At 36.1% G+C, this 57,671-nt stretch carries 52 protein-coding genes and 2 riboswitches (1 of these 54 running past the window's edge); of the genes, 36 read left to right on the top strand and 16 right to left on the bottom strand.

What is annotated here, in order from left to right:
- The 3 genes in view from CD036_RS07085 to CD036_RS07075 are tightly spaced (at most 18 nt apart) and all read right to left on the bottom strand, a layout consistent with a single transcriptional unit that may run on beyond the window.
- Positions 1-902, bottom strand: the 5' portion of a protein-coding gene (locus CD036_RS07085; RefSeq protein WP_103388291.1) for a FecCD family ABC transporter permease. 97 nt of this gene lie to the left of the window's left edge; 902 of the gene's 999 nt are visible here — the first part of the coding sequence; its start codon is at positions 900-902; its stop codon lies off the left edge, out of view.
- Positions 899-1,894 carry a FecCD family ABC transporter permease gene (locus CD036_RS07080; RefSeq protein ID WP_103388290.1) on the bottom strand — a complete coding sequence of 332 codons (996 nt, stop codon included), beginning with the start codon at positions 1,892-1,894 and terminating at the stop codon, positions 899-901. The genes CD036_RS07085 and CD036_RS07080 overlap by 4 nt, the downstream gene beginning before the upstream one ends.
- An 18-nt stretch (positions 1,895-1,912) precedes the next feature.
- On the bottom strand, positions 1,913-2,905 hold the full coding sequence (locus tag CD036_RS07075; RefSeq protein ID WP_103388289.1) for an ABC transporter substrate-binding protein: 993 nt from the start codon (positions 2,903-2,905) through the stop codon (positions 1,913-1,915).
- Positions 2,906-3,123: 218 nt separating this feature from the next.
- Here CD036_RS07075 and sbnA point away from each other — a divergent pair, with 218 nt between their 5' ends.
- The 9 genes from sbnA to sbnI are packed head-to-tail and all read left to right on the top strand — an operon-like array spanning position 3,124 to position 14,300.
- On the top strand, positions 3,124-4,104 hold the full coding sequence (sbnA, locus tag CD036_RS07070; protein WP_021459514.1) for a 2,3-diaminopropionate biosynthesis protein SbnA: 981 nt from the start codon (positions 3,124-3,126) through the stop codon (positions 4,102-4,104).
- Positions 4,101-5,111, top strand: coding sequence for a 2,3-diaminopropionate biosynthesis protein SbnB (sbnB, locus tag CD036_RS07065; protein WP_103388288.1), 1,011 nt, complete (start codon positions 4,101-4,103; stop codon positions 5,109-5,111). The genes sbnA and sbnB overlap by 4 nt, the downstream gene beginning before the upstream one ends.
- Before the next feature lie 13 nt (positions 5,112-5,124).
- Entirely contained in the window at positions 5,125-6,888 is a 1,764-nt protein-coding gene (gene sbnC / locus CD036_RS07060; RefSeq protein WP_103388287.1) for a staphyloferrin B biosynthesis protein SbnC, read from the top strand.
- Entirely contained in the window at positions 6,881-8,140 is a 1,260-nt protein-coding gene (locus CD036_RS07055) for an MFS transporter (RefSeq protein WP_021459511.1), read from the top strand. Before sbnC ends, CD036_RS07055 begins: the two co-directional genes overlap by 8 nt.
- On the top strand, positions 8,130-9,824 hold the full coding sequence (locus CD036_RS07050) for an IucA/IucC family protein (RefSeq protein WP_031266731.1): 1,695 nt from the start codon (positions 8,130-8,132) through the stop codon (positions 9,822-9,824). Before CD036_RS07055 ends, CD036_RS07050 begins: the two co-directional genes overlap by 11 nt.
- The gene (gene sbnF, locus CD036_RS07045; RefSeq protein ID WP_103388286.1) at positions 9,814-11,589 is read left to right on the top strand and encodes a staphyloferrin B biosynthesis protein SbnF; all 1,776 of its coding nucleotides are present in this window, start codon (positions 9,814-9,816) and stop codon (positions 11,587-11,589) included. Before CD036_RS07050 ends, sbnF begins: the two co-directional genes overlap by 11 nt.
- Positions 11,564-12,337 (top strand): HpcH/HpaI aldolase family protein, encoded by a 774-nt coding sequence (locus tag CD036_RS07040; protein ID WP_103388285.1) that lies wholly within the window; start codon positions 11,564-11,566, stop codon positions 12,335-12,337. Before sbnF ends, CD036_RS07040 begins: the two co-directional genes overlap by 26 nt.
- A complete protein-coding gene (locus CD036_RS07035; RefSeq protein WP_103388284.1) occupies positions 12,334-13,521 on the top strand; it encodes a type III PLP-dependent enzyme in 1,188 nt (395 codons plus the stop codon). Before CD036_RS07040 ends, CD036_RS07035 begins: the two co-directional genes overlap by 4 nt.
- Before the next feature lie 14 nt (positions 13,522-13,535).
- On the top strand, positions 13,536-14,300 hold the full coding sequence (sbnI, locus tag CD036_RS07030) for a bifunctional transcriptional regulator/O-phospho-L-serine synthase SbnI (protein ID WP_002510733.1): 765 nt from the start codon (positions 13,536-13,538) through the stop codon (positions 14,298-14,300).
- Positions 14,301-14,838: 538 nt separating this feature from the next.
- On the opposite strand, the gene CD036_RS07025 is transcribed toward sbnI, so the two are convergent.
- Complete coding sequence (locus CD036_RS07025) at positions 14,839-16,152, bottom strand: YjiH family protein (RefSeq protein ID WP_103388283.1); 1,314 nt, start codon at positions 16,150-16,152, stop codon at positions 14,839-14,841.
- A gap of 345 nt (positions 16,153-16,497) precedes the next feature.
- Between CD036_RS07025 and CD036_RS07020 the strand changes: the two genes are divergently transcribed.
- The 6 genes from CD036_RS07020 to CD036_RS06995 all read left to right on the top strand — a co-directional run bounded on the left by CD036_RS07020 (position 16,498) and on the right by CD036_RS06995 (position 21,947).
- Entirely contained in the window at positions 16,498-17,073 is a 576-nt protein-coding gene (locus CD036_RS07020) for a dihydrofolate reductase family protein (RefSeq protein ID WP_103388282.1), read from the top strand.
- Positions 17,074-17,195: 122 nt separating this feature from the next.
- Positions 17,196-17,960 (top strand): 2,4-dienoyl-CoA reductase, encoded by a 765-nt coding sequence (fadH, locus tag CD036_RS07015; protein WP_103388281.1) that lies wholly within the window; start codon positions 17,196-17,198, stop codon positions 17,958-17,960.
- Between the two features lie 311 nt (positions 17,961-18,271).
- On the top strand, positions 18,272-18,781 hold the full coding sequence (locus tag CD036_RS07010) for a YfiT family bacillithiol transferase (RefSeq protein WP_103388280.1): 510 nt from the start codon (positions 18,272-18,274) through the stop codon (positions 18,779-18,781).
- A 116-nt stretch (positions 18,782-18,897) separates the two neighbouring features.
- On the top strand, positions 18,898-19,446 hold the full coding sequence (locus tag CD036_RS07005; RefSeq protein ID WP_103388279.1) for a tubby C-terminal domain-like protein: 549 nt from the start codon (positions 18,898-18,900) through the stop codon (positions 19,444-19,446).
- Between the two features lie 360 nt (positions 19,447-19,806).
- A complete protein-coding gene (locus tag CD036_RS07000; protein ID WP_103388278.1) occupies positions 19,807-20,496 on the top strand; it encodes a transglycosylase family protein in 690 nt (229 codons plus the stop codon).
- Between the two features lie 338 nt (positions 20,497-20,834).
- Entirely contained in the window at positions 20,835-21,947 is a 1,113-nt protein-coding gene (locus tag CD036_RS06995) for a YkvI family membrane protein (RefSeq protein ID WP_002510726.1), read from the top strand.
- Between the two features lie 112 nt (positions 21,948-22,059).
- Here the strand turns inward: CD036_RS06995 and CD036_RS06990 are convergent, their stop codons facing one another.
- Positions 22,060-22,476, bottom strand: a complete 417-nt coding sequence (locus tag CD036_RS06990) for a DUF2871 domain-containing protein (RefSeq protein WP_103388277.1) — start codon at positions 22,474-22,476, stop codon at positions 22,060-22,062.
- A gap of 464 nt (positions 22,477-22,940) precedes the next feature.
- Here CD036_RS06990 and CD036_RS06985 point away from each other — a divergent pair, with 464 nt between their 5' ends.
- The 3 genes from CD036_RS06985 to CD036_RS06975 all read left to right on the top strand — a co-directional run bounded on the left by CD036_RS06985 (position 22,941) and on the right by CD036_RS06975 (position 26,200).
- Positions 22,941-23,669, top strand: a complete 729-nt coding sequence (locus tag CD036_RS06985; RefSeq protein ID WP_103388276.1) for a transglycosylase family protein — start codon at positions 22,941-22,943, stop codon at positions 23,667-23,669.
- Positions 23,670-24,467: 798 nt separating this feature from the next.
- Complete coding sequence (pcp, locus tag CD036_RS06980) at positions 24,468-25,106, top strand: pyroglutamyl-peptidase I (RefSeq protein ID WP_103388275.1); 639 nt, start codon at positions 24,468-24,470, stop codon at positions 25,104-25,106.
- 122 nt (positions 25,107-25,228) lie between these two features.
- Positions 25,229-26,200, top strand: a complete 972-nt coding sequence (locus CD036_RS06975) for an SMP-30/gluconolactonase/LRE family protein (RefSeq protein ID WP_103388274.1) — start codon at positions 25,229-25,231, stop codon at positions 26,198-26,200.
- A gap of 59 nt (positions 26,201-26,259) precedes the next feature.
- Here CD036_RS06975 and CD036_RS06970 read toward each other — a convergent pair whose 3' ends face one another.
- The 5 genes from CD036_RS06970 to CD036_RS06950 form a co-directional block, all read right to left on the bottom strand.
- Entirely contained in the window at positions 26,260-26,694 is a 435-nt protein-coding gene (locus CD036_RS06970; protein WP_103388273.1) for an Hsp20/alpha crystallin family protein, read from the bottom strand.
- Positions 26,695-26,980: 286 nt separating this feature from the next.
- Positions 26,981-27,931, bottom strand: coding sequence for an oxygen-dependent tRNA uridine(34) hydroxylase TrhO (gene trhO / locus CD036_RS06965; RefSeq protein ID WP_103388272.1), 951 nt, complete (start codon positions 27,929-27,931; stop codon positions 26,981-26,983).
- A gap of 317 nt (positions 27,932-28,248) precedes the next feature.
- Positions 28,249-29,556, bottom strand: a complete 1,308-nt coding sequence (locus tag CD036_RS06960; protein ID WP_103388271.1) for an LLM class flavin-dependent oxidoreductase — start codon at positions 29,554-29,556, stop codon at positions 28,249-28,251.
- A gap of 30 nt (positions 29,557-29,586) precedes the next feature.
- A complete protein-coding gene (locus CD036_RS06955; RefSeq protein ID WP_103388270.1) occupies positions 29,587-30,339 on the bottom strand; it encodes a 3-oxoacyl-ACP reductase in 753 nt (250 codons plus the stop codon).
- Between the two features lie 106 nt (positions 30,340-30,445).
- Positions 30,446-30,546, bottom strand: a riboswitch (TPP riboswitch).
- A gap of 128 nt (positions 30,547-30,674) precedes the next feature.
- Complete coding sequence (locus CD036_RS06950; RefSeq protein WP_103388269.1) at positions 30,675-30,890, bottom strand: hypothetical protein; 216 nt, start codon at positions 30,888-30,890, stop codon at positions 30,675-30,677.
- Between the two features lie 296 nt (positions 30,891-31,186).
- Between CD036_RS06950 and CD036_RS06945 the strand changes: the two genes are divergently transcribed.
- The 3 genes from CD036_RS06945 to CD036_RS06935 all read left to right on the top strand — a co-directional run bounded on the left by CD036_RS06945 (position 31,187) and on the right by CD036_RS06935 (position 33,314).
- Entirely contained in the window at positions 31,187-32,182 is a 996-nt protein-coding gene (locus CD036_RS06945; protein WP_002510716.1) for a DUF4352 domain-containing protein, read from the top strand.
- Positions 32,183-32,206: 24 nt separating this feature from the next.
- Positions 32,207-32,557, top strand: coding sequence for a DUF4064 domain-containing protein (locus CD036_RS06940; RefSeq protein WP_002510715.1), 351 nt, complete (start codon positions 32,207-32,209; stop codon positions 32,555-32,557).
- A gap of 229 nt (positions 32,558-32,786) precedes the next feature.
- Positions 32,787-33,314: a DUF4064 domain-containing protein gene (locus CD036_RS06935; RefSeq protein WP_103388268.1), complete on the top strand. Its 528-nt coding sequence runs from the start codon at positions 32,787-32,789 to the stop codon at positions 33,312-33,314.
- 232 nt (positions 33,315-33,546) lie between these two features.
- Here CD036_RS06935 and CD036_RS06930 read toward each other — a convergent pair whose 3' ends face one another.
- Positions 33,547-35,166: a PucR family transcriptional regulator gene (locus CD036_RS06930; protein ID WP_103388267.1), complete on the bottom strand. Its 1,620-nt coding sequence runs from the start codon at positions 35,164-35,166 to the stop codon at positions 33,547-33,549.
- 423 nt (positions 35,167-35,589) lie between these two features.
- Between CD036_RS06930 and allW the strand changes: the two genes are divergently transcribed.
- Complete coding sequence (gene allW / locus CD036_RS06925) at positions 35,590-37,080, top strand: allantoin permease (protein WP_021459482.1); 1,491 nt, start codon at positions 35,590-35,592, stop codon at positions 37,078-37,080.
- Positions 37,070-38,431, top strand: a complete 1,362-nt coding sequence (allB, locus tag CD036_RS06920; protein ID WP_103388266.1) for an allantoinase AllB — start codon at positions 37,070-37,072, stop codon at positions 38,429-38,431. The genes allW and allB overlap by 11 nt, the downstream gene beginning before the upstream one ends.
- Before the next feature lie 96 nt (positions 38,432-38,527).
- Here the strand turns inward: allB and CD036_RS06915 are convergent, their stop codons facing one another.
- Positions 38,528-39,775: a Zn-dependent hydrolase gene (locus CD036_RS06915; RefSeq protein ID WP_002510710.1), complete on the bottom strand. Its 1,248-nt coding sequence runs from the start codon at positions 39,773-39,775 to the stop codon at positions 38,528-38,530.
- Between the two features lie 18 nt (positions 39,776-39,793).
- Complete coding sequence (locus tag CD036_RS06910; RefSeq protein ID WP_021459479.1) at positions 39,794-40,612, bottom strand: alpha/beta hydrolase; 819 nt, start codon at positions 40,610-40,612, stop codon at positions 39,794-39,796.
- Between the two features lie 168 nt (positions 40,613-40,780).
- Between CD036_RS06910 and allC the strand changes: the two genes are divergently transcribed.
- The 9 genes from allC to CD036_RS06865 all read left to right on the top strand — a co-directional run bounded on the left by allC (position 40,781) and on the right by CD036_RS06865 (position 51,198).
- A complete protein-coding gene (allC, locus tag CD036_RS06905) occupies positions 40,781-42,013 on the top strand; it encodes an allantoate deiminase (protein WP_002510708.1) in 1,233 nt (410 codons plus the stop codon).
- A gap of 85 nt (positions 42,014-42,098) precedes the next feature.
- Positions 42,099-42,887 carry a (S)-ureidoglycine aminohydrolase gene (allE, locus tag CD036_RS06900; RefSeq protein ID WP_002510707.1) on the top strand — a complete coding sequence of 263 codons (789 nt, stop codon included), beginning with the start codon at positions 42,099-42,101 and terminating at the stop codon, positions 42,885-42,887.
- 15 nt (positions 42,888-42,902) lie between these two features.
- A complete protein-coding gene (allD, locus tag CD036_RS06895) occupies positions 42,903-43,934 on the top strand; it encodes an ureidoglycolate dehydrogenase (protein WP_002510706.1) in 1,032 nt (343 codons plus the stop codon).
- 115 nt (positions 43,935-44,049) lie between these two features.
- The gene (gene allD / locus CD036_RS06890) at positions 44,050-45,099 is read left to right on the top strand and encodes an ureidoglycolate dehydrogenase (RefSeq protein WP_103388265.1); all 1,050 of its coding nucleotides are present in this window, start codon (positions 44,050-44,052) and stop codon (positions 45,097-45,099) included.
- A gap of 15 nt (positions 45,100-45,114) precedes the next feature.
- Positions 45,115-46,875 (top strand): acyl-CoA synthetase FdrA, encoded by a 1,761-nt coding sequence (fdrA, locus tag CD036_RS06885; protein WP_002510704.1) that lies wholly within the window; start codon positions 45,115-45,117, stop codon positions 46,873-46,875.
- 1 nt (position 46,876) lies between these two features.
- Positions 46,877-48,142 carry a YlbE family protein gene (locus CD036_RS06880; RefSeq protein WP_002510703.1) on the top strand — a complete coding sequence of 422 codons (1,266 nt, stop codon included), beginning with the start codon at positions 46,877-46,879 and terminating at the stop codon, positions 48,140-48,142.
- On the top strand, positions 48,139-48,930 hold the full coding sequence (locus CD036_RS06875) for an oxamate carbamoyltransferase subunit AllH family protein (RefSeq protein ID WP_021459474.1): 792 nt from the start codon (positions 48,139-48,141) through the stop codon (positions 48,928-48,930). The genes CD036_RS06880 and CD036_RS06875 overlap by 4 nt, the downstream gene beginning before the upstream one ends.
- Complete coding sequence (gene arcC, locus CD036_RS06870) at positions 48,923-49,873, top strand: carbamate kinase (protein WP_021459473.1); 951 nt, start codon at positions 48,923-48,925, stop codon at positions 49,871-49,873. Before CD036_RS06875 ends, arcC begins: the two co-directional genes overlap by 8 nt.
- Positions 49,874-49,986: 113 nt before the next feature.
- A complete protein-coding gene (locus CD036_RS06865; RefSeq protein ID WP_002510700.1) occupies positions 49,987-51,198 on the top strand; it encodes a CynX/NimT family MFS transporter in 1,212 nt (403 codons plus the stop codon).
- A gap of 339 nt (positions 51,199-51,537) precedes the next feature.
- Here the strand turns inward: CD036_RS06865 and CD036_RS06860 are convergent, their stop codons facing one another.
- Positions 51,538-52,755 (bottom strand): pyridoxal-phosphate-dependent aminotransferase family protein, encoded by a 1,218-nt coding sequence (locus CD036_RS06860; protein WP_103388264.1) that lies wholly within the window; start codon positions 52,753-52,755, stop codon positions 51,538-51,540.
- A gap of 268 nt (positions 52,756-53,023) precedes the next feature.
- Here CD036_RS06860 and CD036_RS06855 point away from each other — a divergent pair, with 268 nt between their 5' ends.
- Positions 53,024-53,512 (top strand): peptide-methionine (S)-S-oxide reductase, encoded by a 489-nt coding sequence (locus tag CD036_RS06855; RefSeq protein WP_103388263.1) that lies wholly within the window; start codon positions 53,024-53,026, stop codon positions 53,510-53,512.
- 17 nt (positions 53,513-53,529) lie between these two features.
- Here CD036_RS06855 and CD036_RS06850 read toward each other — a convergent pair whose 3' ends face one another.
- Positions 53,530-53,919, bottom strand: coding sequence for a YbaN family protein (locus tag CD036_RS06850; RefSeq protein ID WP_002510697.1), 390 nt, complete (start codon positions 53,917-53,919; stop codon positions 53,530-53,532).
- A gap of 238 nt (positions 53,920-54,157) precedes the next feature.
- Between CD036_RS06850 and CD036_RS06845 the strand changes: the two genes are divergently transcribed.
- The 3 genes from CD036_RS06845 to CD036_RS06840 all read left to right on the top strand — a co-directional run bounded on the left by CD036_RS06845 (position 54,158) and on the right by CD036_RS06840 (position 56,724).
- The gene (locus tag CD036_RS06845; RefSeq protein ID WP_103388262.1) at positions 54,158-55,165 is read left to right on the top strand and encodes a PTS sugar transporter subunit IIC; all 1,008 of its coding nucleotides are present in this window, start codon (positions 54,158-54,160) and stop codon (positions 55,163-55,165) included.
- 93 nt (positions 55,166-55,258) lie between these two features.
- Positions 55,259-55,364: riboswitch (SAM riboswitch) on the top strand.
- 69 nt (positions 55,365-55,433) lie between these two features.
- Positions 55,434-55,595, top strand: a complete 162-nt coding sequence (locus CD036_RS13155; protein ID WP_172606409.1) for a hypothetical protein — start codon at positions 55,434-55,436, stop codon at positions 55,593-55,595.
- A gap of 373 nt (positions 55,596-55,968) precedes the next feature.
- Positions 55,969-56,724 (top strand): sulfite exporter TauE/SafE family protein, encoded by a 756-nt coding sequence (locus tag CD036_RS06840; protein ID WP_002510695.1) that lies wholly within the window; start codon positions 55,969-55,971, stop codon positions 56,722-56,724.
- Positions 56,725-56,892: 168 nt separating this feature from the next.
- Here CD036_RS06840 and CD036_RS06835 read toward each other — a convergent pair whose 3' ends face one another.
- Complete coding sequence (locus CD036_RS06835; protein ID WP_103388261.1) at positions 56,893-57,561, bottom strand: RluA family pseudouridine synthase; 669 nt, start codon at positions 57,559-57,561, stop codon at positions 56,893-56,895.
- Positions 57,562-57,671: the final 110 nt, after the last annotated feature.

The raw sequence follows: 57,671 nt of genomic DNA, 5'->3' as shown, positions 1-57,671 counted from the left end.
GTACGCCCAACTAAATCGGCAAGCAAAATTGAAGCAGCACCACAAATAGCTGACATAACTAAGCGTTTTAAATAACTGGCTTTAATAAGTGTTTTAGCAATGTGCGGTGAAATTAAACCGACAAAGCCAATATTACCGACAAAACTAATCGCTGACGCTGCCAAAACGGTTGTAATTAACATTTGAATTAATTTTGTTTGATTCACATTTAAACCTAAGCCAGTTGCAACGTCATCATGCATAATAGACACCTTCATACGAGGAATTACGATAGCTAACAATGGCACTACGCAAAGTATGATAATCGCTAAAATTAAGCTACTATCAAAGGTTGCACCGGATAAACTACCGACAATCCAAGTATAGGCTTTAGAGGCAGATAATTGTTTGGTCATGATGAGGAGACCATTCACTAAAGCTGTAAACATAGTCTGTAAAGCAATACCAATAATGACGATAGTCGTTGGTTGCAAATTTCCTTTATGTTGGAAGCTGATGAGCAGCAACATCGCTAAGGCACCACCAGTTAAGGAAAAGAGTGGTAACCAATGGATACTTAAACTACTGATAAAAGCAATAAAAGTTACTGCGCCAAAGGTCGCACCACCAGTAACACCAATAATATCTGGAGAGGCAATAGGATTTTTTAAGATATTTTGCAAGATTAAGCCACTGGCACCTAATGCAGCACCGGCAACGATGGCAAGTGTGATACGTGGTAATCGCAACACTTCAAGTGTAAATTGATCTGGGCTGTTGGCAGGGTCAAAGATATAAGCGATTATCTTCAAGGGTGAAATAAACGTTGAGCCCAGCATTAAACTAATGATTGCCAAGACACTTAATAGTAGCATCGCGACAACTAAACGCCTTGAATCTTGTTTGGTAAGTGACTCATTCATATACTTTGAATTCCTTTCCTCATAATATAAATCAATGTTATGGCACCGATAATTGCGGTAATCACACCAATGGGTAGTTCAAGTGGTTGAATGATGATACGTGCAATGATGTCGGATAATAACATGAGTATCGCGCCACTTATAGCATTAAATGGTATTAAATATTTATAGTTAGGTGGTAATAGTTTTTTACTGATATTTGGAATAATTAAGCCTACAAACATAATAGAACCTGCAATGGCTACTGAGACGCCAGCTAACACACTGATTAATATGATTATGATAAATTTCGTTATTTTAATATTTTGACCTAAGGCAGTCGCAATATCATCACTCGTCATTAAAATGTTAATACGAGAAGATAAAGCCAAGGCAACTACTAAAGCGATGACAATCAGAGGAATTACCCATGGAACCTCCCAAATATTGCGAAATGAAACAGAACCACTTAGCCAAAATAAAAAACTTTGTAAATTATTTTCATTCATAATCATTATACCTTGTGTAAAAGCACTGAAGAGGGCAGAGATTGCTGCGCCTGCTAATATCACTCGTTTTGGCGAGAATTGTGCTTGTTTGAACATTCCCAACATAATAACAACCACAGTGACTAAAATAGCGCCTATAAATGCTAGTATAATGAGTGCTTCAAATGATTGAATACTGAATAATGTTAAGCCTGCGATGACGAAAAAGACAGCACCAGCATTAACACCAAAAAGGCCTGGAGAAGCGATGGGATTACGTGTTAAAACTTGCATGAGTAATCCGGAAACTGCTAATGCTGCACCAGTTAATAATGCGATAATAGTTCTGGATGCACGTGATTCGATAATGAGAATATGTATATCGTTTGAGCTATCAAAGTGGAAGAACGCCTGTACCAACTGAGATAGTGGTACAAGCGTATTCCCAACTATTAAACTTAAGATAGTTACAACGATTAGACATAAACCAGAGAGTATTAACTTAGACTGAGGTTTAAGTAACATGATGTAACTCCTTATGCATTAAGATTGTTTTTCGATATCTAATTTTTGATATAAATCATCAATTAATTTGAGTGATGACTGGTAACCGCCAGCCATATTCCATGTGATTTCATCAACGTTATCGGAAACATCGTTAGATTTTACAGCTGACAAGTTTTTCCACTGACTACTAGAAGTCCATTCTTGCTTAGTTTTGTCAGTCAATTTAGCATCTTTTGCTGTTGTATCGGATTTAAACATAAAGATATGATCAGCATCCATTAACGGAATACTTTCTTTAGAAGTTAACTGGATAATGTCTTTTCCTTTGTCTACTTGTTTCTGTTGTTCTTCTGGGCGTTTGAAACCTAAATCATGCAAAATGTCCCCAGCGTAGCCACTCGCATAAATACGTGCATGATCCGGTCTGAAATTGACAACAGAAGCGGATAACGGCCACTCTTTTCCATATGTTGCTTGTGCATCTTTTTTAAATTGAGCTACTTTATCATCGTATTTTTTCAACAATTCATCCGCTTTATCTTCTTTCCCTAATGCTTTCCCCATCATTTTAGTCGTATCTTTAAATTTATATACAGTGTCATGCGTAATTGTTGGCGCAATTTTTGATAATTGTTCGTATTGTTTTTCATTACGTACTTTTGACGCCACGATTAAATCAGGTTTTAGTTTAGAAATTTCTTCTAAGTTAGGCGCAGGTTCCTGACCAACTATTTTGGTATCTTTTAAGTCATCTTTTAAATAGTCATATTTTGGTTGTTGTGTCCAAGACTCGACGGCACCTACAGGTTTAACGCCTAAAGCAACAGAGACATCAGTTGCGCCTTGATACAATGTTACAACACGCTTCGGTTTTCCTTTAATTTCAGTTGTCCCCATAGCATGTTTTACTTTAACGGACTTACTATCTTCTTTATTGTTTGCAGATTTCTCTGAACTGTTATTCCCACAAGCTGCTAATAGCACAACTAATGCTAAAGCAACTACTAATAATTTTGTTAAATGTTTCATCGTTTTGAATGAGACCTCCCATTTGCTATTGATAATCATTCTCACATATAAATATCTTATAACTTTATGAATAAGTCAATAAAAATTTTAGATTTTTTAAATGATTAAATTGTGAGTTGACATATGTTGTCGGAAAAAATATAATACAGACATTGATAATGATAATCGTTATCAATTGATTGTGTTACTCATTTTAAATTATTGTAGGAGGAATTCAATTGGACGAAGCACGTAAGAACAGCAATGATTCTTTACTTTCATGTATAGGTAATACACCAATGATTCAACTTAAACACTTATTTCCTAATCATAAAGTTTACGCGAAATTAGAATATATGAATCCTGGTGGCAGTATGAAAGACAGGCCTGCAAAATACATTATAGAAGACGGCTTGAGACGTGGAGTAATTACGTCGGATACGCATTTAATTGAGAGTACCTCTGGAAATTTAGGTATTGCTTTAGCAATGATAGCCAAAATTAAAGGATTAACACTAACATGTGTCGTTGACCCTAAAATTTCTGAAACGAATTTAAAAATCATTAAAAGTTATGGTGCAAATATCGACATGGTTTCTGAACCTGATGAAAATGGCGGTTATTTAATGACACGCATTAATAGAGTACAGACGTTACTCAATGAAACAACAAATGCTTATTGGATTAACCAATATGCCAATGAATTAAATTGGCAGGCACATTATCATGGTGCGGGCACTGAAATTGTCGACCAAATCGCAGAACCGATTGATTATTTTATTGCACCAGTAAGTACAACAGGAAGCATTATGGGGATGAGTCGCAAAATTAAAGAACATCACCCTCAAGCACAAATTATCGCTGTTGATGCGAAAGGTTCAGTCATTTTTGGTGACACACCTACAAATAGAGAATTACCAGGAATTGGTGCGAGTAGAGTACCAGAAATATTAAACAAACAAGAAATCGACCAAGTTGTCCATGTCGATGATTATCAATCTACACTTGGTTGTAAGCGCTTAGTTGATAAAGAAGGCATTTTTGCTGGTGGTTCAACAGGTTCAATTATTGCGGCCATAGCCGAAATTATCGACAATATGGACCACAATAAAACAATCGTTACAATTTTACCGGATCGTGGCGACCGTTATTTAGATTTAGTATATTCGGACGACTGGTTTAATCATATAAAAGAGAGCAGAGGAGCATTATCACGATGAATAAAGCATTATTGTATTTAAACAGAACAGATGTAGCACAAGCAGGTGGCGATCATTCAGATGTCTATGTTGCAGCACTATCTGAAGCCTTAACAGCACATGCAAAACAAGATTTTGTCCAACCACTAAAGCCGTATTTACGTGCACAAGGCAAGGAGGGGCATATTGCAGATCGTATTATTGCTATGCCAAGTCATATTGGTGGGCAAGATCCAGTTTCAGGTATTAAGTGGATTGGAAGTAAACATGATAATCCAACGAAAAGACAATTGGAACGTGCGAGTGGCGTTATTATTTTAAATGATCCAGAAACGAATTATCCTATTGCCGTAATGGAAGCAAGTTTAATTAGTAGTATGAGAACTGCGGCAGTGTCTGTCATTGCAGCACAACACTTGGCAAAAGAAGGATTTACAGATTTAACAATTATTGGTTGTGGTTTAATTGGTGATCGCCAACTACAAAGTATGTTGGAACAATTTGACCATATACAGCAAGTTTATGTATATGATCAATTTCTGGAAGCGAGCGATAAGTTTGTGAGTAAATGGGCAGCTGCATATCCTGATGTGAATTTTGTCCAGGCCAGTACAGCGCGTGAAGCAGTAGAACATGCGGAAGTATTAATTACTTGTACTGTGACAGACCAGCCTTATATTGAATATGAATGGCTTCAAAAAGGCGTGTTTATCAGTAATATTTCGATTATGGATATTCAAAAAGAAGTCTTTGTTCAAGCTGATAAAGTCATTGTCGATGATTGGTCGCAAGCAAATAGAGAGAAAAAGACTTTGAATCAACTCGTACTAGAAGGTCGTTTTAGTGAAGATGCATTGCATGCTGAGTTAGGACAATTGTTGACTGGAGACAAACCTGGACGTGAACATGATGATGAAATTATCTTACTTAATCCTATGGGGATGGCAATTGAAGATATTAGCAGTGCCTACCATATCTACAAACGCGCGCAACAACAACAGATTGGTACAACATTAAACCTGTATTAAGGAGTGTCATGCAATGATGCAAGTTACAGCGCAACTACAGCAACAGAAAGCACAACTACACATACTGCGAGATTTGGTAGATAGTATGTTGTGTGAAGATATTTTTGAATTATGGTCCAAAAGTCGACTAGAACAGACACCAACTGCAACTATTTTACATTATCAGCAGGCAGCTCAAACGTTATCGATACCTGTATATTTAAGTGGCTTGAATACATATCGCTTGGCAAGTGACACTGTGGTATTGCATTCAAAGACAGCGCAGCATATAGCTGATGCTGTGACTTTATGGCAGGCACTAGTATCAATGAATGCAGCACGCTGCGACAACTTGAATGTGCAACGTTTTGCAGAAGGATTGATGACTGCCGAACAACAATTAGCAGACCAATTGACGCACTTAACATTAGCTGATAATACGTTCATCCAAGCAGAACAGTTAGCCAGTTTAAAGGATCGACCATTTCATCCTTTAGCAAAGGAAAAACGTGGATTGTCAGAAACAGACTATAAGCGTTATCAAGCCGAATATTGTCAATCGTTTGCACTACAAACTGTAGCTATTCATCGCGATTACCTTATTGCAGGTGATGTCGCGGAAGAAGCGGCATTGATGGAGACATTAGGATTAACCGATATTCAAGTGAAACAACTGTTAAGAGAACATGAGGTGACGGCAGCTGACTATATGGTGTTTCCAGTACATCCATGGCAATGGGAACATATTATTCGACCTATGTTCCAAGGGGAATTAGCTACAGGTGTTATCGTGCCACTCAATTATAAGTTTGGAAATTACGTCTCATCATCGTCGATACGTTCACTCATTGATGTGCAAGACCCGTTCCATCATCTTAAAGTACCTTTTGCTATGCAGTCATTAGGTGCCCTCAGACTGACGCCTACGCGATATCTATTAAATGGCGAAAAAGCAGAAGGGCTTTTAAGACAAGTGATAGCACAAGATAAGAACTTAGCCGATACGGTAACTTTATGCAATGAACGGCAATGGTGGTCATTTATGCAGGCAGATGGCGATATTTTTGCAGATAAAATAGGGCATTTAACCGCACAGCTTAGAAGTTATCCTGAGAGTGTAATGGCAGATCATACACAGTTAGTGTCTATGGCAGCACTTGCCGTACATGACACAAAATTATATGCATTAATCATAGATAAACCAGTCAAAGAGATTACACAAGATGATGTCCTAGCATTATTTGATGATATTGTGGCACATTTTATCCAAACGGTTATGACATTTATGCAGTATGGTGTGTTGCCAGAGGTACATGGACAAAATGTCTTACTATCATTTCAGGAGGGGCACGTTCAACAGTGTGTGTTACGTGATCATGATACTGTGCGTATTTATCCACCATTGATGCAAGCCAATGACATCAATATACCAGAGTACACAATTAGTCAAAACTCACCGAATACGTTGATTAATGATGATTTAGCAACATTTTTTACGTACTTCCAAACGTTGGGTGTTTCAGTAAATTTATATGCAATTGTCGATGCCCTGCATCATACTTTTAACATTAAAGAAGCTCAATTGATGACACGCATTAAACACGCTATGAAACAGCAAGTCGAAACGCTTAATTTTGCCCCTGATACCAAACAACAAATAACTACATTATTGTTTACAGCAGACACTTGGCCTTTTAAACGGATACTTTTACCGTTATTACAACAGCAAGGCTCTGGTGGTGGAAGCATGCCTTCTAGTATTGGGACTATAGCGAACCCTATGAAACGTTATGACTAATGTAGCAGTTTGGTATCGTAATTTTCGACTTTTATGGCTGAGTCAATTTATTTCTATTGCCGGTTTAACGATTTTAGTGCCATTGTTACCCATTTACATTGCATCACTGCAAGCATTATCTGTGACTGAAATTCAATTATGGAGTGGTCTAGCAATTGCTGCACCAGCAATTACTACTATGGTGTCATCACCGTTATGGGGCAAATTAGGTGATAAAATTAGCCGCAAATGGATGGTGTTACGCGCGTTGCTAGGGTTAGCGGTTTGTTTATTCCTCATGTCACTTTGTACAACGCCATTACAATTTGTTGTTGTACGTTTGTTGCAAGGGTTATTTGGTGGTGTCGTAGACGCATCAAATGCTTTTGCGACGAGTGAAGCACCTGATGATATGCGCGGTAAAGTGCTGGGAAAATTGCAAAGTGCAATTAGTGCGGGTTCCTTAGTAGGCCCATTAATTGGTGGCATTGTGGCAGCAATGATTGGTTTTCAATCACTGTTGTTAATTATCGCGATTATTACGTTTGTTGTCTGTGTCATAGGTGTGAAATTTTTAGTAGAAACATCACATCGTCAACATACTAATGAGCAAGCAACTGTGACATGTGGTGTTTTCCAATCTTTTCACTGTTTACTTGGTACGCAGACGACATGTCGTTTTATTATAGTGGGTATTTTAGCTAACTTAGCTATGTATGGCATGATGACAGCGTTAGCGCCTTTAACGGCAGGTGTAAATACAACTCTATTAGATGACAAATCAGCTGTCGGTATAGTGCAGTCAGTATTTTGGACAGCATCAATTCTCAGTGCGCCGTTATGGGGACGCTTAAATGATAAAAATTATGTCAAACAAGTTTATTTACTAACGGCATTAGTTTGCGGTTTCAGTGTAGTGCTACAAGGTTTGGCTACTAATATATGGATGCTTATGATTTTTAGAATTGTTCAAGGATTGACGTACAGTGCCTTAATTCAAAGCGTGATGTATGTAGTAGTTAAAGCATGCCACCGTGATTTAAAAGGTACGTTCGTTGGTTCAACCAATAGCATGTTGGTGGTAGGACAAGTGATTGGTAGTATGTTTGGTGCTGTGGTGACAAGTAGTTATAACCCGAGCATAACTTTTATAGTAATGGGAGTTATTTTTATCGGCAGTAGTCTAATCTTACTCTTTTCACGAGTCAATGAAATGTCAGAATATCAAATATCAATGAAGTTATGGGAGTTGAATGACAGACGTGCAAAATAAAAATATAGCAGCGCATGCTGCGGTAGAACGAATGTTAAATGTCTATTTTAGAGAACATCAGTTATATCATAGACAGCCAGAAGACAATATGTGGCACATTACCATTGATGACTCCCAACAATTAACTGGCCAATTTCACTATTGGTCAGCCATGGGGCATCATGCGTATGAACCAGAGATACAACTACAACAAACAGCTGTGACGACGTCATTAGCACCATTAGAAGTTATTACTAAACTATGTGACAAATTAGGACAAGGTGATGCGGTGTTAAGTGAGCGCATGTCTGAAATTAGTAACGATATTAAAAACAGTATAGAACGCACAGCGCATTATTTAGCATATCGAGAGCAACAACAGTCGCTCAACCCGTATATACTATCTGAACAATCATTATATTTAGGGCACCCATTTCATCCAACGCCAAAGAGTTCAGTAGGATTTAGTGAAGCGGATTTACAACGTTATGCGCCTGAATGTCAAGCTAAGTTCCAGCTTTATTATGTTGAAGTCGCAAATGAACTCATCGTCGAGCGTTATGTGACAGGCACAGCAGTTAGTGTCAATGACACACTCTTAGCGTTGGCTAAATTATCAACGTCTGAACTGACTGAAGGCTATACGTTATTACCGCTACACCCATTTCAACTTACTGTCCTACAAGATAATGCAGATTTTCAACAATGGGTTACACAAGGGTTAATTAAACTTATAGGAGAGCGCGGTCATGTATTATATCCGACGTCATCTGTGAGGACCGTTTTTGCTAAAGAGTTAAATATTTATTTAAAATTACCTATCCAAGTGAAAATTACTAACTTTGTTAGAACGAATGATTATGAACAAGTGGAACGTACAATTGATGCAGCACAAGTGATTGCTGCTATCAAAACAGAGTATGAAACAGCGCAATTTAAATTAATGTTCGAACAAGGCTATCGTGCCCTCAGACCACATAAGACAAAAGAGAATTTTGATCTGTTAGCTAACAGTGCCATGATCGTGCGTGAAGGTATTGAAAACTATCATCCACAAAAAGAAATTCATGTATTAGCGAGTCTATTCGAGACGATGCCACATAGTTGTAATTCGCTGTTAAGTAAACAACTATCAATGAGTAAGTTAACTGTAAAAACGTGGTTGAAAGACTATTTGAACTTAACACTAAAACCGATGTTACAACTGTTTGTAAATACAGGTGTTAGTTTAGAAGGTCATGTACAAAATTCCTTGATTGAACTAAAAGACGGTCGTCCTATTGCCTATTATGTGCGTGACTTAGAAGGTGTATGTCTATCACGTAAGAAAGCAGAAGCAGCACAGCTCGCCCCACAAGTAGTCGCAAACAACAGTCCAGTAGTCTACAGTGATGAGGCTGCTTGGCAACGTTTCAAATATTATATTATTGTCAATCATCTCGGTCATCTTGTAGCGACTGTTGGAAAACATAAGGGTGAAGAATTGACTTTATGGTCACACGTGCACGACATATTGCAATCATGGTTACAAGAAGAGACAAGTTCAGCAGCATGGTCGACTTATGTAACAGATCTATGTAATAGTCCAGTATTCGCGGCAAAAGCTAACTTGATTAGTAAAATTCATGATTGTGGCGAAAACCCTATTTATACAGATATACCAAACCCAATCGCAATGACTAAGGAGGTACAATATGATACCTAACACTGAACAGCTAGTGAAACAACGTATTATGAATCAATTAGTAACATCATTAATATATGAAAATACCGTGCATTATGAAGTGAGTCAGGATGACCAAAAAGCAACGATAATTATTGACGCTGGAGATATTACGTACCATGCTACTGTGAAGGAAGCATTTAGTTTTCAACGTTTAACCTTACAATCATCAGTGTTACGTTGTAATGCTAAAGGTAAATATGAAGCAACTGTGAATTACGCACAATTATTACGCGAAGTGGAATACACCTTCCCCAAAAATACAACTAAAATTGAAGCGTTTATTCAAGAGTTGTTACAGACAGAATTGAAGGACCGTCAAGCGCTTCAATATAAGGAGGCATCTGAGGGAGATGTAACTTTAACGTTTGATGCTCTAGAATCATATGCGAGTGAAGGACATCCATATCATCCAAGTTATAAGTCGCGTTTAGGCTTTACTTTAGAAGACAACTTACGCTATGGTCCAGACTTTAAGCCTGAATTCACAATCAAATGGCTAGCTATTCCACAGCAACATATTGAACGTACGTTAGCCACAGGAATAGAACCTGAACAACTATTAGCACAACAATTGGATGCTACGACTTATAGACAATTTCAACAAACAATAAGTGCACAGGGTGATGAAACAATCGACTATGTATGGCTACCGGTACATCCGTGGCAATTTGACCACATTGTTGCTACGGACTTAGCAGAGGAGTGGCTAAATGGGGATATTATTTATTTAGGAGAATCACTCGAAACGTATAGACCACAACAATCGATACGTACCTTAGCACCTGTAGATACAACAAAATACTATCTCAAAGTACCATTAAGCATTACCAATACATCCACGAAGCGGATTTTAGCCCCACATACGATTGAGAATGCAGCTCAAATAACAGATTGGTTAAAACGAATTCAAGCAGCAGATAGCTATTTGCAAGATGAGTTACAAACTATCTTTTTAGGTGAAATTATGGGTATGTCTTATCAATCACCTACAGCTAATACTGCTAAACAACAAGCAACGTACGGTGCGTTAGCTGTGATTTGGCGTGAGAATTTACACCACTATTTAAGTGCACAAGAAGACGCGATTCCTTTTAATGCACTTTATAGTAAGGAGAAAAACGGGCGACCACTCATTGATGAATGGATGCAACGCTATGGTGTAGCAACATGGACACAACAATTTATCAAAGTAGCAGTACAACCTATTATTCATATGTTGTACTATCACGGCATTGCGTTAGAATCGCATGCGCAAAATATGATGTTGATTCATGAAGATGGTTGGCCGACACGTGTTGCTATTAAGGATTTTCATGATGGTATACGTTTTAAGCGAGATTTACTTAGTGATATGGCAAGTAATCCACAATTACAAGATACGCCAGAAGAACATAAAAAAATCAATAGTAATTCTTTTATTGAAACCGATAATATAGCTTTGGTGCGAGACTTTGTGTTGGATGCATTTTTCTTTATTAACATTTCGGAAATCATTATGTTTATTGAGAAATACTACGCTTTAGATGAACACAGTCAATGGGCATATGTTTATGCAGTGTTGGAAACATATCAGCGTCAGCATCCCAATTTGCCAAACTATGCGCATTTTGATTTATGTGAAACAACCATTCAAGTAGAAAAACTAACGACACGTCGTTTGTTAGAAGATACGGAACTTAGAATTCACCATGTCTCAAACCCGTTAGGAGTGATTGCATATGATGACATTATCACTCAAAAATAAATTAGCACAAGGCGCTCAATTATACGGCATGTTTAACTCTATACCCAATCCACTGGTAACTGAGATTATTGCCGCGAGTGGCTATGACTTTGTCATCATTGATAGTGAACACACTGCCATTAATGATGAAACATTAGAACACATGATTCGTGCAGCTGAAGCGGCACAGATAACCCCAATTGTAAGAGTGTCGCAAGCTATCGAACGCGATATTATCAAAGTATTAGATATGGGGGCACGTGGTATTGTTGTGCCACACGTGACTGATAAAGCAAAGGTAGAACAAGTCGTACAATTAAGTCGCTATTACCCACAGGGATTGCGCAGTTTGAATGGTGGACGCATGGCGAAATTTGGCGAGATTCCATTAACTGAGTATATGAATGATGCAAATAATGACATTTTAGTGATTGCGATGATTGAAGATAAAGAAGGTATTGCAGCATTAGAAGATATCGTTCAAGTTGAAGGATTAGATATGATTATCGAAGGTGCTGCAGATCTTTCACAATCTTTCGGTATTCCGTGGGAAACGACGAGTGATACCGTACAATCTGCACTACGTTATATGCATGATGTGACACAAGCAGCTGATAAATATTTCTGTGCCTTACCTAGAGATACAGCACAACAAAAGATGTGGTTACAACGAGGTGTAAACGCCTTTGTCTTGGGTGATGAGCGTGGTAAACTGTATCGTCATTTAAAGTCAGAATTATCTGTACATAAAGGAGCGCATACAACATGACACGATTACATGACACAATAGCACATTTGAAAACAAACGGCACAACAATGTGCCATTTCATCTATGATTTACCAGCGTTACACAAACATGTACAAGCAATAACAGCATCATTACCAGCAAATTGTGATATGTATTATGCGATGAAAGCGAATAGCGAAACATCTATTTTAGCAGCACTAAGTGAAGATGTTACTGGCTTTGAAGTAGCGTCACAAGGTGAGATTGCTAAAGGTTTGGCCCATAAGTCAGCACAACACATTATCTTTGGTGGCCCAGGAAAAACAGATGAAGAGTTAGCTTACGCTGTAGATCAAGGTATTCAACGCATTCACGTAGAAAGTATTTATGAACTACAGCGTTTGAATGCATTGTTAGCTACGAGACAACAACAGATGAATGTATTATTGCGTGTAAATTTAGCAGGACCTTTCCCTAATGCAACTTTACACATGGCAGGTAGACCAACGCAGTTTGGTATTTCGGAAGAACAGATTGATTCAGCTATTGCGTTAGCTTTAGAGCTACCGTATATTCAGCTCGAAGGATTTCATTTTCACTCTATATCTAATAATTTAGATGCGCAGTTACACGTCGAAATGATGCGTTTATATTTTCAAAAAGCTAAAACATGGGCACATCAACATGGATTTACATTACACCATCTCAATCTAGGTGGTGGGATTGGTGTGAACTATGCAGATTTAACGCAGCAATTTGACTGGCAAACATTTGTCGATGGTTTTCACCAAGTCATTGATGACGAAGCTATGCATGAGGTGTCATTAAACTTTGAATGTGGTCGTTATCTAGTGGCGCATATTGGTTACTATGTGACGGAAGTGTTGGATATCAAACGCGTGCACCAAGCATATTATGCGATTCTTAAAGGAGGGACACAACAATTTAGACTGCCAGTATCATGGCAACACAATCATCCTTTTGAAATATATCCTGTAAGCCATAATCCTTATGCTTTTGAGCGTATTAGCGTGGCTCAAAAACCAGTCACTTTTGTCGGACAGTTGTGTACACCAAAAGATGTCTTGGCTAAAGACATAACAGTACCTTCTTTAACTACAGGTGATGTCATTATTTTTAATTATGCTGGTGCTTATGGTTGGTCGATTTCACATCATGACTTTTTAAGCCATCCTCATCCAACATTTTTTTATTTAACTGAATAACAAGGAGGAGTTTTATGCAGGAAGTGTATCAACAGTTGCAGCTTGTGCCCGTCGAACGCATCGATTTACATGAAGACTTTGAACCTAGTAGATTAACTAAAACGCAAGCACAAATTGCAGCAGATCAATTTATTAGACATCCGATTCTAGTAGTGCAACTGCAATCAGGGAGATATATGGTAATAGATGGTGTTCATCGCTTTACGAGTTTAAAAGCTTTAGGTTGTAATGTTATTCCTGTTCAAGTCATTGATGAGAGTAAGTATGCGATCACGACGTGGCATCATTGTGTGTCGGCTGGTAAATGGTGGCAGAACTTACAACAAGATCCGACTTTGCCTTGGACTACTGAAGCACGACAAGAAACACCATTCATTACAGTATGCCAACGTCACCATGAACAATATTTATACGCCGATGACTTAGGGCAGGCTAAATTAGCTGCCTGGTCTAAAGTCGTTGCCAGCTATAGTAAGAGCTACACAGTCGAACGTATCGCACAGGGAGAAATAAATGAGTTGTCTGATGAAGAAGTGTTGTTAAAATATCAACCACTCAATATTACAGAAATTGAAGCCGTTGTGGCACGAGGTGAGACAGTACCAGCAGGTGTGACACGTTTCAATATTTCTGGACGTTGTTTAAACTTACAAGTGCCGTTGCATATCTTAACAGAAGCAACAGTACATGTGAGAATGATGAAATGGCATAATTTTTTAGCTGATAAAATCAATAGCATTCGTTGTTATGCAGAGAAAGTATATTTAGTAGAACAGTAAAATCGCAAGACAGGGCAAGTATGCTCTGTCTTTTTTGAGTCCAAATTAATGTTTAAAAGATAATTAAAATTTATAAAAAATAGGAAAATCTTGTTTTTAAAAGTGCCTCTCATTTTTGGTATATTGGCTGTTTTTATGCACGCTTTCCGTGGGCACTGACTCAGCCTGTAGTCTTCGGCTAGTTCTTTTCCCACAGGATTCGGCATAAATCACTGCCAACAGGATATAGGTTTTACGTATCAGATAATTTGATAGGTCGACATTATTTCCTACTAAGTAAATGTAGCGAAAATGCACTACTATTTTGACAAAACTATATAAATAGAAAATAAACAAACCCTTCGCGAATTAATGCGAAGGATTTGTTTATGTTATGGAGGCTAGGACAATATTGATTGTCCTAGTCTTTTTTCATATTGGCAGTAGCTGACTGCATTGAAAATGCGCTTCAAATCGAGCTTTTTTCAACGCTAGTCATCCTTGCCGGGGGGACGACGAAATCATTTTTTTCAAAATCAGATTTCTCACCCACTCCCTTTTAAAATAATAATAGTGCCAGTGGTATAGTAATTAATAACGTAAGAACGACACGTATGAACCAAATAACTATAAGTTTCCACACTGGTATTTTAATTTCTGTTGCTAGAATACATGGTACTAAAGCAGAGAAGAAGATAATCGCTGATACACTGACAACTCCAACGACAAATTTCGTGCTTAATGCTGCTTTAGCTACAAGTAATGATGGCAAGAACATTTCGATAATTGAAATGGCTGAGGCTTTAGCTAATAAAGCCTGATCAGGTATAGGGAATAGATAAATGACTGGGTAAAAAATATAGCTAAGCCAATCAATAAGTGGTGTGAAGTTCGCTAATAATAAACCTAAAAATCCAATCGATAAGATGGAAGGTAGTATAGCGATGGTCATTTCAACACCGTCTCTAACATTATCCCACACATTTTTTAATAGTGATGGTGTGGCAGCATTTTGTTTCATAGCTTCATTATAAGCTGTTTGTAAACGACTACCTTTAATAGCTACCTCCTGCTCTCCTTCTTGTCCGTTATAATATTCTGTAGATTCATTGACGATAGGAGGTAACCAAGCAGTAATAGCGGTCACGATAAATGTGATGACTAACGTTCCCCAAAAATATAAATTCCAATGTGGCATTAAGCCGAGCGTATTCGCTACGATAATCATAAAAGTCGCTGATACTGTAGAGAACCCTGTAGCGATAATCGTTGCTTCACGCTTGTTGTACATCCCTTTTTTATAAACTCGATTGGTAATTAATAGCCCTAAAGAATAACTACCAACAAATGAAGCTACGGCATCAACTGCAGATTTCCCCGGTGTCTTAAATACAGGACGCATTACTGGCTCCATAAAGACACCTACAAATTCAAGCAAACCGTAACCGACAAGTAAAGACAGTGCGATGGCACCGACAGGAATAAGTACACTTAATGGCATCATAAGTTGATCAAATAAAAATGGACCATAATCTTTATTAAATAATAGTGCTGGACCAAAATTGAAAACATACATCACACCAATAACAGCACCGATGACTTTAAACAGTGTGATTATAAAATTAGTGGCTGACTTTTTATACGTTTGTCTCATAATAGGTAAAATGGCTCCTGCTAAAATCATTAATAGCGCTATGTATGGCATAACGTCACCTAATACTGCTCTAATCGCTAAATGGACATGATCAATAAAAATTGAATTTGTTCCATTAATAGTGATAGGTACGAAGAAACAAAATATACCGATTAAACTAAAAACATAAAAACGCCATGCCCCTTTATTGCGAACTGCAATCGCTTCTTCTTTTATCATAGTGACACCCCTTTGTTTGATATGAATAACGTAGTTGAAAGATACACCATAAATTATACAAAATCATATCATCCCCTATATGACTTATTGTAGAGAAGTGAACATCAACTTACGTAAGATATCTTATATCTATTGTAAAAGGGTAAAATGTTATCAACCAATATTAATAAACTAACTATTAATAGTTTCAAACTATAAAACAGCTGTTGATCTATATTAATAGTACATTTGCTTTGTTAAATTAAAGAGAAAAAATTAACATATCTTATAAAATAGGGTATAACAAAACTAATCATTGCTCGTACTAATTAATGTAATGACTATCAAAGTTAAGGGGGATTAGCAATGAGAAACTTAGTCGTCTTTTTACACGCGTCATTAGATGGTTTTGTGGAAGGACCTAATGGAGATATGGATATCGGTTGGATTACTTATAATGAAGAGTTAGAACAATTTGCTGATAAAGTTTTAAGCTCGGCAGATACCGTAGTATGGGGACGCAAAACATATGAAATGATGCATGATTATTGGCCATCGGTAAAAACAGAGACCACAGCATCAGAACACGAACGAAATCATGCTCAATGGATTGAACAAGTAGAAAAAGTAGTCTTTTCAACGACTTTAGAATCCGTAGATTGGAACAATACTCGTCTCGTTAATAATGGGGTGGAAGCAGCTATTGCAGATTTGAAGCAACAACCCGGTGGTGACATTGTGGTGATTGGTAGTCCACGATTTGCGCATCATTTGATGCAATTAAACGTGGTTGATACTTTTAAAATAACAGTATCACCAGTATTAGTTGGACAAGGATTACGCTTGTTTGAACATATTGTTGATCAAACAAACTTAACACTGAGCCATAGCCAAACATTTGAGTCAGGGGCGCTTGGTTTATGGTATCAGAAACTGACTTAGCATTTTATGTTTTAAAAGTATTGTTACTTCCAGATAATTGTACTATTTTGTTATACTTGCAATAAGAATGTAAGCGTTTTCTATTTGGAGTTAGATTATTATTAACATGAAGGAGCATGCAAATGAAGAATAAAGTGATTATGATAACTGGCGGTAGTAGTGGTATGGGTAAGGCAATGGCGAAACGCTTTGCAGCTGAAGGTGCAAAAGTAGTGATTACTGGACGACATATGGATAAATTGGAAGCAACTAAAAAAGAAATCGAATGTTATGCGGGACAAGTGTTATGTGTAGATATGGATGTACGTGATCCTGATCGGGTACAATACACTGTAGATTATGCAATTGAAACTTTTGGCAAAATTGACGGTTTAGTCAATAATGCAGCAGGTAACTTTATTTGTCCGGCGGAGGATTTATCAATTAATGGTTGGAATGCGGTCATTGATATTGTGTTAAATGGTACATGGTATTGTACACAGGCAGTCGGAAAAACATGGATAGAACGTGGAGAATCTGGAAGAATCTTAAATATGGCCGCAACATACGCATGGACGGCAGGGCCAGGCGTTATTCATTCTGCAAGTGCCAAAGCAGGTGTACTATCAATGACTAAAACACTCGCAGTAGAGTGGGGGTCTAAATATGGCATTTGTGTTAATGCCATTGCACCTGGGCCGATTGAACATACAGGTGGCTCAGAGAAGTTGACATTATCAGAAGAGGCGCGACAGGAAACAATAGACAATGTACCGGTCGGTCGTATGGGACAACCTGAAGAAATTGCTGGTTTAGCACATTTCTTGTTCTCAGATGAAGCCGCATATATTAATGGTGAATGCATTACAATGGATGGTGGTGCGTGGTTGAATCGTAATCCTTTTTAATGAATGAATAAAAAATACAATGATAAAAGGCTGGGACAGCATTGCGTTGTTCCAGCCTTTTAATATTATCAGTAGATGACTGCACTGAAAATGCACTTCGCATTAAGTTTTCCAATGTTAGTCATTCAGTCGAGGTGGGGCGATGAAATCTTTTTAATCAAATTAGTTTTCTGTCCTACTCTTTTTATTTTCTACCTCATTCATATTCATATTCATAATTGTCCTATGTAATTGAATGTTTAAGATAGTTAAATCGGAGAATACTAATAACATAACAACTTTATTAAACAAGAAAGTAAAGGTGAAGTTATATGGATGTTAGATTTCCAATAGGTAAACTAGAGGTACCAGAGCACGTGACATTAAGTGATGTACAAGAATGGTTAGATAATATAAGGGAATATACTTATCAATTACGTACTGTAGTGGATGGCTTGGATGATGAAGCATTGGCGAAAACTTATCGTGAGGGTAGTTGGAACGTGCGTCAACTTGTTCATCATATTGCGGATTCACAATTAAATATGTATCAACGTTTGAAATTGGCTCTAACAGACGATAATCCTCAAGTTCCACCATTTATTCAAGATAAATGGGCGGTACAACCAGATACTAACTTACCGATTGAACCGTCTATTCGTATGTTAGAAGGCATTAATGAACGTATAGCAGTACTAGGTCAAACTTTAACAGAAGCACAATTAACAAGAGTCTTTACATTACAAGGTAGTGGTGAAATCGATGTCGCTACAAAAGTAGCAAAATTGGCATGGCACGAAGTTCATCATTTAGAGCATATTAAGATTGCATTATCACAATAGTTACTAACCATTCAGAGTCATCATGATTTTGAATGGTTTTTTTATTACAATATATAGAAGTTACAATTACAGATAGGGTACAATAATAGAAAACTAAGTGATGGGAGTTTGACATTATGGCTAAATATTATTTTAAGGAAAACTTTTTTAGCACATCAACAACTGCAATTGATATTTATAATGAGCAACACCATGCTGTTTTTGCATTGAAATTATATTATACGTCTACGGCGCAAGAAACGTTTGCTTGGTTAGGGAAAAAGAAACATAATTTTGAAATAACAGATGGTCAAGATATATTTCGAGTACGTCAAGAACGTTCAGTCAGTGGTAAATTTAAAACACCATTTAAGACAGTGTGGGAAGTAGAAAAAAATAATGAAGTCATTGGGGTGTTTCGTACTAAAATAGGATTTAAACCTAAAATGCTATTCGAAGGTATCCAAGGAGACACTTTAACATTTCAGTCCGGTTTTATTTCACGAAGTGTTAATGTAATGAATGAACAAGCTCAAACTTTAATGACAACAAAATCAGAAAGATTTAAAATTGCGTCACGCCATGATATAGATATTCAAAGTGATATTTATAATCCAGCCATGTTACTACTATTATTCCAAGTTTTTTATGAATTTCAGGAATATCAACGGAGTAAGTCAGATTGAATAGCCTAAAGTGAAATAGTATACAATGAAACAATCATAATTTTACAATAATTATTGCATTGAACTTTTATAACAAATTAAAAAGAAATGAAATAAGGTAAAAACATGCACATTTTGTGCTTAAGTTACACTCATATTACAAACATATATTCATTTAATTCCCTTAATCTACTATTTTAATCATGTTTTTAGCACTTTTTCGCTAATTTATTCAGAATTTTCTTGTAATTAAGTTGTAAAAAAACACCTGTTTTTTTCATATCTCTGTAACCTACTAAGGATTTATGCGTGTTACAGTATTACCTGTATTGCAAATAAATCATTACGACGAATTATCTTTTTAGGAGGAGTATTAATTTTATGAAAAAAACAGTAATTGCTTCAACTTTAGCGTTAGGATTAGGCGTAACAGGATTAGCGTCAGGACAAGCAGACGCAGCAGAACAAGATATTAATAAAGAACAATTAGCACAATTAGCACAATCTGGGTCAGCACAATTAGATGCAGCTCCAATTGCAGAAGGTGCTTATAATTATAACTTTACAGTTGATGGTGTGAACTATAGCTTCCAATCAGATGGTAAAAGCTTCTCATGGAGTTATGGTGAAGGATCTGGTGAAAAATCATCAGCTGCAAGTTCACAATCAAGTTCTGAACAATCTGCTTCAGCTGAAGCATCAGTAGCAACAGAACAGCCACAACAAGAGTCAGCTCCACAAGCTGAATCAACACAACAATCAACAGAAGTAACGACTTCAACGTCAACTTCTACAACTACAAAATCTACTGAAGCTTCAAGTGGTTCATCAGTAAACGTTAATTCTCATTTACAACAAATCGCTCAACGTGAATCAGGTGGCGACATTACTGCAATTAACCCAAGTTCAGGTGCAGCAGGTAAATACCAATTCTTACAAAGCACTTGGGATTCAGTAGCACCAGCAGAATATGTTGGACAATCACCAGCATCTGCTCCAGAATCAGTTCAAGATGCAGCAGCAGTTGAACTATATAATACAGCTGGCGCTTCACAATGGGTAACTGCTTAAGTTTAGGTAGTTTCACTCCAACAAAAGACAAGTCAAAATAAATTGAATGATGATCCTGCTTCTATTAGTGAGAAGCAGGATTTTTTATGTGTAAAAATGTAAAATAAAGCACTACAATGCCATCGTGACGCACAATAAATCGTATACTACACATTATATGTTTCGTTGATTCTTCTAGTAATATAAGTTAGCATAGGAATATGCAAGCGTTTTCATTGTTGGCGTATTTAGTACTGATTTGCATGATTACAGACAATTGCAAGCATACATAAAAATGTAAACACGCAATAAATAATTCAATTTTTTTGTGGTTACGTGATAAACAAAGGGGATTTATAATGAAGAGAATAATGTTAATCGGAAGTGCATTTATTGGTATTATCGTTGGCGCAGGATTTGCTTCAGGACAAGAAATTTTACAATATTTTACGAGTTTTGGAGCACTAGGAGTTTTAGCTGCCGTTGTTTCTACGATTTTATTTGCCTATGTAGGTATGATGTTAGTATGGTTAGGCAGTAAATTAAAAGCAGAGAGTCATACTGTCGTTATTCGTAAAATTACTGGAGATAGTGCAGTTGGTAAAACTATAGCCGGAATTGTAGACATAGTGTTAATCATTGCTTTATTTGGTTTTGGTGTTGTTATGCTTGCTGGTGGTGGATCAAGCTTTGAACAGCAGTTTGGTATTCCAGCATTTTTAGGAACAGCACTAATGGCAATATTAGTCTTTTTATTTGGCATGATGAAAATCGATGGGGTTGTCAAAGTTATTGGTAATATTACGCCGTTATTAATTATTTGTATTTTAATTATTGCTGGGTATTGTATCGTCACTATGTCAGGATCATTCAGTGAGTTGAACCAACTCGCTCAAAGTCATAAACCTGCTGTACCTAATTGGTTTTTAGCAGGAGTCAACTATGTATCACTTAATGTAGGTTTAGGAGCTTCTATGTCCATCGTTATGGGTGGTAGTGAGAAAAATCCGAAAGTAGCTGCGTGGGGTGGCCTAGTTGGTGGACTTGTCTTAGGTGTGATGATTATGTTAAGTCATTTTGCTATTTTAACGAATATTGATACAGTAGGTCATTTAGCATTACCAATGTTAGGTCTTGTTAATGATATTTCTCCAATTTTTGGTATCTTTATGTCTATTGTCATTTACCTCATGATTTTTAATACATGTCTAGGAATGTTTTATTCATTAGCAACACGTTTTACTAAAAACGATACGAAACAATTTAAAGTGTTTTATACAGTTATGATATTAATTGGTTTTGTCGTAAGCTTTGCAGGATTTAAAGATTTAATGACTTTCTTCTATCCTGTTATTGGTTATTTAGGATTAGTGTTAATAGGTGTTTTAATTTATGCACCATTTAAAATGAAGAAATTAGAAAATAAAGCACCTGAACATTATCCAAATAATGTAGGACAAACCAATTCTTAAGTATAGAATAAATTGATTTTGGTTTTTATATAAAAAGGACTAATCCATTTAATACGGATTAGTCCTTTATTTTGAGTACGGAGATTTCTGACCCATTTGTTATATAGTAATGTTATTTATTAGTCACATTAGTTATACGTTTATGCAATAAGCTAAAGAAACAAATTAGTGCTATGGCTAATGTGATATGACCTAATCCAGAAATACCTGCAATAGCTGGTCCAGCATTGAACCCTTTAATCGTTGCGATACCATTAACATATTGCATAGCAACAGTGATTAATAATCCTAAATGATAGAGATAAAAGAAGTAATTAAATAAAGTTTTATGCTTCGTTATGTTGAGTTGAAGTTCAATAATCATAAATATTAAAAACATGATAGTTCCTAAAACGAGTAAATGTGTATGTGTTACATTTAATTGCGAATAACCACTAAATTCTTCTGCTTTTGTCATTTCTCGATAAAATATGCCACTAAGTAAGCCTAAAATTTTATAAAATGCTGAGCTATACATTAACTTTTTCATTGTACTATCCTCCTATGTGTTAATTGAATAGTTTTACTATAATGTCTATTTATGAACTGAAGATGAACAATAAGTACGGATAGCACAATAAAAACAGACAAAACTATCCTAATTATTTAGTTATTACTTTTCTAAAAATAATTTATATAATAATGCTAAAAATAAAGTTATATAAAGGTGTTAACATGCATTATTTTCGCACTAATTACATGAATATTACAAAGTTGAATTGCAAATAATTAAACTATAAAGGACAGTGCCAGTTTATAAATGAGCTTAATGAAGGGGATTTGGTCATTTTGAATGTCATTGGGATGTAAAAAAAAGCTTGTTTTTTTTATCTCACTGTAACCTACTAGGGTTTTATAAGTGTTAAAGTGGCTCTTGTAGTTGAAATTGATAGCAAACAACGATTTTAATTTATATTAAACTTAAAACATTCACCTTTTAGGAGGATATTAATAATGAAAAAAACAATTATCGCATCAACATTAGCAGTTGGACTAGGAGTTACAGGAGTAGCGTCAGGACAAGCAGACGCATCAGAACAAAATATAGATAAAGCACAATTAGCAAATACAGCACAAAATAACCCTCAACAATTAAATGATGCACCAGTTCATGAAGGTTCTTATAACTATGATTTTAATCATGATAAAGTAGATTATAACTTTGATTCAGATGGTACTTATTGGTCATGGAGTTACAATGGCTATGGTCAAGGAGCAGCTGACACTAGTGCTCAATCAACTCAAGGTACTGAGCAATCAGCACCAGCTGAACAATCAAATAACAATGCTGAACAAGCAACATCAACTCAACAAAGTGAGCAAGCTGAAGAACCTCAACAAACAGCTGCACCACAAACTGAGCAAACTGAACAACCACAACAAGAGTCTACTTCAGCATCTTCTGAAGACACTAGCTCAAGTGAAGCTTCAAGTGGTTCATCAGTAGAAGTGAATGATCACTTAAAACAAATTGCACAACGTGAATCAGGTGGCGACATCAATGCTACTAACCCTTCATCAGGTGCTTCAGGTAAATATCAATTCTTACAAAGTACATGGGATTCAGTAGCACCAGCTGAATATCAAGGTCAACCAGCAGCATCTGCACCAGAATCAGTACAAGATGCAGCAGCAATGGAACTTTATGAAACTGAAGGTGCGTCACAATGGGTAACTGCTTAATATAAGCATTTTATTTTATTCCCATATTAAGATTCTCACCTCTTTTGAGGTAGAAATCAGACTGTCGACAAAGTCTCTGACTTTGCCGGCAGTTTTTTTATGCACGCTTTCCACGGACACTGCTTTAGTCTGTAGTCTTCTGCTAGTACTCTTCCCACAGAAGCCGACCCCAATTCCTGCCGATATGGTGTTGAAAATATTGCTTATACAAAAATGATTTAGTATCAAATTAATGAGACAAGAGGCTGGGACAATATTGATTCGTCCTAGTCTCTTGTCATATTGGCAGTAGCTGACTGTATTGAAAATGCGCTTTAAATCAAGCTTTTTCAATACTAGTCATCCTTGCCGGGGTGGGACGACGAAATCATTTTCTCAAAATTGGATTTCTGTCCCACATCATGTTTTATTCGAAACCTTTTTCCGTATTGGCAGTAGCTGACTGCATTGAAAATGCGCTTCAAACCAAGATTTTTTCAATGCTAGTCATCCTTGCCGGGGTGGGACGACGAAATCTTTTTATCAAATTAGATTTCTGTCCCACTCCCTTAATGTTATTTGGTTTTACGCAATAAGTATATTTTATTGTGTGTCATTTTTCTTAAGTGTTGTAATTTTATTCTAAAGTGTATGGAAATGAAATAATTAAGGTTAGAAATTTTATTTTCTATAAAATTTAATGTATATATTATAATGGAGCTGTTGAAGAGTTTAGAATTAAAAAACGAACTGTAGATTTTGAACTTTCATTAAATTACGCTGTAGAATTAATGAGTGAAATAAGAAGGGGGATAGTTTATGAACATACTAGTTGCAGCTTTTGAACCATTTGATGGTCAAGTGCTAAATCCAGCTTTAGAAGCACTGAGACAATTACCACATGAAATAGGGAAGCATAAGTTAACTAAATTAGAATTACCTACAGTATTTTATGAAGCGAATGATGTACTGATTCAATGTGTACAACAAAAAGATATTGATGCGATATTAACAATCGGGCAAGCGGGAGGGCGTAGCGCATTAACACCAGAACGCGTAGCAATAAATATAGATGATGCACGTATTCCTGATAATAAAGGGCAGCAACCTATTGATACACCTATTCAACAAGACGGTGCACCGGCTTATTTTTCAAATATGCCAGTAAAAAGAATGACTGCAGCAATTCAACAAAGTGGCGTGGAGGCAAAGTTATCAAATACAGCAGGAACTTTTGTTTGTAATCATATTTTTTATCAATCAGGTTATCTACAAGCAACACAATATCCCCAATTGTTATTTGGCTTTATTCATGTGCCCTACATATCTGAACAATGCAATGTACAAACAGCTACACCGTCATTGTCGTTAGCTACTATAGTGACAGGTTTAACAGCAGCTATCACAGCAATTTCATATGATGACGATGCGTCACTAGCATTAGGTCAGACTGAATAGTAAGTATTTTATGCTACAGACGTAGAAATGCCATGGAACAAGTGAGACGTTTTCTTACTTTCATTTAAGAAAACGCTATCATACAATAAAGAGATAAACTTATAATAGAAAGGAAGTTAGTTATGACAAATAACACATTACCAACACTAACGTATACAGGTGCTTCGAAGAGTGCAGTGCCTATTATTAGTGAGAGCAATTTACAAACTGTGACAGCAGAACCGTGGTTAAAAATATCAGATGAAGGATTACAGCTAGAAGGGCTGTGTTTTGATAGAGCAAAAAATCTGTTTTTATGTGAAGTCTTTGGCGGTAATATCTTTAAAGTAGATATGACGACACATGCTATTACCAATCCTTTTCAGTCTTCTAAAGATAATCCAGCAGCGGTAAAGATACATAAAGATGGACGGTTGTTTATTTGTTATTTAGGAGACTTTAAAAGTACGGGTGGTATATTTGCATCAGATGAACTAGGGGAAAATTTTGAAGCGATTTTATCTGATATCTCATCAGAGTATTGTGTAGATGACTTAGTCTTTGACAGTAAAGGTGGATTTTACTTTACTGACTTTAGAGGATATTCCACTAATCCTCAAGGTGGCGTGTATTATGTCTCACCCGATTTCAAGACAGTAACACCAGTAATTCAAAATATAGCAGTAGCCAATGGTGTAGCACTTAGTACTGATGAACGCATATTGTGGGTGACGGAAACCACGACCAATCGTTTACATCGCATTGAATTATTAGAAGATGGCATCACAATTGCGCCGTTTGGAGCTACTATTCCATATTATTTTACAGGTCATGAAGGTCCGGATTCTTGTTGTATTGATAGTGATGATAATTTGTATGTAGCGATGTATGGTCAGGGGAGAGTGTTAGTGTTTAATAAAAAAGGCTATCCCATCGGTCAAATTTTAATTCCAGGTCGTGATGAAGGCCATATGTTACGATCAACACATCCTGCATTTATTCCTGGGACGAATCAATTATTAATATGTGCGAATGATATTGAACAAAATGGTGGATCATGGTTATACACAGTGAATGGTTTTGCCTCGGGGCATTACAGTTATCAATTTCAATAAAAAAGAGAGGGACATAAACTTTGATTTATGTCCCTCTCCATATAAGTGATTGTTAAAAATTAATCTATTTGAATTTGATTATCTGTGTTATATTGTTCTGATTTTGGTAATGTGATATTTAACATACCATCATTATAAGAAGCTTTGATTGCAGTTTGGTCTACACCATTAAACGTAAATTGACGACGGACATTGCTGTAACTACGTTCTTTACGAATTACGCGACCTTCTTCGTCTTCTTGGTTGTTTTCGATAGATTGTTTACCTTCGATAGTTAAAATATTATTATCAAATGTTAGACTAATATTTTCTTTATCCATGCCAGGAAGTTCTGCTTCTACTACATAAGCGTTGTCTAATTCTTTAATATCAGTTGTAATACTAGAAGCACTAAAAGGGGACTGGTTAAAAACTTGACGTCCTAAATCTTTAATGAAATCACCTTGATTAATATCGAAAAATGAATTGTTGAATGGTCTCATATCAAAAGCCATCATACATCTCTCCTTAATCATAATAAATTAGGTCGAAGTACCAGTGTTGAAGATATGCAATGACTTCAGCACTGATCTCTTCTTTAACCTTACAACTATATTATAAGACAAAGGTCAAAGTTAGTCAACATTAAAGTTTGACTATTTTTGATTAATTGCCAATTGCTTGAACAAATGCAATTATAGTAAGTCGCTAGGTGGCAATATGGCATATTGTGTAATAAAAAAAGAGCAAAGAAGTCATCACCTATGTAAAGTGATTGATCTTCTTGCTCTGTTATAAAAATTAATGTGCAAATTGTTTAAAGTTTTCTAAACGTTGCGCTTTTTCTTCTTCGCTAATATTATGTTTGGCAACATAACGGTTTCTTTCGTGTGTTGCACATTCGTGTGAACAAGCACCTAAATAACGTGCTTCATTTTCTTCAGAAACTAAAATTTGTTTGTTACAATCTGGGTTACTACAATTGATGTAACGTTCACATGGTGTACCATCAAACCATTCTTTTCCAACTACTGTTTTTTCAACTTGGTTAATTTCCACGCTGATACGTTCATCGAAAACATACATTTTGCCATCCCATAATTCGCCTTGTGTTTCTGGGTCTTTGCCGTATGTTGCGATGCCATCTTTTAATTGTGCAACATCTTCAAATCCTTCTTTTAATAACCAACCAGAGAATTTTTCACAACGAATACCGCCTGTACAATACGTAACAATTTTTTTATCCATAAATTGTTCTTTATTTTCTTTAATCCAGTCTGGTAAGTCTCTGAAACGAGTGATGTTAGGACGAACGGCACCACGGAAATGACCAAGATCATATTCATAGTCATTTCGTGCATCGATTACGATTGTATCGTCTGATTCTAGTGCTTGTTTAAATTCTATTGGTGATAAATATTTTCCTGTTAATTCATTTGGGTTTACATCTTCTTCTAAGTCTAGAGCGACTATTTCTTTACGTGGACGCACGTGCATTTTTTTGAATGCATGATCTTCTGCAGCGTCTATTTTGAACGTAATGTCTTTGAAACGAGGATCAGCTTGCATTGCTTCCATATATTTGTTTGTCGCTTCTGTTGTACCTGAAACGGTACCGTTAATACCTTCAGTTGATACTAAAATACGCCCTTTTAGTTCTAAGTCTTTACAAAAATCTAAATGCTCTGATGCGAATGTTTCGGGGTCATTAATGGTAGTGTATTTGTAATACAATAATACTTGATAATCCATAAATCGATTCTCCTCTATATAGTCTTTTAGTACATCATATTGAAATATAAGACTGAAATAGTCAGTGCAAGCACTAGCTAATCTTTCAGTGATAAGTTAAGTTTATATGTCGTTTTTCATTAGTTCTACGACAAAACAATCCATACTATATTCTAACAAAAAAGGGAAATTATTCAATATGTTAGTTTGAGAAAGATAAGAAGTTATAGATAAGAAGTTAAGTAATAAAATTTACATATGTTAATATGATACGATGTTATAAAAATACTTTGTCACGAGTGATAAAGCTCACTATTATGTGAACATGAAACGGATAACTAAGATAAATTGAGGTGTTCACGAAAAGTATGTCCTGTATAAGTAGTACGATATAAACCTCTACGTTGTAATTCAGGTACGACTAACGTTACGAAATCGTCCAAACTATTAGGTAATGTTGGTGGCATTAAATTAAAGCCATCTGCAACGCCAGCCTCAAACCAACGCTCCATTTCATCGACAATAATTGACGGTGTGCCAATTAAAGTCAAGTGACCGCCACCTGCGTTTAAGTAGCCTAAAAGTTCTCTGACGGTAGGTTGTTTATCTTGAATGATTTGAAGTATGGTTTCATAACGCCCAACTGGACCAGTAAAATCTTCTACCGGTGGCAGCGGGGGTACTGGCGCATCCAGTTCCCAGTCAGAACAATCTTGCCGAATAAAACTACTCAGTTGGCTGAGTGCAGTCTCAATAGGGAGTAAGTCATCTAAAGCTTGTTTCTTTGCAAGTGCAGCTTCATATGTTTCACCTACATAAGTGACTAAACCTGGAAACACTTTGATTGTTCTTGTCGGTTGTGAACTATGAGCTATTTTTTCATGTAAACGTTGAATATATTTTTGTGCTTGCTCCATATTCCAAGCTACAGCATAAACCGCATCTGCAAAATCGGCAGCTAATGTTACACCTGGTTCAGAAGCGCCTGCCTGCATTGCTACAAGATCGCCTTGTATACTGCTGGGTGTAGTTGATGGCCCAGTCACATTAAAATAATCCCCACGATAATTAAAGGATTGTATGTGTTCTGGTTCAATAAGTGCATGTTGTTCACGTTGATGAATAAAATTAGAAGGGTTCCAAGAATTTAATAAGTGGTTCATCACTTCCGCAAATTCTCGTGCTTTGGCATAACGTGCGTCATGGCCAGGTAATTGTGACAAACTATGATTTTGTGCTTCATTATCAGTCATAGAAGTTACTAGATTCCAGCCTACACGACCGCCTGATAAGTGGTCTAAACTTAATAGTTGTCGGGCTGCGGTAAAAGGATTAGCAAAAGTACTAGAAATTGTAGAAACAAGACCGATATGTTGTGTTACTTGTGCGATAGCCGCCAAATTGATCAACGGATCAAACCAAAATGCTGGCATATCACTTGCAGATTGAGCTGGGAAAGATTGATTATCAGCAAAAAAGACTGCATCAAACAAACCGCGTTCAGCGATTTGTGCTAATGATTGATAATAGTTAATATTTCCAATACGCTCAATACTAGAATCTGGTTGTAACCAAGCAGCTTGATGATGGCCACAAGCATACAGTAAGACGCCAATATTAAGTTGTTTTGTGTGTGGTTGTGTCATTTACTTACACCTCAGTTGTTATAGAATAGATTAATTCATTGTTAGACCGCCGTCGACAGTATAGTTTTGACCTGTGATGCCAGTTGCATGTTCACTTGCCAAAAAGGCCACCATATGTGCGACGTCTTGAGGAGATGTGACACTTTTGAGTGGGGTAGTTTGTTTAATTAAATCAAACACTTCATCAGAAGTGGCAGCACTGGCATCCGTTGTTTTCAATAAACCGCCGGACACTACGTTGGCACGTATACCATATTGGCCTAATTCGGCAGCAATATTACGGGTGAAACCAATTAATCCTGCTTTAGCCGTCGTGTATTCATGGTATGGCACGACTGGATTTTGAAAAAGATTCGTTCCAATATTAATAATTGCCCCATGGCGCCGATTGATAAATTGAGGGGCTACACTTTGTGTAGTATTGAAAGCGGCTTTTAAAGTACCGTCTATTTGTTGTTGGTAATCTGACCAAGATAATTCAGTAAAAGCTTTTTGTGCGTTGGGATCAAATTTAAAGCCAACTAATGCGTTATTGACCACTACATCAATTTGACCGAAATGATCTGTTGCAGTAGCAACTAAGTGATCGACTTGATCACGTTGTGTGACATCAGCCTGTATAGCTATTGCCTGCGTGGAGCCAATGCTTTTTACTAAGTCCAATGCTGCTTCTTTACTTTTATGATAATTAATGATGACTTGAAAGCCTTGTGTAGCAAGGGTCTGTGCAATCGTTGCACCTAAACCTCGACTACTACCTGTAATAAGTACTGTTGTTGTCATACGTGTTCACTCCTTTTTGAATAAAAAAATACACAACTCCCCATAGGAAAGTTGTGTAAGTAAAATCAAATATATAATAGGGTGAACGAACCCCTCGATATCATACATGTGTTGATTCACACTTTCCTACGCTAGTATCAACTAGATCAGGTTCAAAGGGTTTGAGCTACAGCTCATCTCAGTCTTTCAACACCCCTAGTGCGTGTATTTAATTATCTTCAATGTAACGATTTCACATTGTAAAGTCAAGTTTGGTTTGATAATAGATAAGCAAGAATAAGCGCAAAGCGATGGTTATAACACCATCGCTTTTGTATATAAAATGTAAATTTGTATTATTTTTGATTACTATAGATTAAAGCACCGATAAGACCAACAGTACAAACAGCAAAAATAATATTCATAATAGCTAATACTTCAATAATGACGACATCTTTGCCTAAGCGTTCAAAAGCATTTAATTCTATTTCTTTTTCAGAACTTACACTAGCTTCAATACGTGACTCTTTATCTACTAAATCTTTATGCATACGATCATTTACTTTTGGCATCTTATCTCCTCCTTAATACTGTAATTATATTGTTCCCTATATAACTAGAAGTCAATCATAAGTTAGTTAAGTACACCGCAGTATCTTTCAAATAGTAATATCTGGATTTATGTATCAAATATAGACAAAATCAGAAATTAGTTTGTTTATGTATTGAAAAACCTAATTAAATACAAAAAAAGGAAAATTCTGAAAAAAACCTATTGCTTTTAGTTAAAAATATTATAAAATGTATGATATACAAATTAGTATTTTTTATAGTTGTACAATATACAAAAAGAGAGGGAAATGACTAGTTGAAAAAAATATTGTGTTTCATGATTGTCGTTGTATTTGTTTTAGCTGGATGTGGAACTAGTGGCCAAGAAAGTGAAAAAGAAGAAAAGTCTAATGAAAAATCATCAAGTAAAGCTCAAGCCACAAGTAAAATGAAAACATTTAAAATTGGACAAATTGTTGATGCAGATGGTGTAGATGTAAAAGTAACTAAGATTGAATATGTCAATGATTTTGACGAATATAGTGCGCCAGAAAATGGTAAGGCACTAAAGGTGCATTTAAAATTTAAAAATAATAATGAAGATCAAGTTTTAATGGACTCAACTGATTTTACTATGAAAGTAGATAATGAAAATTATGAACAATGGTTTGGAACTGATGATATTCATGATGGTTTTTCACACCAACTAAATAAAGGGAATACGGGTTCAGGTTATATTACTTACGATGTTCCAGATAGTGAACAGTATACTTTAGAGATGGAAGCAAGTCCTAAATTTGATAATGTTAAAGCAAAATGGCAGATTAAAAAATCCGATATTAAAAATGAAGAGAATTCTGACAGTAACCAAACTAATGTATCAAATGAGCAATCCACTAATGATGATTCAGTAAACGAAGACGTTGAAGAATCGGAAGAAGAAGCTTCTGTTGAAGAAGAATCTAGTGATGAAATTACCTTTACTGCTGAAGAATATAATGACTTAGTAGATGAATATAATAGTCTAACAGATGGCGAAAAAATGGACCATGTAAACCGTGATGTTATAGAGATTGAATATACACAATTGGAAGACAGAATTTCAGCTTTGTATGATGAACAAGCAGAAGAAGATGAAAAAGAATACGAAGAGGAAATGAAGCAGCTGGAGGAAGAGGAAAAGGCTGAGGAAGAACGAATGGAAGCTGAAGACAAGGCATTTGAAGAAGAAATGAAACGTGAAGAAGCGGAATATGAGGCTGAAATGGAAAAAATTGATAAAGAGTTAGAAGAGGATTTAAGCGAAGAATAAATAAAATCAAAATGAGGTGTTGTAATGAGCGAATTTAAAGTTAATAAAGCAACAGGACGAGTTGCAGAAACGACATTAGGTATTATTGGAAGTATATTTGGTATTTTTGGTGGTATTTTTGCTATGCTACTCAGTAGTATCGGAACTGCTTTTGAAGCTGAAGATAGTGGCTCTATAATGGGTTTAGGCGTAGCAGTTATCATTACATGTTTTATTACATTAATCCTTAGTTGTATTATAAACAAAAATCGTGTGGTTATGGGAGTACTACTTGTTATTGGCGGTATTCTAAACTTTGTTTTTATTAGTATGTTTGGTATTTTGTCAGGTATCTTAATATTAGTAGCAGGTATTCTGGCGTTGATTAGAAAATAACAAAACGCAAACTTAGTTATCTTTTAAAAGATTTGATTTATATTCCCCAGTAATATTAAGAAAATCAGACTGGAACAAAAAGATTGTTCCAGTCTGATTTTTTATTTATTAAGTGTATGCAAATTACTACATAACACTATTCATGCAAAGCACAATATAGTAACATGAAAATAAATATTACAATACAACTTTATTGAAAGTTTAATAATTTAGAAAGGGGTTTTAAAAGATGATAAGTCGTACTGGGGAACGTATCTTAGCGTGGATTGGTGTTGGCATACAGCTACTGGGAGTCTTGATGTGGGGCGGTATATTGCTATTCATGGGTTCAGCTGGTTTTGAAGAAGAATTACGTGCAGATCCATCCCTTACTCCAAGTGAAGCAAGTGAATCTGCCACTATCTTTTTAGTCATCATGGGTGTAGGTTTGGCAATTGGTTTGATTGTTTTAATTGGAACAATTATTGGTTCCATTAAAATTGGTAAAAGTAATAAATTAGCTGGAATTTTGTTACTCGTTTTTGGTATTATCTCGTTAATTCTTAACTGGATTAGTGCGATTCTGTGGATTATTGCTGGTATTATGCTATTGGTTAGAAAGCCGGAACCCAAAACATTTGGTAATGATTTAAGATCTGAACGCACGGGTGACAGCTATAATGATAGTTCAACTGAGCATAATGAGCGTGAACATCAATCAATGAAAAGTTTAGATGAGGTAGAGCAACGTAAGAGTGACGATCCATATAAATATTAAGCACAAAAGAGCGTGGATGATGGAACCTTTTAAATCATATTAGATTTCGGATTCACTCCTAGTTTATTGTGCACGCTTTCTGTTGGCACTGCCTTAGCCTGTAGTCTGCGACTAGTGCTTTTCCCGCAGGAGTCGGCACAAAGCACTGCTATTTAATAAAATTCACGAATAAATATAAATAAACCTTAGGTGTACAATCACCTAAGGTTATTTATGTTTTGGTTTCTTATTATTAATCAAAAGTTATAGACTCGGATACATATAAAGCAATACGTATATTAAGTGAGTTCATTGGCTCTTCAATTTCAGACCCGATAATATTAGTACATTTGTTGATTCGATATTTTACCGTATTACGATGAATGTAGATTTTTTCAGCTGTTTTGGTAATGTCACACTGGTTATCCATATATACTTTCAATGTCTGTTTAAGTTCAGAATCCTTTTTAGTTTTTGGTTGATACAATTTTCCTAAAATATGTTTAGTGAATGGTAAAAGTTTTTCCTGTGGAATCATTTGTAATAATTCATTGATATTTTTAGATTGATAAAATGTAATAAACGATTTTTGACCTTCCTGCACCGAACTTTCATAAGCTTCATTAGCTTCAAAGAACGAAGAAGCTAGTTGCGTGAATTCAATTACTTCATTACCAATACCAAAGGATAGGGTGCCATCAAAGTAAGTGTTATATTTTTGTTGAATGTGTTGCAAATCATCCATATAATGATCATTTTTATTTTGTAATAATATCGCAAAGCGATTACTACTGAGTAATTTATAAACACTAATGGCAGGATCTAGCAATGCAAATTCATTTTTTAGCCAGTAATAAGTAAGTTGATGACGTTCATTCAAATAATGACTGTTTTGTAGCGTATCTTGGGCATCCAGATCACCGATAATAATTTGATAATAATCTGAGTGGTAAATATAATATTGCTTTAATAACTCTGAATGTTTTTTAATTGATAGTGTTTGATCACCTTGATTGTTAACCAATGATTCGAAAAAGCGATTAATATCATTTTGTGCAGCTTCATCAATTTTAATATTTTTATAAATTGCAAATCCTAGGACGCTAACGACTTGTTCGATCGTCAGTAAACTGAAAGGATATGATAATTTATTCACTTCTGACACCATTAGATAGTATGGAAAATAAGTATAGCTAAGCACTTTGAAAATAACATGATTTTCACTTTCAAAAGTTTGTTTGTCTTTTTCATAACGTTCTGCTTCTTGATGATGGTTTTGGAAATACGCAATGTGCTCATCGGCTAATGCTTTATTTTGTTGATAATGATGACTTTGTGCTTCTGGTTTTTTAAATGGATCAAATAAAATAATCGGTACACCTAATAATTTACTCATGCGTTCAATCATTGTAGAAACACTAAAACCTTTCATAATGAGTTGATTGAGCTCTTGTTGAATATTTAAAGCGTAATTTAATTTGCCCGTTTCAGAGTCGGACACGTAAGCAGATATATGATGTGTGATATCTCCTAAATTCCAATTTTCAGGTATTTCTATCAAAGGGAACTCTAAACTATTCGCATAATCGATTACATCTTGGTCAATTTGATGTAAAAAGCGTGATATTTTGATACCTAGTCCAGCCGTACGTATATCGTGTAAGTCTTTGATTAATTGTTTTAAACCTTCTTGGCTTTCTTGAAACAGTACGCCTGTTGTAAGAATAAAGGTATGTGCTGATGTAAAATTTTTAATATCATCGTTCTCTGTAATATCCAACGTTGTTACTTCTGAAGATAAGTCGCCTTTATGATTAATTAACTTAAGCCCTTCAAACTGTGGGACTGTTAAAATTTCTTCTAATGTAGTCATTACTAGCCCTCCCTGTTAACTTGTGTAATTTTAACAATAAATTAGCGCAAACGCATGTAATTGTCAGTATAAGAATTCCACTTAAATCTAAAGTTGTATGTTATAACAGCGATTTAACGTAGAAATATTTTACGAATATAATTTGTGACTTTGTCTAATAAAACCTCTCTATTAGTTATATACTTTAATGTTGCAATATTCCACTATTAATTTTAATCATGAAATAATTTATATACCATATTTGTGAGAACTGATAAAAAATCATGCTATATAAAATGAATTTTACACCTGTTTTGTTCGAAATACATAATTTTCTTTGAAAGAAATGTCAAAGCGGACAAAGAAAAACGCTTACAATCGTAATAAACTAATAGATAAAGATTATATAGTCAATAGCTTGCTAAAGCAAAGGAGATATAGCTAATGGAAAGACAGGGGAACCAAGAGCGCTACGATAAAGCGTTTTTCGAACGTCGTGGCTACAACAAGGATATTATGCCGAAAATGGCTGATCAAAGAAATAACTCTGCTTTTAACTTCTTCACGTTATGGATGGGAGCAGTACATAATATACCTAACTATACCGCTGTTGGAGGGTTCTTATTAATTGGACTATCACCACTTCAGGTGATGTTTGCTTTAATATTCAGTTCATTTATTATTGCATTATTACTCGTGGTTAATGGCTATGCTGGTTCAAAATATGGCATACCATTTGCGATGCAATTACGTGAAACATACGGCGAGTATGGTGCGAAATTACCAGGTATTTTACGTGGTGTTATTGCTGGTATCGGCTGGTTTGGTTTACAAACTTTTGCTGGGTCACAAGCACTACTTATTTTGTTAAATAAAATGATTCCGGGATTTAGTGATATTGGTAACGGTGCACAAATTCTCGGTATTTCAATTCCAGGATTAATTGCTTTCTTGATTTTTTGGGCGATTAGTTTTGTAATCGGTTTCGGCGGTGGAGATATTTTAAATAAATTCACTGCAGTATTAAACCCATTAATATATATCGTCTTTGGCGGTATGGCAATATGGGGCTTTATGGTAGCTGGCGGTTGGAACAATATTATGGACTATGATATTGCGACTAAAGAAACAGGCATTATTTATCCAGCTATTTTATCGTTCTTCCTAATTTTTAACTCATTATTGGGTGTTTGGGCAGGACCAGGTTCAAGTGTTGCTGATTTCACACAAAATGCGAAATCGACTAAAGCACAAGTCGTTGGGCAAATTTCAGGTATTGTAGTCGCACATATTTTATTTGCCGTAGCGAGTGTGTTTATTATTATAGGTGGTTCGATTTATTTAGGACACCAAGAATGGAATATCCTAGTTATTATTAATGAATGGGATAACTTCTGGGCAATTTTGATTTCAACGGGTGTACTATTAATGACAACTATTTCTACCAATGCGACAAGTAATATTATTCCAGCTGCTTATCAATTGAGTGCACTAATGCCAAAATTGGTGAATTACAAGCGCGGAGTAATAATTGCTTCTGTGGCAAGTGTGTTGATAATGCCATGGAAGTTAATGGAAGAAGAAGATAGTATCTTCCTATTCTTGAATGCAATCGGAGCGATACTAGGACCAGTTGCTGGTGTGATGATTGTCCATTTCTTTATCGTCAAACGTTGCCAGATCGATATCGATGCGTTGTATTTTGACCTTTATGATAAAAACATAAAAATAAAGCGTTTTAATATTTCAGCATATATTGCAACGATTGTCGGTGTAGCAATTTCACTGCTTGGTTTCTTACCTGGCTTTACAGTGATTTCAGATTTCTCATGGTTTATTGGATTTATCATCGCTAGCATTGTGTATATTGTATTGCATTTTGCATTAAAGAATTTTCCTAAAAATAAAAAAGGAGTGAAGTATCATGAAGTATGATTTATTAATTAAAAACGGTGTAGTCATTTTAGAAGATGGTGCTCAAAACGTTGAAGTTGGTGTGAAAGACGGAAAAATAGCAGCCATCGGACAAGATTTAGGCGAAGCTACTCAAATTATAGATGCTGAAAATCAAATTGTTTCTCCAGGTATGGTTGACGCGCATGTGCATATTACTGAACCAGGTGGAGGTTATCGTGATGGCTGGGAAGGCTATGATACTGGTACACGTGCAGCTGCAAAAGGAGGCGTAACTTCATTTGTAGAAATGCCTTTAAACCAAGTTCCAGCTACAACAGATAAAGCGTCAATTGATGAAAAATTTGATGCAGGTAAAGATGAATTATCTGTGGACGTTGCAAGTTATGGCGGTTTAGTACCATATAACTTAAACGGTGGTATCCAAGAATTAGATGAAGCGGGTGTTGTTGCATATAAAGCCTTCTTAGCTACTTGTGGAGACCGTTCAATCGAAGGTGATTTTGAAAACGTTGATGATTATTCATTATACGAAGGTATGAAACAAATTGCGAAAACAGGCAAAATTTTATCTATTCACTCTGAAAATGCTACAATTACAGATCGTTTAGGTGAAATTGCTAAAGCAAGTGGTGAAACTTCATTGAGTGCTTATGTAGATAGCCGTCCAGTATTTACTGAAGTAGAACCTATCCGTAAAATTATTTTATTTGCTAAAGAAACTGGTTGTCGTGTACATATCGTACATGTTGCTTGTGAAGAAGGCGTAGATGAAATTGTCAAAGCACAACAAGAAGGTGTCGATATTACATGTGAAACATGTACACACTACTTATACTTCTACAAAGAAGAATTAGATGCCATTGGTCCAGTTGTTAAATGTTCTCCACCAATTCGTGAACAATCACGCTTAGAAGGTATGTGGGAACGCGTATTTAATGGGGACATTGGCTTTGTAACATCAGACCACTCTCCATGTACGCCTGATTTAAAAGATACAACAAATGCTTTCGAAGCATGGGGCGGTATTGCAGGATTACAAAACAACGTAGATGTATTATTTGATGAAGGTGTGCAAAAACGAAATATGTCATTAGAAAAATTTGCAGACATTATTGCTACTGCACCAGCGAAACGCTTCGGTTTAACTGACAAAGGTAGTATTGCTCTAGGTAAAGATGCTGACTTCGTATTTATTAAACAAAATGACGCTTATACATTACAAGCTGAAGATTTAGCTTATCGTAATAAAATGAGTCCTTATATTGGCCGTGAAATTGGTGCGCAAGTAACAAGAACAATTTTAAGAGGACAAGAAATTTATAGCAAAGAGAATGGCATTTCAGATAACAAAATTGGTCGCTTTATTTAGGATCTAAGATAAAGTAAAAAAGCTTTCTATGAGTTACATCATAGAAAGCTTTTTTGTCTGTTTATAATAAGTTGAATTAGAACTACTGTTCCATAGTTAAGTGAGCACTGTGTCTGCTTGTGCTAAGTCAATCGTGGTTGCGATTAAAACATCAATCCCTTTAGCAATTTGTTCTGTAGTGACAGATTCATCTGGTGAGTGACTAATACCTGCCTTACATGGAATGAAGAGCATGCTAGTAGGGCAAATATCAACAAAATTCATCGCATCATGCCCAGCACCGCTATACATATAACGATAACTATATCGTAATGTTTCACAATGTTTTTCGGAAATAGCACCAATAGTGCTGTTAAAGGTACCTGGTTGATCCTGACCTAAATCATTAAGGTCATAAGTGATATTACGATTATCACAGATGGCAGTAATTTGTTGTTGGATTTTAGTTACTACTTTTTCACGTATAGCTACTTCTTTCCCTCGTATATCAATAAGCAATGATACTTCACCAGGTATAGCATTCATAGAATTAGGATAGACATTAGCATAACCGACAGTTGTGACGATGCCTTGATTGTGATACATGTTGCCAATGGCTTCGATTTGTAAAATGATTTCTGCCGCAGCTGTTAATGCGTCTGAACGCATCGGCATAGGAGTGGAACCAGAATGGCTTGTGACACCATGAAGCGTAAGTTTGAAACGATGTGGTGCTGCTACATGAGTGACGATGCCGATATCTTTCTCTTTGTTTTCTAAAATGGGTCCTTGTTCAATATGCAATTCTAAAAAGGCTTTAATGTTATTACGTTCAAATAATGCAGCTTTACCGTGCATATCTTGAGCAAGTGGTTGAACGATATCATATAGAATATTACCGTCATTGTCTTGGATATCTTTCATATCATCCCTTGTCATTTTACCGGTTAAATATTTACTGCCTAAAGTAGCTTCATTAAAACGAGTAGATTCTTCACAAGCAAATGCAATAATAACAATAGGATGATCTGTTTCGATTTGATGCTGGTTGAGATGCTCTACCATTTCTAGTGCAGCGATAACTCCAAGTAGTCCGTCATACTGACCACCGTCTGTCACGGTGTCAATGTGAGAGCCAACAATGACTGGTTGTAATTCAGGGTAACGCCCTTCGCGTCGTGCAATAACATTACCAAAGAAATCAAAATAGACATCAAGTCCAGCTTTTTGACATAGCATCGAAAACTTTAAAGCAGCAAGACGTTCTTGATGTGTAAATGCTAAACGATTAATCCCTCCATTTACGGGATTACGGCCGAAATCATTAAATCCTTTAAAGTTTGCCATGACATTTTGTATATCCATGACACATCACCTCTTTGTTTAATTAGTTAAAGTAGCTAAAAAATCCAAACATTCTTGATAAATTGCAATATTGTAATCATTCACAGTGCGATCGAAATCATGCTCATCTAATGCTAATCGTTTAACTTGTGTTACTGGGATATGCTGCGCGAGATAATCACTTTCACTTATTGGTACATCAGGATCACCAGAACAATGCACAATAAATGTTGGTGGCAATTGTTGCAATTGCTTTGGTGCTAAATTATAGGCACTATCTGTAGAGGTTTGAATTCCTAAATAGTTAAGCCATTGAGCTGCACCACGTGCATGTAGATAAATAGGATAACGTGCTTGCATAGGTCCAGTTACTAAAGGTGAATCTTGTATTAGTTGCTGCAACATATCAGCTGACACTTGAGTTGATAGTGTTTGATAGGTTGGATGTGGTCTTAAGAAACTAGGTACATGGACTCGACTGTAACCATAAAAGTCCATTATACCAGCGACTTGACGTTGACTTGCAACTTGTAATGCAAGGTAGGCACCAGCAGAGCGCCCAAAAAGTATTAGAGGTAATTCAGGATACAGTTGTGCTACAAAGTCTAGACCAGCAAGCGCATCAGCAATAATCGTATCGATATTACTTTCTGGTGCTAAGCGATAAGACAACATAACGAGATGATAGTCAGTTGTAATTAGGTCTTGATAAGCTTGGGGTAAATCATTGGGTTGTCCAAAGATTAATCCGCCACCGTGGTAATAGACGACGACACCTTTAGCTTGTGAGCCTGTTGCTTCTATGATAGTGATAGGTAATTCAAAGTTATCTTTTGTAGTGATATATTGATGATACACAACAAGTCCTCCTAAATAGATTTTGTTAAATTTATTATCTCAAATTAAATTTTCTAAGTATTTGTGTAATTCGAATAAAACTAGGATCTATTATTGTTAATTATGTGAATGATAACTAAAATGTAAACGCTTATAATAGAATATGCAATAGAAAGGGAGTTGAATTTGATGGATATCAAATCCTATTTTGAAGCTTTAGATAAAAAATTTACTGCATTTGGTGGTTTAGAAGGCGGCGGAATTACACGTCTCCTATATTCAACTGAATGGTCAAATGCTGTACAAGCATTAAAAGAAACATTAGAGCAAGACGGATTCGAAGCAGAATTCGATAGTATTGGGAACTTAAAAGGGAAATTGGTTGGAAGTAAGTACCCTGAAGAAACAATCATGTCAGGTTCTCATATTGATACTGTAGTAGAAGGTGGACATCTTGATGGGCAATATGGCGTTCTTGCTGCATTGACAGCAATGCAAGCGTTGAAAGCAGAGTATGGTCAACCGTTACGTTCATTAGAGCTTTTAGCACTTGCAGAAGAAGAGGGTAGCAGATTCCCATACGCTTTTTGGGGAAGTAAAAACTTTTTCAACTTAGCTAATAATGCTGACGTCGAAACAATTAAAGATGGTAATGACGTCGGTTTTGTAGATGCAATGCGTCAATGTGGTTTTGATTTCCGTTCAACAGACAACATCTACGACCATATTAAAGCATTTGTTGAGGTGCACATTGAACAAGGTAAAGTGCTTGAAACAGAAGAAAAATCTATCGGTGTAGTTAATGGCATCGTAGGTCAAAAGCGTTATACGGTGAACTTAAAAGGTGAGGCTAATCATGCTGGAACTACGCCTATGGGGTTACGTAATGATGCTGTCGTAGCATTTAGTAAAATTGCTAGCCAACTCACAGACAGAGTAAGAGAAATTGGCGATCCATTAGTACTAACATTTGGACGTGTAGACCCAGTACCGAATACTGTTAACGTTGTCCCTGGTGAAGTTACATTCTCGATTGATTGTCGTCATATCGACCAAGATGCATTAAATGCATTTGCAGAAGAAATAGAAAAATGTATTAGCGATGTTGCACAACAAGAAGGCGTCAACTTTGACATCGACTTATGGATGGACGAAGCACCAACACTTATGGATGATAAGTTAGTGCAAACAATCGGTGATGCTGCAACACATGTTGTAGGCGAAACAGACTATAAAACAATGCCTTCAGGTGCAGGTCACGATTCACAAATCTTTGCCAAATATGTACCAACAGCTATGATGTTTGTGCCATCGATTAATGGTATCAGTCATAATGTTGAAGAAGAGACACGTATTGAAGATTTAATCAAAGGTGTAGAAGTGTTAAAACACGTTTTATATAAACTGGCTTACGAAGAATAATTAGTTAGCGCATGAGTTTGAGCTACTAATACACAAATTTTTAATGCAACAATAATAAATAATTAGATAAAGGAGCATTATATTTATGGGTTACTTAAATCATAATCAAGGATATAGAGAAGGATTATTAGAAACACGTTCAGTTATTAAAAAGGACAACTATGCTGTTATTACGCCAGATGGCTTAGTTAATAATGTTGTTCCAGGTTTTGAAGACTGTGATGTAACAATTTTAGGTACGCCTAGATTAGGTGCACGTTTCGTAGATTACATCGTTACATTAAAAAACCAAGGTGGTAACACTCAAGGATTTGGTGGCGATGGTGTTCAAACATTTATTTATGTTGAATATGGAAATATTAACGCGTATGCAGATGATACAAAATACGAATTATCTGCAGGTGGCTATTTATATGTGCCAGCACATCAAGTAATGACATTTGAAAACAATAACCAAAATGAAGATAGCCGTGTATTCTTATACAAAAAACGTTACCAACCTCTTGAAGGTTATACACCAGAAGTTGTTTCAGGTAACGTGAATGAAATGACACAAGAACCATATGAAGGTATGGCAGAGGTACGTATTTTAGACTTATTACCAAAAGAGTTGGCATATGATATGAACATTCATATTTTAACATTTGAGCCAGGAGCTTCACATGGCTATATTGAAACTCACGTACAAGAACATGGTGCTTACGTATTGAGCGGTCGTGGCATGTACAATTTAGATAACGAATGGCAACCAGTAGATAAAGGCGACTATATCTTTATGGGAGCTTATGCACCACAAGCAACTTATGCTGTAGGTCTTGATGAACCATTTGCGTATATCTACTCAAAAGATGCTAATAGAGATATCGAAATTTAAGGAAGGTTGTTAAGCATGAGTGAAGAAGCATTAGTATATGTCGAACGTAATGAACTACGCGAGTTATTTAAGACCAAATTAGTCAATGCGGGTCTACCTAATTATTTAGCTGATAAGACTGCTGACTTAATGATTTTTGCTGATGAGCGAGGTATTCATTCACACGGCTCGGTCCGCACGCAATATTATGCTGAACGTATTGCTAAAAAAGGGCTGAACCTTGATCCACAATTTAACTTCGAGCAAACAGGTCCTTCAACAGGTACGTACTTTGGCGATAATACTGTCGGTCATTATGTAGCATATGAAGCGATGGAAAAAGCAATTACCCTTGCAGAAGACAGTGGTATTGGCATGGTAGGTGTGAAAGAAATTGGCCACAGTGGTGCCATTGGTTACTTTGCAGAACAAGCAGCAAAACGTGGTATGGTCGCGTTAACTGTATGTCAATCAGACCCAATGGTCGTACCATTTGGTGGTACAGAACCGTATTTTGGTACTAACCCAATTGCATTTGCCGCACCTCGTGAAAATGGTGAACCTATCTTATTTGATATGGCAACAACAGTGCAAGCGTGGGGCAAAATCTTAGACGCACGTTCTAAAAATAAATCAATCCCAGACACTTGGGCTGTAGACAAAAATGGAGAGCCTACAACGGATCCATTTGAAGTTGGTGCATTATTGCCAGTGGCAGGACCTAAAGGCTATGGATTAATGATGATGATTGATATTCTATCCGGCAGCCTTCTAGGTTTACCATTTGGTAAGCACGTAACTTCTATGTATGAAGATTTATCTGAGTATAGAAGATTAGGACAATTCCATATTGTTATCAACCCGGCATTCTTTGGTGATAAAGACCAATTTTTAAAACAAGTTTCAGAAATGGTAGAAGAATTACATGCGATTAAACCGGCTAAAGGTTTTGACCAAGTATACTACCCAGGTGAAATACAAGAAGAAGTGAAAGCACAGTATAAAGAGAGTGGCATTCCAGTTGCTCAAAGTATATATGACTATTTACAGTCAGATGATATTTATTAATAGTGCAGAGTAAAGACTCGAAACTACATATAAATTGCATCTAGTACCATGCATAACACTTCTGATGATTTAGCATTTGACAACACTTATTGAGTACAACTAAGGAGGAATGGATATGCGTGTAACAAAACAACAATTATTTGATTTAATGAAAAACAAACTAGTCAAAGCTGGTTTAAATGAAGATGCTGCTGCAGATGTGTCAGATGTTTTAACTTTTGCTGATCATCGCGGTATTCATTCACACGGTGCTGTGAGAGTTGAATATTACTCTGAACGTATCGCCAAAGGTGGTATTACAGCACATCCGAATTACCACTTTGAACAAACAGGTCCATCTACTGCCGTTTTTGAAGGCGATAATGGCCCGGGTCATCAAGCGGCAAAACAAGCAATGGAAAAAGCAATTGCAATGGCTAAAGAAAATGGTGTTGCTGTTGTTGGTGTTAAAAACATCTCACATAGTGGAGCTTTAGGCTATTTTGTAGAAATGGCAGCCGCAGAAAATATGGTTGGTTTAAGTATGTGTCAATCAGACCCAATGGTCGTACCATTTGGAGGTACTGAACCATACTTTGGTACTAACCCAATTGCATTTAGTGCACCGACAAATGACGATCGTATCGTTACTTTTGATATGGCAACAACAGTGCAAGCATGGGGCAAAGTGTTAGACGCTCGTGCGAAACATTTAGCGATTCCTGATACATGGGCTGTTAATGCAAACGGTGAGCCTACAACAGATTCAAGAGATGTCCATGCATTAGTACCAGTTGCTGGTCCTAAAGGTTACGGTTTAATGATGATGGTAGACATTTTATCAGGTAGTTTGTTAGGTGTACCACACGGTGTTCACGTTTCTTCTATGTATAAAGATTTAACTAAAGGTCGTGATTTAGGTCAGTTACACATAGTAATCAATCCTGCATATTTCACTGATTTGACTCAATTCAAAAAACAAATGACTACAATGCTAGATGAACTTAAAGCACAACCAGCGGCAGAAGGTTACGGAGAAATTTTCTACCCAGGAGAACGCGGACGTTTACGTAGTGAAAAGTATGATAAAGAAGGCATCGAAATTGTAGATGATATTTATGATTATCTGATTTCTGAGGATGTACACTACGATCGTTATCATGGAAAAAATAGATTTACAGAATAATATTGGAGGAACAATATGTTACACACAATAATTAAAGAAAATACGTACCAAGATTCAATTGTTTTAATGTTGTTATCTAACAAATTATCTTCAATTGAAGGTATCAATCAAGTATCTATTATGATGGGAACACCAGCAAATAAAGATATTTTCAAATCATCTGGTTTAGGTACAGATGAAATGGCTGCAGCTAAACCAAACGACATCATTATCGTTGTTGATACTGAAGATGCGGCTAAAGTTGATGAGGTCAATGAACAAGTAGATGCTGAATTAAAAGGTAAAGCAGAAAGTGCAGATAGTGGTCAAAAGCAAGACGAAGTATCTAACTGGAAACGTGCTTTAGAAGTTGCGAAAAACCCTAACTTGGCATTGATATCTATACCTGGTCAATACGCAGCAATGGAAGCGGAAAATGCTTTAAACAATAATTTAAATGTATTTATGTTTAGTGACAATGTAGCTAAAGACGATGAAGTTCGTTTAAAACAATTAGCGAATGACAAAGGTTTAGTAGTTATGGGTCCAGACTGTGGTACAGGTATTATTCACGGTATACCTTTAGCATTCACAAACATTGTGAATGAAGGCAATATTGGTGTTGTAGGAGCTTCAGGTACAGGTATTCAAGAAGTAACAACAATTATCGACCGTATGGATAAAGGTGTTACAAACGCTCTAGGTACTGGAGGTAGAGACTTATCTACTGAGGTTGGTGCTATTACGATGCTAGATAGTATTAAAGCATTAAATCATGACCCTAAAGTTAAAGTTATTACAGTTATTTCTAAGCCACCAGCTAAAGAAGTGGAAGAAAAAGTGTTAAATGTTTTAAGAAATATTGATAAACCAGTAGTGACATTATTCCTAGGTGCTAAACCAACATATACTGAAGAAAATATTTATCACGCATATACATTAGATGAAGCAGCACAAGTATCTGTACAATTAGCTAACGATGAAACACCAAGCTTTAAACCATCAGTATTAGATAATATTTCTTTAACTTTATCTGCACAACAAGATGGCATTAAAGGCTACTATTCAGGTGGAACATTAGCATCTGAAGCAGCAATGTTAGTCAAAGATACGTTAGGAGACGCTTCTGAAGGTGAAACACCAGAAGGTTATTCTTATAAAGGTGGTAATCATGAAATTATCGACTTAGGTGATGACATGTACACTCAAGGTAAGCCACACCCTATGATTGATCCTTCTAAGCGTATCGAAATGTTAGAAACTTCATCTGACGATCCTGCAACTGCAGTAATTATGTTGGATAATGTAATAGGTTATGGCAGTCATGATGATATGGCTAGTCAATTAGCACCTACAATCAAGAGTGTGCTTGCAAAAGTTCAAGAAGCAGGAAGATCACTTGCGATTTTAGCCACAGTTGTTGGTACAGAGCATGATAAACAAGGTTACCAAGACCAAATTGATATCTTAAAAGAAGCAGGCGCTGTTGTTTGTGCAACAAACGATGAAATGGTGCGTACTGCATTACACTTAATCGGTAAAGATGTAGCACAACCACAACGTGAACTACGTTCATTTGAAGCACAGTCAGTAGACTTAACTGTGGATGAAAAAGTTATGAACTTAATTAATACGAAACCAAGTGTTATCAATATTGGATTACAAAGTTTCACAGAAGCGATTCAAGCTAGTGACGCAGAAGTAGTGCAATTTAACTGGCGTCCAATTGCCGGTGGAGACGAAAAATTAATGAAAGTACTACAGTTTTTAAATAACTATGAAGGGGAGACAGTTTAACATGGGATACAAAACTATAGATGAAGCGAATCAGGCTGTTATCGACAAAATGATTGCTGCAGCGCCATTTTTAGTAGATGTGGTACCAGCAAAATCAAAAATTCCTGAACTTACTGACCATGTACTATTACATGCTGGTCCGCCAATTCAATATGAGAACATGACAGACCCAATGCAAGGCTCATGTGTAGGTGCAATCCTATTTGAAGGCTGGGCAAGCAATGAACAAGAAGCTCGTAAATTATTGGAAAATGGCGATATTACTTTTATCCCATGTCACCATGTAAATGCAGTAGGGCCAATGGGTGGTATTACATCTGCTAATATGCCTGTTCTAGTAGTAGAGAATAGAGAAAGTGGCAACGAAGCATATTGCCAAATGAATGAAGGTATTGGTGCTGTGCTACGTTTCGGTGCTTATAACGAAACAGTAGTTAATCGTTTGCATTGGATGAAAGATGTCTTAGGTCCAGTGTTGAGTAAAGCATTAGCACAAATGGAAAGTGGTTTAAACGTTAACGTATTAATTGCCAAAGCAATTGCTATGGGAGACGAATTCCATCAACGTAATATTGCTGCATCATTAGCGTTCCTTAAAGAATTAGCACCTATCATTTCAGAATTAGAAGACATTGAACCAGCAAAACGTACCGAAGTTATTCAATTCTTAGCTGATACTGATCAATTCTTCTTAAATGTTGCAATGGCAACTGGTAAAGCAATGATGGATGCAGCAAGACAAATCCAACACGGTACTGTAGTAACAGCTATGTGTCGTAATGGGGAAAACTTTGGTGTACGTATTGCAGGTATGGGTGATGAGTGGTTTACTGCACCTGTTAATACACCAGAAGGATTATACTTTACAGGTTACTCTGCAGATGATGCTAATACGGATATCGGAGATTCAGCAATTACTGAAACAATCGGTGTCGGTGGTATGGCTATGATTGCAGCACCTGCAGTAACACGCTTTGTAGGTACTGGTGGATTTGATGATGCATTAAGTATTAGTAACGAAATGACTGAAATTTGTATCGGTGAAAATCCTAACTTCTCAATCCCAACATGGAACTTTAAAGGTGCATGTTTAGGTATTGATGCACGCAAAGTTGTTGAAACTGGAATAACTCCTGTAATCAATACAGGTATTGCACATAAAATTGCTGGTTACGGTCAAATTGGAGCAGGTACAGTACATCCTCCAATTGAGTGTTTCGAAAAAGCAATCACAGCCTATGCACAAAAGTTAGGACTTAGTGTGTGATTTTACGCGCACAAGCAATTGGACGAGTAGCTTATGATTATTTAGTACAACGTAATACATGGACAGTGCATAGTATTTTCAATAAGGGTTTTAATATAATTACTAAAAACAATCAATTAATATTTATCGGGACAACAGAAAATGGAACATTTCCGTTTGGCATTGTCGTGGATAGCCAAACGCGAAATGAACTCCTCGCCCAAATTGTTGTAGGACAAGAGATTAAGGTAGGCTATAGTACGCTAGAATTCAATTCAGCCTACCAACTCTTTTGGCGTCTCGAAACGATATTAAGTGAACACCCACCCCACAATCAATATTTAGAAGACCTCACAGAAAATATAACTACTTTCGATTTTTCGGAGTATGAAGATTCGGATTTTGATTTTGCAACGATGCGTCGATTCATTAACGCCTTAACAACAACAGATAAAATGACTGTTGAACAAATGTTACGCTATGTTATTGGAAGAGGCCAAGGGCTAACTCCTACTGGTGATGATATTTTAACAGGCATTTTATTCATTCATTCCATCCAACCGTATATAGAAACGCTTCATTTAGAAACGTTAAGGCAATTATTGGATGAAACACTAACGACACGCGTTTCGGAAACATTTCTACACTGTGCACTCAATGGATTATTTAGTTCGAAAGTCAAAATTTTACAAGATGAGCCATTTATCGTCCGTTTGAACCAACTGCTTGAAGTTGGTTCATCTTCTGGTAAAGACACTTTGTATGGCATTTATATATCATTAACTTTAAGGAGTGAAACGTATGGATAAGCGAGTCGTACTTGCTTTAGGTGGTAACGCAATTTTACAACCAAAACAAGAAGCTTCATACGAAAATCAATATAATAATGTGTTCTCTGCTACACGTAAAATGGCAGAAATGAAAAAAATTGGTCACAATGTAGTGATCACTCATGGTAATGGACCACAAGTAGGTAATATTATTGCCCAAAATGAAGCAGCTAAAGATATTGTAAATCCATTGCCGATCAATGCATGTAACGCAGAATCACAAGGATTTATTGGTTACATGATGGAAGAAGCTCTAAAAAATCATTTAAATGATTTAGATATGGATAGCGATGTAGTAACATTGTTAACAATGGTAGAAGTAGATAAAAATGATTCTGCTTTTGATAATCCAACGAAACCGATTGGTGTATTTTTCGATGAAATTGAAGCGAAACGTTTGGAAAATGAGAAAGGCTTTGTCATGGTAGAAGATGCTGGTAGAGGTTATCGTCGTGTAGTACCTTCACCAGAACCACTTGTTATTCATGGCGTAAGACAAATTAAAAACCTTATTGACCAAGCAATTGTTATTTCATCTGGCGGTGGAGGAATTCCAGTCTATCGCGATGACAATGGTACCATCCAAGGTGTAGAAGCTGTAATTGATAAAGACCGTTCTGGCTTGAAATTAGCTGAACAAGTCGAAGCTGATACATTTATGATGTTAACGGATGTTTCGAATGTATACATTAATTTCGGAAAAGAAAATGAACAAAAATTAGAAACTATTTCAGTTACTGAAGCGAAACAATACGTAAGTGAAGATCAATTCCCAGCAGGTAGTATGCTACCAAAAATTGAAGCAGCGATTCAATTTGCTGAAATGGGTAAAGAGGCAATCATTTGCTCACTAGACGAAGCTATTGAAGCTTTAGAAGGTAAAGCAGGTACACGTATTGTCTTAGAAAAAGCAACAGTTTAAGTTATTTATATAGGCAGCTTACGAATCGATCAACATTTTTGTTTGTTCGGTTCGTTGCCTTTTATTAGCAGTGTTAAAAAATAATGTAATATTTTATAGAAAGGTGGTATAAGATGAGTGAACCCTATAAAGTACATAGAATAAAAGAAAATTGGGGTGTGATTTTAGCAATTATCTTTATTGCGTCCACATTGCGTGCACCTTTGACTTCTGTTGGTCCAGTTGTTGGAGAAATAAAACATGTGTTGGACATCAATAACAGTGTTGCTGGCGTCTTAACCACCATCCCGTTGCTTATTTTTGCTATTGTATCACCACTGGTTTCGAAAGTAACTGCACGTTTAACGATGTCTCGCACAATATTGTTCTCTACGATTTTATTAATCATTGCCTTAATATTACGTGTTGCAGGCGATATTAATATCTTTATTATTGGCACAATATTATTAGGGATTGCTATTGCTTTTGGTAATGTAGTATTACCGAGCTATGTGAAGTGGTATTTTCCATTACAAATTGGAGTAGCTACAGGTATTTATAGTGGCACGATGAATTTCACTGCCGGATTAGGTGGTGGTTTAAGTGTTCCATTATCAGACATGTCTCCTTTAGGCTTTAGATTATCTTTATCATTTTGGATAATCTTAGCGATTATTGCGATTATTTTATGGATACCTAAAGCAAAAAATGGTGCTAAGTTGGAACGCACAACTGTAGACCATACTACTACAAGCAAACCGCATAAAGTCAATATTGCACGTTCTAAGTTGGCGTGGATGGTTGCTTTAACGATGGGTTTTCAATCTATGGTTTTTTATACGGTAGTGGCGTGGGTACCATCTATTTTAATTGATAGAGGTCTTGATCCATCTACAGCAGGTTACTTGTTTATGCTCAATCAATTTTCACAAGTGCCTATGACGTTTACGTTCCCAATCATTGCCTCTAAGTTAAAGGATCAACGTATTTTAGTTGTCATTATTACGTTGTTATTCTTAATAGGCTTTAGCTTATTCTTTACGCAGTCGCTCGTATTATTAGTTATAGGTATAATTATTGCAGGTCTTGCAATGGGTGCTTGTTTCAGTTTATGTATGACGTTCTTCTCTATTAGAGCACGTACAGGTGATGGCAGTATTGCCTTATCAGGATTTGGACAGTCTGTCGGTTATTTAATTGCGGCAATTGGTCCTTTCTTTATAGGTTATTTACATGACGTTACTGGTGGTTGGAATTCAGGCATTATCGCTTTATTAATAATGGCATTGTGTTTCTTTATCTTTGGTTACCCTGCCTCAAAAAATAGAGTAGTTGAAGATAATTAATGAGTTGAAATGAAAAAAACTCAACCATACATTTAGTTATGGTTGAGCTCAGACTGTCGACAAAGTCTCTGACTTTGTGGGCAGTTTTTTTATGCACGCTTTCCGAGGGCACTGACTCAACCTGTAGTCTTCGGCTAGTGCTATTCCCGCAGGAGTTGGCATAAATTACTGCTAATCTATAGAAAGGTGAACTAATATTTAAGGTCGCTTACTAACAAAAAATTATATATAGAAAATAAACAACCCCTTCGCAAATTAATGCGAAGGGGTGTCTACGTTCTGAGGGCAACGATATTAGTTATAGTTGAGCTTTTATTGATGTAGTGTGTGTTTAAATAATTAATGATTGTCGTAGTAGTTTATTAAAGTATCCATCGCTTTAGTTGGGTCAATTCCTGTAACCCCTTGTTGACTCAAATACAGTGAAAATACAGAAAGGAATGTTAAAATATTTTGTTTGTTTACGGCATAACCCATTAGGCCGATACGCCAAATCTTACCAGATAAGTCACCAAATGAACCTGCGATTTCGATACCATAATTACGCAACAAACCATCTCTAAAAGCAGCATCATCAATGCCTTCTGGGATGTTGACACAAATAACCATTTTCATTTCATTGTCACTATCACCAAATATGTCCAATCCTAAAGCTTCTAAGGCAGCTTTTAAGCCACGATGATGATACTCATGACGCTGTGCACGTGCTTCAACACCCTCTGATAAGGCTAACTTCAATCCAACATTCAAACCATAAATAGCTGTGGTAGCTTCTGTGTGATGATTTAAACGTTTAGGGCTCCAATAGTCTTGTAATTGTGTTAAATCTAAGTAGTTGCTACGTATAAAATGATCTTGTTCGGTAGTTTCACCAGAGCGAATACCTAATTCAACACGTTTACGCTTATTAATTTCTTCACTAAAACGTTCATTAAAAGTGATAGGTGTGATGCCTGAAGGTATAGATAAACATTTTTGAGCACCACCAACTACAGCATCAAGCTGCCATTTATCAACAGGAATGACTGCACCTTGATAGGTAGCTACAGCATCAACGACAGAGAAGATTCCACGTTCTTTACACGCTTGACCAATTTTGTCGATTGGCTGTAAGCGACCTGTAGATGTTTCGCCGTGAACGATTGCCAACACACTCGGTTGATACTTATCAAGCGCTGCAATAATCTCTTCTTGAGCGAATACTTCACCCATTGGCTTGTGAATATTATGTACAATACCGCCAGCACGGGTAACTAACTCTGTAAACAAATAGCCAAAACGGCCGATGATTGGAACAAGTACTTCATCGCCTGGTTTCACGATGCTTGAAATAACAGCTTCTAAGCCTGAACGACTCGTGCCATCAATTGGAAATGACCATTGATTTGTTGTTAAAAATGACTGACGGATGAGCTCCATCGTTTCATTCATAATTTCTACGAATTCATAATCAAATTGTCCTAATATAGAATTAGACATTGCTTGAGACACTCTTGGGTCAACGCTTACAGGTCCAGGAGTCATAATTAATCTCTTGTTGATTTTTAAATCATCCATGTTTAAAACCTCATTTTCTTTAAATTGTGTCATCATATATTATAACGAATAGTTTTGGAGTTTTATTCGTTTAATGTGATGAAATTTTTATGCTAATTTGTGCGAATATTACAAAAATTCGTCATTATCAACAATTATTACTCTAGCATCTATAATTTTGATTTTCATGTATTTCAGTTTACAATAAGTTGAAATAGTTGAGTACAGTTTACAACAAACATTTAACGTTTGGAGATATACCATAGTAACTTAAGAGGAGGACGGCAATTTGGAAGTTGTTTATTTAGCGGGTGGTTGTTTATGGGGTGTACAAGCTTTTGTACAAACATTACCAGGAGTCGTTGAGACGGAAGCGGGCCGCGCAAATGGCACTACACAAACGTTAGACAGCCCGTATGATGGCTACGTCGAATGTGTAAAAACAACATTTGATCCGACAAAAACATCAGTCGAAACTTTACTTTCACAATTATTTGAAATTATCGATCCTTATAGTGTAAACCAACAAGGTGATGATATAGGTGAAAAATATCGTACAGGTATCTATAGTGAAGATAGTACCCATTTACAAAGTGCTACTGAGTGGCTCACTAATAGAGCAGATTATGCGGAGATTGCAGTGGAAGTACAATTACTCAGTAATTATGTAAAAAGTGCTGAAATACATCAACATCATTTGGCCAAATATCCTAATGATTATTGTCATATACCTCAGACATTAATGTTGAAATATAAATCAACACAACGGTGGTCATAATAAGCACACTGTTGTGTTTAGTCATCAGTATTATACTCTTTAGGGAGTGTTTTAATAAATGCAAATAAGACTACCGTTTGGCACAGTAACATAAACGCTAAACCGACACGAATCGGTGTAATGTCTATGACAAAAATAGAAAATCCAACAACAATATAGACACTTATGAGCATTTTCAATTTTTGTTTCATCGTATAACCTTTATTCTCTTTGAAGCTCTGTATATAATTTTTATAAACTTTTGTAGCTACGAGCCAATTATGGAATTTATCTGAACTTTTGGCAAAGCATAGTACAGCCAATAAAATAAACGGAGTGGTAGGTAATAAGGGTAATATAGAACCTAAAAAGCCTAAAATTGTGCACAAAATACCAAGGACTAATAATAGTGGTTTTAACAACTTCATAATATTTTACCCCTAATTTTAATGATAGTGATTCTCACTTATTTAAGTTTATTGAAGAGTTAGCAACATGTCAATGTTTCCACGTTTCTGTCAAAAATTCGTTGAAATATTAGAGGTCACTTCCTACGAAAGTTATACATATTATGATTTAATTACGTTTCATTAAAAACACACTTTTGATTGATGATTTGGGCTATAATCGTAGATACAGTCTAAGATAAATAAAGAGGGATTATAAATGAAAGCATATTTAAATAGATGGTTTATTGAAGCATTGAGCTATATGACACTCGGGTTGTTCGGCTCACTCATCATTGGCTTACTATTAAATACAATTGGTAAGCAGACAGTATGGCCACAAGTAGATTTGAGCTTTTTAGCACAAATTGGTGATGTAGCAATGAGTATGACGGGGGGCGCTATTGGTGCAGCCATCGCATATGGATTGAAATCTAAGCCACTAGTAATATTTTCTTGTGTCATCGTAGGTACATTAGGATATGATACATTTGGCGGTGGCCCAGTAGGAGCGTATATTGCTACGTTGGTAGTAGTAGAAATAAGTCGTTTTTATGCTAGTAAAACAAAAATTGACATTATCATTACTCCATTATTAACACTCATTATAGGAGGAGCGGTAGCTAAAGTTTTAGGATCAGCTTTAAATGAATTTATGACATCATTAGGCAAAGTTATAAATATTGCTACAGGTCAGCAACCTTTAGTGATGGGAATTATTGTAGCTGTAATATTTGGTTTGACGTTAACTGCTCCAATTTCTAGTGCGGCTTTAGCATTAATGCTTGATTTGAGCGGATTGGCAGCGGGCGCAGCGACGATTGGTTGTTCTGCACAAATGGTAGGTTTTGCTGTTAATGGATTTAAAGATAATCGCTGGAGTGGACTTATCTCTGTTGGCATAGGTACGAGTATGCTACAAGTACCAAATATTATTAAAAATCCAATGATTTTATTACCACCAACATTAGCGAGTGCTATCGTGGCTCCACTCATGACCTTATGGTTTCCAATGACAAATAATGCAGCAGGTGCAGGTATGGGGACAAGTGGTTTAATAGGACAAATTATGACGATACATACGATGGGTTCTTCACTAAATACATGGGTATTAATTCTAGCATTTCACATTGTTTTACCAATCATCGTGAGCTATACAATTTATTCTATTTGTGTGCGCCGAAATTGGATAAAAGACGGAGACCACCGATTACAAACTGTAGAGTAAAGCAATGTGCCACATAGAAAAATGCGTTATACAAGCAAATAACTTACATAAAGATAAAATTTCATGTAAGCTAAATATAAATAAATATAGTTCGTCTTATTGAGAGTGAGTGAAGGGAATTGGCCCTATGATACTCCGGCAACAGCATTATTTGATGCGATGTGCCAAATCCAACAGGTAGTAACCTGAATGATAAGAAGATGTGTGGAAAGCTCTTCTTATTAATAGAAGAGCTATTTTTATTAATTTATAATTAGGTGGTAATAACATGTCTACATTGAACGAGCTATTTCAGCAATTAAATTACTGGAAGTCTTATAAACCGGTGAATACAGCAAGCAGTATTTTACGAGTTAATAAAATTAGACAATACGAAAATAAAATTAGTGCACATATTTATGCTAAATTCAATATGAATGATGAAAGCTAATAAAGAAAAGAGGCTGGGACAAGATTGATTCGTCCTAGTCTCTTGCATATTGGCAGTAGCTGACTGCATTGAAAATGCGCTTTAAACCAAGCTTTTTTCAACGCTAGTCATCCTTGCCGGGGTGGGACGACGAAATCAATTTTTTCAAAATCAGATTTCTGTCCCACTCCCTTTTATTGTGTGTCACGAAAGTATTTGAAAATAATCTGTGTGCATTTGATGAAGTGCCGGCAATTTAATATAATTAAAGTAATGTTAGAAACAATATAGAAAGGAGAACAGTAATGAAGTGTGATCAACAATTAAATAATAAAATTACTGTGACCCATTTACGTATATCGGAAAGCTCAATTCAATCTTTGGTGAACAATAAATGACCATTATACTTGTGATGTTGTTTATAGGTGCGTTTGGTGGATTTATTTCTGGTTTAGTGGGCATAGGTGGCGCTATTATTATTTATCCTATTTTGTTATTTATTCCACCATTATTAGGCTTACCTGAATACAGTGCTTATGTAGCATCAGGTTTAACAGCTGTCCAAGTGTTTTTTAGCACACTTAGTGGCAGTATTAAAGCAGCGACACGACCCGATTTCACACCTTCTTTAGTGTTACAGATGGGTGTGGGTATGATTATTGGAAGTACCGTTGGAGCGATTTGTGCCAATTTATTAAACGAAAATTTTGTGAATATCGTTTACATTATTATAGCTTTGCTAGCGTTATGTTTAATGTTTATAGAACCTAAACATAATCGATATCATAAGTCTTATAACCAATTACTATTAATGTTTTTAGGTGGAGTAATCGGACTTATTTCAGGTATTGTTGGTGCAGGTGGCGCATTTATTATTATTCCAGTATTACTTGTTATTTTTAAACTGCCAATGAAACAAGTTGTTGCTAATAGTATAGTTATTGCCTTTATTTCTTCAATCGGAGCCTTTGGGGTTAAATTATTTCAAGGATTTATCCCTTTTGAGGAAGCACTTGGTTTAATTATCGGAAGTATAATTTTCGCTCAAGTTGGTATGAAAGTCGGCCAAAAAACACCAAGTAAGATCCAAAGTTTAATAATTATTGTATTTATAGTTATTGCGATTATCCAAATTTTAATGAATTTATAGGTCAAAGGTTCTTTGAAGCGTATCTCTAACAGTCAAGTACAGTTGAGAAACGGCTAAAGCACACCACAAATACGGTTATTGACTTGCCGTTATACTCTTGACGAAGGCTAACGGCTGTCTACAATCTGAAAAGCGTATGTACAAACATTTACTGTTGTACATACGCTTTTATAATAACTGTTCCCACAATCTTCCGGAAGGTCGTGAGTTTACTGTGATAATTTCATCTTTGGTAGGGTGTTTAACACTAAGTTCGGATGCCCATAACGCAATTTGTTGACCGTGTTTATTGACGTGTTGACCATACTTTTGGTCACCGTATAAAGGTAACCCTTGGTTCGCAAATTGTACTCTTATTTGGTGGGATCGACCCGTATGTAATTTTACTTTTACTAGGCTTTTATTGTTGACTGTGCGTAACAATTGATAATCGAGTATTGCCTGTTTCGCCTGTTTATTTTTCGGTGTACTTACATAGACGATGTTTTTAGTACGATCTTTCCATAAGTAATCCGTTAATTTGCCAGTTTGTTGTAATGGTTGACCGTGTATAATCGCTAAATAAGTTCTGTAAATTTTTTGTTTTCTTAGTTCATTTGCTAATCTTGAAGCGGCTTTTGAGGTCTTAGCGAATACCATAGCGCCACCTACTGGGCGGTCTAAACGATGGACTAATCCAAGATATACGGCGCCTGGTTTATTATATTTATTTTTAATGTACTTTTTTAATATAGTTAATAAGTCTTCATCTCTCGAATTATCAGCTTGTACAGGCACATTGATTGGTTTTTCTACCATTAATAAATGATTGTCCTCATAAAGCACATCAATATCCATGTTATACCTCCTTGTGACATACGCACGATATAAAAATACTGTTTTATTTTATTTTTTTTATAAAAACAAAGTAGGTTTTATTTAAAATTGCATTAATATATGATAATAGC

It is taken from the genome of Staphylococcus arlettae (genome assembly GCF_002902345.1).
GTDB lineage: Bacteria > Bacillota > Bacilli > Staphylococcales > Staphylococcaceae > Staphylococcus > Staphylococcus arlettae.
The sequence above is the reverse complement of the archived record's forward strand: the minus strand, read 5'-3'. Positions and strand labels throughout refer to the sequence as shown.

Coding starts and splice junctions, on each gene's coding strand:
- allE (WP_002510707.1), top strand. CDS start 42,099: ATGGGTTACTTAAATCATAATCAAGGATATAGAGAAGGATTATTAGAA.
- CD036_RS06995 (WP_002510726.1), top strand. CDS start 20,835: ATGAAGAGAATAATGTTAATCGGAAGTGCATTTATTGGTATTATCGTT.
- arcC (WP_021459473.1), top strand. CDS start 48,923: ATGGATAAGCGAGTCGTACTTGCTTTAGGTGGTAACGCAATTTTACAA.
- CD036_RS06880 (WP_002510703.1), top strand. CDS start 46,877: ATGGGATACAAAACTATAGATGAAGCGAATCAGGCTGTTATCGACAAA.
- sbnB (WP_103388288.1), top strand. CDS start 4,101: ATGAATAAAGCATTATTGTATTTAAACAGAACAGATGTAGCACAAGCA.
- CD036_RS06955 (WP_103388270.1), bottom strand. CDS start 30,339: ATGACAACAACAGTACTTATTACAGGTAGTAGTCGAGGTTTAGGTGCA.
- CD036_RS07010 (WP_103388280.1), top strand. CDS start 18,272: ATGGATGTTAGATTTCCAATAGGTAAACTAGAGGTACCAGAGCACGTG.
- CD036_RS06950 (WP_103388269.1), bottom strand. CDS start 30,890: ATGCCAAAAGTAAATGATCGTATGCATAAAGATTTAGTAGATAAAGAG.
- CD036_RS06915 (WP_002510710.1), bottom strand. CDS start 39,775: ATGGATATACAAAATGTCATGGCAAACTTTAAAGGATTTAATGATTTC.
- fadH (WP_103388281.1), top strand. CDS start 17,196: ATGAAGAATAAAGTGATTATGATAACTGGCGGTAGTAGTGGTATGGGT.
- CD036_RS06845 (WP_103388262.1), top strand. CDS start 54,158: ATGAAAGCATATTTAAATAGATGGTTTATTGAAGCATTGAGCTATATG.
- CD036_RS07000 (WP_103388278.1), top strand. CDS start 19,807: ATGAAAAAAACAGTAATTGCTTCAACTTTAGCGTTAGGATTAGGCGTA.
- allD (WP_103388265.1), top strand. CDS start 44,050: ATGCGTGTAACAAAACAACAATTATTTGATTTAATGAAAAACAAACTA.
- allW (WP_021459482.1), top strand. CDS start 35,590: ATGGAAAGACAGGGGAACCAAGAGCGCTACGATAAAGCGTTTTTCGAA.
- CD036_RS06840 (WP_002510695.1), top strand. CDS start 55,969: ATGACCATTATACTTGTGATGTTGTTTATAGGTGCGTTTGGTGGATTT.
- CD036_RS07075 (WP_103388289.1), bottom strand. CDS start 2,905: ATGAAACATTTAACAAAATTATTAGTAGTTGCTTTAGCATTAGTTGTG.
- sbnF (WP_103388286.1), top strand. CDS start 9,814: ATGATACCTAACACTGAACAGCTAGTGAAACAACGTATTATGAATCAA.
- CD036_RS06860 (WP_103388264.1), bottom strand. CDS start 52,755: ATGGATGATTTAAAAATCAACAAGAGATTAATTATGACTCCTGGACCT.
- CD036_RS07035 (WP_103388284.1), top strand. CDS start 12,334: ATGACACGATTACATGACACAATAGCACATTTGAAAACAAACGGCACA.
- sbnI (WP_002510733.1), top strand. CDS start 13,536: ATGCAGGAAGTGTATCAACAGTTGCAGCTTGTGCCCGTCGAACGCATC.
- CD036_RS06970 (WP_103388273.1), bottom strand. CDS start 26,694: ATGGCTTTTGATATGAGACCATTCAACAATTCATTTTTCGATATTAAT.
- fdrA (WP_002510704.1), top strand. CDS start 45,115: ATGTTACACACAATAATTAAAGAAAATACGTACCAAGATTCAATTGTT.
- trhO (WP_103388272.1), bottom strand. CDS start 27,931: ATGGATTATCAAGTATTATTGTATTACAAATACACTACCATTAATGAC.
- allD (WP_002510706.1), top strand. CDS start 42,903: ATGAGTGAAGAAGCATTAGTATATGTCGAACGTAATGAACTACGCGAG.
- allB (WP_103388266.1), top strand. CDS start 37,070: ATGAAGTATGATTTATTAATTAAAAACGGTGTAGTCATTTTAGAAGAT.
- CD036_RS07055 (WP_021459511.1), top strand. CDS start 6,881: ATGACTAATGTAGCAGTTTGGTATCGTAATTTTCGACTTTTATGGCTG.
- CD036_RS06835 (WP_103388261.1), bottom strand. CDS start 57,561: ATGGATATTGATGTGCTTTATGAGGACAATCATTTATTAATGGTAGAA.
- CD036_RS07020 (WP_103388282.1), top strand. CDS start 16,498: ATGAGAAACTTAGTCGTCTTTTTACACGCGTCATTAGATGGTTTTGTG.
- CD036_RS06985 (WP_103388276.1), top strand. CDS start 22,941: ATGAAAAAAACAATTATCGCATCAACATTAGCAGTTGGACTAGGAGTT.
- pcp (WP_103388275.1), top strand. CDS start 24,468: ATGAACATACTAGTTGCAGCTTTTGAACCATTTGATGGTCAAGTGCTA.
- CD036_RS06865 (WP_002510700.1), top strand. CDS start 49,987: ATGAGTGAACCCTATAAAGTACATAGAATAAAAGAAAATTGGGGTGTG.
- CD036_RS07005 (WP_103388279.1), top strand. CDS start 18,898: ATGGCTAAATATTATTTTAAGGAAAACTTTTTTAGCACATCAACAACT.
- CD036_RS06930 (WP_103388267.1), bottom strand. CDS start 35,166: ATGACTACATTAGAAGAAATTTTAACAGTCCCACAGTTTGAAGGGCTT.
- CD036_RS07025 (WP_103388283.1), bottom strand. CDS start 16,152: ATGATAAAAGAAGAAGCGATTGCAGTTCGCAATAAAGGGGCATGGCGT.
- CD036_RS06940 (WP_002510715.1), top strand. CDS start 32,207: ATGAGCGAATTTAAAGTTAATAAAGCAACAGGACGAGTTGCAGAAACG.
- CD036_RS07040 (WP_103388285.1), top strand. CDS start 11,564: ATGATGACATTATCACTCAAAAATAAATTAGCACAAGGCGCTCAATTA.
- CD036_RS06975 (WP_103388274.1), top strand. CDS start 25,229: ATGACAAATAACACATTACCAACACTAACGTATACAGGTGCTTCGAAG.
- allC (WP_002510708.1), top strand. CDS start 40,781: ATGGATATCAAATCCTATTTTGAAGCTTTAGATAAAAAATTTACTGCA.
- CD036_RS06850 (WP_002510697.1), bottom strand. CDS start 53,919: ATGAAGTTGTTAAAACCACTATTATTAGTCCTTGGTATTTTGTGCACA.
- CD036_RS06990 (WP_103388277.1), bottom strand. CDS start 22,476: ATGAAAAAGTTAATGTATAGCTCAGCATTTTATAAAATTTTAGGCTTA.
- sbnC (WP_103388287.1), top strand. CDS start 5,125: ATGATGCAAGTTACAGCGCAACTACAGCAACAGAAAGCACAACTACAC.
- CD036_RS06935 (WP_103388268.1), top strand. CDS start 32,787: ATGATAAGTCGTACTGGGGAACGTATCTTAGCGTGGATTGGTGTTGGC.
- CD036_RS07080 (WP_103388290.1), bottom strand. CDS start 1,894: ATGTTACTTAAACCTCAGTCTAAGTTAATACTCTCTGGTTTATGTCTA.
- CD036_RS13155 (WP_172606409.1), top strand. CDS start 55,434: ATGTCTACATTGAACGAGCTATTTCAGCAATTAAATTACTGGAAGTCT.
- CD036_RS06960 (WP_103388271.1), bottom strand. CDS start 29,556: ATGACACAACCACACACAAAACAACTTAATATTGGCGTCTTACTGTAT.